This window comes from Pseudomonas mandelii (genome assembly GCF_002251635.1).
GTDB lineage: Bacteria > Pseudomonadota > Gammaproteobacteria > Pseudomonadales > Pseudomonadaceae > Aquipseudomonas > Aquipseudomonas mandelii_B.
On record NZ_NMOJ01000209.1, the window covers coordinates 1 to 50,388 of the forward strand.

At 59.7% G+C, this 50,388-nt stretch carries 42 protein-coding genes and 2 tRNA genes; 36 read left to right on the forward strand and 8 right to left on the reverse strand.

All coding sequences use genetic code 11. From position 1 onward, the window contains the following. Nucleotides 1-1,056 precede the first annotated feature (1,056 nt). Nucleotides 1,057-1,827 carry a hypothetical protein gene (locus B7L09_RS25650; RefSeq protein WP_094471188.1) on the reverse strand — a complete coding sequence of 257 codons (771 nt, stop codon included), beginning with the start codon at nucleotides 1,825-1,827 and terminating at the stop codon, nucleotides 1,057-1,059. A 378-nt stretch (nucleotides 1,828-2,205) separates the two neighbouring features. On the opposite strand from B7L09_RS25650, the gene B7L09_RS25655 reads away from it, so the two are divergent. Both B7L09_RS25655 and B7L09_RS25660 read left to right on the forward strand, forming a co-directional pair. Continuing rightward, a tRNA-Glu gene (locus B7L09_RS25655) sits at nucleotides 2,206-2,281 on the forward strand. A 3-nt stretch (nucleotides 2,282-2,284) separates the two neighbouring features. Then, nucleotides 2,285-2,360, forward strand: a tRNA-Gly gene (locus tag B7L09_RS25660). A 143-nt stretch (nucleotides 2,361-2,503) separates the two neighbouring features. On the opposite strand, the gene B7L09_RS25665 is transcribed toward B7L09_RS25660, so the two are convergent. From B7L09_RS25665 to B7L09_RS25680, 4 genes are all read right to left on the reverse strand, one after another. Further along, nucleotides 2,504-4,243, reverse strand: a complete 1,740-nt coding sequence (locus B7L09_RS25665) for a dipeptidase (RefSeq protein WP_094471189.1) — start codon at nucleotides 4,241-4,243, stop codon at nucleotides 2,504-2,506. A gap of 197 nt (nucleotides 4,244-4,440) precedes the next feature. Further along, nucleotides 4,441-5,079: a LysE family translocator gene (locus B7L09_RS25670; protein ID WP_094471190.1), complete on the reverse strand. Its 639-nt coding sequence runs from the start codon at nucleotides 5,077-5,079 to the stop codon at nucleotides 4,441-4,443. 1 nt (nucleotide 5,080) lies between these two features. Beyond that, nucleotides 5,081-5,851, reverse strand: a complete 771-nt coding sequence (locus B7L09_RS25675; protein ID WP_094471191.1) for a 2OG-Fe(II) oxygenase — start codon at nucleotides 5,849-5,851, stop codon at nucleotides 5,081-5,083. A 93-nt stretch (nucleotides 5,852-5,944) separates the two neighbouring features. Further along, nucleotides 5,945-6,571, reverse strand: a complete 627-nt coding sequence (locus B7L09_RS25680; RefSeq protein WP_094471192.1) for an alanyl-tRNA editing protein — start codon at nucleotides 6,569-6,571, stop codon at nucleotides 5,945-5,947. Nucleotides 6,572-6,661: 90 nt separating this feature from the next. Here B7L09_RS25680 and B7L09_RS25685 point away from each other — a divergent pair, with 90 nt between their 5' ends. Further along, nucleotides 6,662-7,651, forward strand: coding sequence for a LysR family transcriptional regulator (locus B7L09_RS25685; RefSeq protein ID WP_094471193.1), 990 nt, complete (start codon nucleotides 6,662-6,664; stop codon nucleotides 7,649-7,651). Nucleotides 7,652-7,896: 245 nt separating this feature from the next. Here B7L09_RS25685 and B7L09_RS25690 read toward each other — a convergent pair whose 3' ends face one another. From B7L09_RS25690 to phhA, 3 genes are all read right to left on the reverse strand, one after another. Further along, nucleotides 7,897-9,090, reverse strand: coding sequence for an amino acid aminotransferase (locus B7L09_RS25690; protein ID WP_094471194.1), 1,194 nt, complete (start codon nucleotides 9,088-9,090; stop codon nucleotides 7,897-7,899). Beyond that, nucleotides 9,090-9,446, reverse strand: a complete 357-nt coding sequence (locus B7L09_RS25695; RefSeq protein ID WP_094471195.1) for a 4a-hydroxytetrahydrobiopterin dehydratase — start codon at nucleotides 9,444-9,446, stop codon at nucleotides 9,090-9,092. The genes B7L09_RS25690 and B7L09_RS25695 overlap by 1 nt, the downstream gene beginning before the upstream one ends. Nucleotides 9,447-9,550: 104 nt before the next feature. Further along, the gene (gene phhA, locus B7L09_RS25700; RefSeq protein ID WP_094471196.1) at nucleotides 9,551-10,339 is read right to left on the reverse strand and encodes a phenylalanine 4-monooxygenase; all 789 of its coding nucleotides are present in this window, start codon (nucleotides 10,337-10,339) and stop codon (nucleotides 9,551-9,553) included. A 381-nt stretch (nucleotides 10,340-10,720) separates the two neighbouring features. Between phhA and B7L09_RS25705 the strand changes: the two genes are divergently transcribed. From B7L09_RS25705 to fliE, 33 genes are all read left to right on the forward strand, one after another. After that, nucleotides 10,721-12,286: a sigma-54-dependent transcriptional regulator gene (locus B7L09_RS25705; protein WP_094471197.1), complete on the forward strand. Its 1,566-nt coding sequence runs from the start codon at nucleotides 10,721-10,723 to the stop codon at nucleotides 12,284-12,286. 367 nt (nucleotides 12,287-12,653) lie between these two features. Then, nucleotides 12,654-13,394 carry a flagellar basal body rod protein FlgF gene (locus B7L09_RS25710; protein WP_094471198.1) on the forward strand — a complete coding sequence of 247 codons (741 nt, stop codon included), beginning with the start codon at nucleotides 12,654-12,656 and terminating at the stop codon, nucleotides 13,392-13,394. A gap of 45 nt (nucleotides 13,395-13,439) precedes the next feature. Next, nucleotides 13,440-14,225, forward strand: a complete 786-nt coding sequence (gene flgG / locus B7L09_RS25715) for a flagellar basal-body rod protein FlgG (RefSeq protein ID WP_094471199.1) — start codon at nucleotides 13,440-13,442, stop codon at nucleotides 14,223-14,225. Between the two features lie 53 nt (nucleotides 14,226-14,278). Next, a complete protein-coding gene (gene flgH / locus B7L09_RS25720) occupies nucleotides 14,279-14,974 on the forward strand; it encodes a flagellar basal body L-ring protein FlgH (protein ID WP_094471200.1) in 696 nt (231 codons plus the stop codon). A gap of 27 nt (nucleotides 14,975-15,001) precedes the next feature. Then, entirely contained in the window at nucleotides 15,002-16,090 is a 1,089-nt protein-coding gene (locus tag B7L09_RS25725; protein ID WP_176457771.1) for a flagellar basal body P-ring protein FlgI, read from the forward strand. Between the two features lie 11 nt (nucleotides 16,091-16,101). Continuing rightward, entirely contained in the window at nucleotides 16,102-17,400 is a 1,299-nt protein-coding gene (gene flgJ / locus B7L09_RS25730) for a flagellar assembly peptidoglycan hydrolase FlgJ (protein WP_094471202.1), read from the forward strand. 23 nt (nucleotides 17,401-17,423) lie between these two features. After that, nucleotides 17,424-19,490 carry a flagellar hook-associated protein FlgK gene (gene flgK / locus B7L09_RS25735; protein WP_094471203.1) on the forward strand — a complete coding sequence of 689 codons (2,067 nt, stop codon included), beginning with the start codon at nucleotides 17,424-17,426 and terminating at the stop codon, nucleotides 19,488-19,490. Between the two features lie 13 nt (nucleotides 19,491-19,503). Continuing rightward, the gene (locus tag B7L09_RS25740; RefSeq protein ID WP_094471204.1) at nucleotides 19,504-21,069 is read left to right on the forward strand and encodes a flagellar hook-associated protein 3; all 1,566 of its coding nucleotides are present in this window, start codon (nucleotides 19,504-19,506) and stop codon (nucleotides 21,067-21,069) included. 93 nt (nucleotides 21,070-21,162) lie between these two features. Further along, the gene (locus B7L09_RS25745; protein ID WP_094471205.1) at nucleotides 21,163-24,735 is read left to right on the forward strand and encodes a glycosyltransferase; all 3,573 of its coding nucleotides are present in this window, start codon (nucleotides 21,163-21,165) and stop codon (nucleotides 24,733-24,735) included. Between the two features lie 261 nt (nucleotides 24,736-24,996). Next, entirely contained in the window at nucleotides 24,997-25,770 is a 774-nt protein-coding gene (gene rfbF / locus B7L09_RS25750) for a glucose-1-phosphate cytidylyltransferase (protein WP_094471206.1), read from the forward strand. Beyond that, nucleotides 25,752-26,834, forward strand: a complete 1,083-nt coding sequence (gene rfbG, locus B7L09_RS25755) for a CDP-glucose 4,6-dehydratase (RefSeq protein ID WP_094471207.1) — start codon at nucleotides 25,752-25,754, stop codon at nucleotides 26,832-26,834. The genes rfbF and rfbG overlap by 19 nt, the downstream gene beginning before the upstream one ends. After that, nucleotides 26,831-27,391, forward strand: a complete 561-nt coding sequence (locus tag B7L09_RS25760) for a dTDP-4-dehydrorhamnose 3,5-epimerase family protein (RefSeq protein ID WP_094471208.1) — start codon at nucleotides 26,831-26,833, stop codon at nucleotides 27,389-27,391. Before rfbG ends, B7L09_RS25760 begins: the two co-directional genes overlap by 4 nt. Then, nucleotides 27,388-28,614: a class I SAM-dependent methyltransferase gene (locus tag B7L09_RS25765; RefSeq protein ID WP_094471209.1), complete on the forward strand. Its 1,227-nt coding sequence runs from the start codon at nucleotides 27,388-27,390 to the stop codon at nucleotides 28,612-28,614. The genes B7L09_RS25760 and B7L09_RS25765 overlap by 4 nt, the downstream gene beginning before the upstream one ends. Next, the gene (locus tag B7L09_RS25770; protein WP_094471210.1) at nucleotides 28,611-29,468 is read left to right on the forward strand and encodes an NAD-dependent epimerase/dehydratase family protein; all 858 of its coding nucleotides are present in this window, start codon (nucleotides 28,611-28,613) and stop codon (nucleotides 29,466-29,468) included. The genes B7L09_RS25765 and B7L09_RS25770 overlap by 4 nt, the downstream gene beginning before the upstream one ends. After that, nucleotides 29,458-30,528 (forward strand): class I SAM-dependent methyltransferase, encoded by a 1,071-nt coding sequence (locus B7L09_RS25775; protein WP_094471211.1) that lies wholly within the window; start codon nucleotides 29,458-29,460, stop codon nucleotides 30,526-30,528. Before B7L09_RS25770 ends, B7L09_RS25775 begins: the two co-directional genes overlap by 11 nt. A 17-nt stretch (nucleotides 30,529-30,545) precedes the next feature. Then, nucleotides 30,546-31,283, forward strand: a complete 738-nt coding sequence (locus tag B7L09_RS25780; RefSeq protein WP_094471212.1) for a cephalosporin hydroxylase family protein — start codon at nucleotides 30,546-30,548, stop codon at nucleotides 31,281-31,283. 51 nt (nucleotides 31,284-31,334) lie between these two features. Next, nucleotides 31,335-34,268: a TIGR00180 family glycosyltransferase gene (locus B7L09_RS25785; RefSeq protein ID WP_094471213.1), complete on the forward strand. Its 2,934-nt coding sequence runs from the start codon at nucleotides 31,335-31,337 to the stop codon at nucleotides 34,266-34,268. Between the two features lie 29 nt (nucleotides 34,269-34,297). After that, nucleotides 34,298-35,548, forward strand: a complete 1,251-nt coding sequence (gene pseC, locus B7L09_RS25790) for a UDP-4-amino-4,6-dideoxy-N-acetyl-beta-L-altrosamine transaminase (protein ID WP_094471214.1) — start codon at nucleotides 34,298-34,300, stop codon at nucleotides 35,546-35,548. Between the two features lie 21 nt (nucleotides 35,549-35,569). Further along, nucleotides 35,570-36,265, forward strand: a complete 696-nt coding sequence (gene pseF, locus B7L09_RS25795; RefSeq protein ID WP_094471215.1) for a pseudaminic acid cytidylyltransferase — start codon at nucleotides 35,570-35,572, stop codon at nucleotides 36,263-36,265. Then, entirely contained in the window at nucleotides 36,262-37,767 is a 1,506-nt protein-coding gene (pseG, locus tag B7L09_RS25800) for a UDP-2,4-diacetamido-2,4,6-trideoxy-beta-L-altropyranose hydrolase (RefSeq protein ID WP_094471216.1), read from the forward strand. Before pseF ends, pseG begins: the two co-directional genes overlap by 4 nt. After that, entirely contained in the window at nucleotides 37,760-38,812 is a 1,053-nt protein-coding gene (gene pseI, locus B7L09_RS25805; protein ID WP_094471217.1) for a pseudaminic acid synthase, read from the forward strand. Before pseG ends, pseI begins: the two co-directional genes overlap by 8 nt. Before the next feature lie 228 nt (nucleotides 38,813-39,040). Then, nucleotides 39,041-39,967: a ketoacyl-ACP synthase III gene (locus tag B7L09_RS25810; RefSeq protein ID WP_094471218.1), complete on the forward strand. Its 927-nt coding sequence runs from the start codon at nucleotides 39,041-39,043 to the stop codon at nucleotides 39,965-39,967. A gap of 96 nt (nucleotides 39,968-40,063) precedes the next feature. Then, the gene (locus B7L09_RS25815) at nucleotides 40,064-41,356 is read left to right on the forward strand and encodes a motility associated factor glycosyltransferase family protein (RefSeq protein WP_094471219.1); all 1,293 of its coding nucleotides are present in this window, start codon (nucleotides 40,064-40,066) and stop codon (nucleotides 41,354-41,356) included. Beyond that, nucleotides 41,353-41,622: a hypothetical protein gene (locus tag B7L09_RS25820; protein ID WP_094471220.1), complete on the forward strand. Its 270-nt coding sequence runs from the start codon at nucleotides 41,353-41,355 to the stop codon at nucleotides 41,620-41,622. Before B7L09_RS25815 ends, B7L09_RS25820 begins: the two co-directional genes overlap by 4 nt. Before the next feature lie 253 nt (nucleotides 41,623-41,875). Further along, a complete protein-coding gene (locus tag B7L09_RS25825) occupies nucleotides 41,876-42,727 on the forward strand; it encodes a flagellin domain-containing protein (protein ID WP_094471221.1) in 852 nt (283 codons plus the stop codon). A gap of 74 nt (nucleotides 42,728-42,801) precedes the next feature. Then, nucleotides 42,802-43,167 carry a flagellar protein FlaG gene (locus B7L09_RS25830; protein WP_094471222.1) on the forward strand — a complete coding sequence of 122 codons (366 nt, stop codon included), beginning with the start codon at nucleotides 42,802-42,804 and terminating at the stop codon, nucleotides 43,165-43,167. An 82-nt stretch (nucleotides 43,168-43,249) separates the two neighbouring features. Next, the gene (gene fliD / locus B7L09_RS25835; protein ID WP_094471223.1) at nucleotides 43,250-44,677 is read left to right on the forward strand and encodes a flagellar filament capping protein FliD; all 1,428 of its coding nucleotides are present in this window, start codon (nucleotides 43,250-43,252) and stop codon (nucleotides 44,675-44,677) included. 128 nt (nucleotides 44,678-44,805) lie between these two features. Then, nucleotides 44,806-45,201 carry a flagellar export chaperone FliS gene (gene fliS / locus B7L09_RS25840; RefSeq protein WP_094471224.1) on the forward strand — a complete coding sequence of 132 codons (396 nt, stop codon included), beginning with the start codon at nucleotides 44,806-44,808 and terminating at the stop codon, nucleotides 45,199-45,201. 10 nt (nucleotides 45,202-45,211) lie between these two features. After that, complete coding sequence (gene fliT / locus B7L09_RS25845; protein WP_094471225.1) at nucleotides 45,212-45,508, forward strand: flagellar protein FliT; 297 nt, start codon at nucleotides 45,212-45,214, stop codon at nucleotides 45,506-45,508. A gap of 173 nt (nucleotides 45,509-45,681) precedes the next feature. Then, nucleotides 45,682-47,157, forward strand: coding sequence for a sigma-54 dependent transcriptional regulator (locus B7L09_RS25850; protein ID WP_094471226.1), 1,476 nt, complete (start codon nucleotides 45,682-45,684; stop codon nucleotides 47,155-47,157). A 128-nt stretch (nucleotides 47,158-47,285) separates the two neighbouring features. Next, a complete protein-coding gene (locus B7L09_RS25855; protein ID WP_176457770.1) occupies nucleotides 47,286-48,491 on the forward strand; it encodes a sensor histidine kinase in 1,206 nt (401 codons plus the stop codon). A 5-nt stretch (nucleotides 48,492-48,496) separates the two neighbouring features. Next, nucleotides 48,497-49,876 (forward strand): sigma-54-dependent transcriptional regulator, encoded by a 1,380-nt coding sequence (locus tag B7L09_RS25860; RefSeq protein ID WP_094471228.1) that lies wholly within the window; start codon nucleotides 48,497-48,499, stop codon nucleotides 49,874-49,876. A gap of 129 nt (nucleotides 49,877-50,005) precedes the next feature. Next, a complete protein-coding gene (fliE, locus tag B7L09_RS25865; RefSeq protein ID WP_010456962.1) occupies nucleotides 50,006-50,335 on the forward strand; it encodes a flagellar hook-basal body complex protein FliE in 330 nt (109 codons plus the stop codon). The last annotated feature ends 53 nt before the right edge of the window (nucleotides 50,336-50,388 follow it).

The window sequence follows — 50,388 nt, forward strand, 5'->3', positions numbered from 1 at the left end:
GGGGTATATATCCATTTCTGCGGTAACGGCTGCTGGCGGTTTCGCCCTTACGGCGAGGCACTTTTTTCAAACGCCAAAAAAGTACCCAAAAAGGCTCGCCCCAAACGTCCGGCCCCTCGCCTAGGCTCGGCGTTCCCTCGCTCCGGTATCCATCCGGGGACACTGCCCTCCGGTCTGCTTCGCGACGACCTACATGCAGCGTGTTCGACTGCGTCGAACGGCGCTGCGCGCCACTCCCCGGATGAACACCTCCACTCAGCCTCCCGAAAGGGGCGGGTGGATCAAGATCAAGAGCTGCAGGCGAGCTAACGCTCGGCCTGATGAGTGGTGAAAAGCAAAAGCCGTATGCCGATCTGCTTTTTGTGGGAGTGAGCCTGCTCGTGATGGCGGCCTGACAGCCGACCAATCTCTTGCAGGTGGACACCGAACCCTATGGGAGCTGGCTTGTCGGGTCGCCGCATCGCTGCGATGACGGCCTCACAGCCGACCAGTTTCTTGCAGGTACAAATCATTCCACTGTGGGAGCGAGGTAGGAGCGAGGCTTGCCCGCGAAGGCGACCTGACAGCCGACCAATGACTTGCAGGTGAACACCTGACCCTGTAGGAGCTGGCCTGCCAGCGATGACGACCAAGCTGCTGGCGAGCTAACGCTCGGCCTGATGAGTGGTGAAGAGCGAAGCGTGTACAGCGAACCCCTTGTAGGAGCGAGGCTTGCCCGCGAAGGCGACCTGACAGCCGACCAATGACTTGCAGATGAACACTCCACTCAGCCTCCCGACGGGGCGGGCAGATCAAAATCAAAAGCAGGCGAGCTAACGCTCGGCCTATTGAGTGGTGAGGAGCGAAGCGTGTTCACCGAACCCCTTGTAGGAGCTGGCTTGCCCGCGATGGCGGCCTGACAGCCGACCAATCACTTGCAGATGTACATCATTCCCTGTGGGATCTGGNTGGACTGCAAACCTTTTTGAGACTCAACCTATCTTCCCCGGCAGTACTCACCCACCAAACCCGACCCAAAAAAAAGCCACCTCGCGGTGGCTTCTTTGCTTCTTCCGATCAGTCGTAGATCACTTTCTTCTTCCAGTCCGCATCCGCCTCGACGTCTTTGAGGCCTACGTTCAATTGGTTCGCTTCGCTTTCAACCGCCGCGATTTTGTCCATCACCATGGCGTTGGCACGGGCCAGGAGTTTTTCCAGGTATTCGAGCTGTTCGGCATAGACCTGCGGTTCCTGCTGTTTACGCAGGTATTGCACGCCGCGTTCGAAGGCGAGGCGGGCCTGGCCTGGCTGGTTTTGTTGCAGGGCGTGCTGGCCGAGGTTGTTGAAGAACTCGATGTGCAGCAGCACGAGAATATGGCGAATTTCCTTGATCCAGCGCTTGGCTTCGTTGGTCGGCAGGAANCCGTCCTGGGCGGCACGGGTGACTTGNCCGTGCAGGGCTTCCAACAGGAAACGCACATCCTTGGCCTTGGCTTCGGTCTGGATCGGTGCCGGCGGGTTGTTGACCGGGATCGATTCGCCTTGCGCGGCCAGGGCTTCGAGTTCGGTAATCCGGGCCCTCAGGTTGGAACTGGTTTTTTCCAGGTTGAGCAAACGCTTGCAGACATTGAGTTCCAGGCGGGTCAGCAGCAGCTTGAGCCCGGGTGTCATCAGCTGACCGGGGAACGTCTCGGTGATTTCGCCGCAGCGACGCAGGCGGTCGTTGAGTTCAACCTTGGTACGGGCCTTTTCCAGTTTGTTGTTTTCCACCATGTGGTTCATGTAGCCAATGGCGATCAGTATTACGATCCCGGCTACTACCAGCAGGGTGATCATGAGTGGTGTCACCGGTGTGACCTCTTTATAGGGTTTGTNATCGAGTGTAGTGGCTTGGCATTTGGGCGCATAGGACCGCTCGACGAGTTGAATCGGTTCTGGCTATCTTTATATCGGCCGGGGTTCGACTTATATAAATGCTGGCGACTATGGTTCAGATTGCCATCATCTTCGGCGGCGGACTATAACGTCTTGGTCGTTGCCAGAATATAGTCGCCAAAGGTCGGGAGGCGTAAAAGCCTGAATCGCGCCTGAAAGCGGGGCGAAGTCATTGATTTAAATAAATTTATCCTTGGGGGTTGACGACCTTTCAATCCATCCATAGAATGCGCGCCACTTACAGCGTAAAGCACACAGCGGAATGCGGTAGGGAGTGAATGTTGTACGTGTGTCCCCTTCGTCTAGTGGCCTAGGACACCGCCCTTTCACGGCGGTAACAGGGGTTCGAGTCCCCTAGGGGACGCCATTTGCGGGAATAGCTCAGTTGGTAGAGCACGACCTTGCCAAGGTCGGGGTCGCGAGTTCGAGTCTCGTTTCCCGCTCCATATTTAACAAAAACGCCGCTCAGCAATGAGCGGCGTTTTTGTTTGTGTGTCATTTATAAAAAAGGACCTTGTTGAGGTCCTTTTTTTGTGGGTATCAAAATCAACGCGTCGGACCCGCCACAACAGCAGGTCCGAAAAAGCGATCAGAGTTTCGGCAACTGCCCGATCCGCCCCATCATTTCCGTCACGATCTGCAGGTCCAGCAGGAACTGGTCGACCGTCTTGAATTCACCGTCCGTATGCCCGGTGTATTTGACCTCCGGCCGCGCCAGGCCGAATTGCACGCCATTGGGCAGTTCATGCACGGAGGTGGCGCCGGCCGAAGTGCCGAACTTGTGTTCCATGCCCAGGTTTTCGCTGGCCACGGCCAACAAGGCCTTCACCCATTCACCTTCAGGGTTGCGGTACATCGGCTCGGCGACTGAGTAGGTGAAGGCCACCGCGACGTGGGTCTTCTTGCTCCAGGCATCAAGCTTGTCGGCGATTTCGGTCTTGAGCGTTTCCGGCGACTTGCCCTTCGGCACCCGCAGGTTGACTGCGAGCTTGAAGGCTTTATCGTCCATCCCGACATAGGTCAGCGAAGCGGTCAGCGGTCCCATGAAGGCATCGGAAAAACCGACCCCCAATTTGCCACCCAGGTAATCCAGGCCCCAGTTGTCAGCGGCGTAACGTGCGGCATCGGTAATGTGGTTGTGCTTGAGCGCAACCTTGCCCTCCAGGCTATTGATGAAGCCCAGCATTCTCGACACCGGGTTGACGCCGGATTCGGGCTCGGAGGAGTGGGCGGAAACGCCGGTGACCGTCAATTTGACGTCCTTGCCCTCAACCTTGGCGGTGACGTCGAAGTTGCCGCCATTGCTTTTGGCATAATCGGCGCCGGCCTTCTGCAGGCTGGCGGCCAATTCGGCAGGCTTCTCACTCAAAAGGGTGACGACCGATGTCGACGGGATCTGGTTGGTGGCCATGCCGCCGGTCATCGCGATGATTTCCGCGCCTTTGCCTTCACCCTTGCGCACCGGGAACGTCGCCATGACGGTGCCGTAGCCTTTCTCGGCAATCACCACCGGGTAGCCGCCGTCCAGCGCCAGGTTGTAGTTGGGTGTCGGATTGTGTTCGAAGTAATAAGGGATGGCGTCGCCGGTGGTTTCTTCGGTGGTATCGACCAGCAGTTTGAAGTTGCGCGCCAGCGGCAGCTTCTCTTCCTTGATGACCTTCATTGCATACATGGCTACCACGATACCGTTCTTGTCATCCTCGGTGCCCCGGCCATACATACGGTCGCCGATCAGGGTGACCTTGAACGGATCAAGTTTGGTGCCATCTTTCAGGACCCAATTCTCCGGCGTTACGGGCACCACATCGGCATGTGCATGAATGCCCACGACTTCGTCGCTGCTGCCCTCAAGGGAGATTTCATAGACGCGGTTGTCGATGTTGCGGAAGTTCAGGTTGAAGGCCTTGGCCAGGCNCTNNATCTTCTCGGCGATCTTGATGAATTCGGGATTGTCATGCTGGTCAACGCCCTCGACGCGGAAGGTCGGGATGGCCACCAGCTCGCGCAGGGTCTCGGTAGCAGCGCTGCCGTATTTCACCCGTGCGTAGAGCCCAAGCAGGCGATGGATTTCGTTCTGCTGGTCTGGAGTAAGGGTCTTGTTGTCGAGGAAGGCACTGATGGCGGGGGCGAGGTCGGCGGTTTTGCCGAGATCGCTCTTGGCCAGGCCTCCCAGGAATTGCCTGAAATCCGTTACCGATGCGTCACTGAACGTCTTGAGGATCGCCGCACTCTGTTGCGGGGTGATGTTGGCCTGCGCTGTCAGGGTGAACGACGAAAGGCTGGCCAGTATCAGGGTTGACGCAGCCAGGTGCTTGAGTGAGAAATTCATTGCTGTGGGCATTCCTTTGCAGGCAGTGGGTGAGAAGTTTCTGATCGATGAGACAGAAACGTTTCCAAGCTAACACTGTAACGGAGTGTTACGGGAGTCCCTGATGTGGGATCTGTCGCACAGTAATGCAAAAGCGGCGCAGAAACGAAAAAGGCCCGTCAGTCAGACTGAGCGGGCCTTTTGCGTGGGCGCAGGTTTTACATCGACAGAATCAAACGCCCGGCGAACAGGATCAGAATCACCCCCATGGTGCGTTCGAACCAATGCCCCATGCGCATGAACAGCAATCGCACCCGGGCGCTGGAAAAGAACAGCGCGACGATCACGAACCACAGCGCGTTCACAAAACACATCCAGGCCCCATAAAGCGCCTGGATCTTCAAGGGTGTCGTGGCGCTGATGAGCGTGGTGAAAATTGCCAGGAAAAACAGCGTCGCCTTGGGGTTGGTCGCGTTGGTCAGAAAACCGGTGGTGAACGCCTTCAGCAGCGTTTGCTGGACGACCGGCTCTTCGGCAATTTTGTCACCCTCAAGCGCGGATTTGGGTTTACTGCGCAGCAGACTGACACCGAGGTACAAAATGTAAGCGCCGCCCACCACCTTGGCCACCGTCAGTAACCAGGGCGTTGTGTGCATCAACGCGCCGACCCCGAGCAGGGTGTAAAGCACGTGCACGGAAATCCCCGCACCGATGCCCAGCGCCGTGCAGATCCCGACCAGCCGGCCGAAACGCACACTTTGGCGGATGGTCACAGCGAAGTCCGGTCCCGGTGCGACCACAGCCAGAAAGTGAATAGTCGCCAGCGCCAGGAACTCGCCCAGGTAATTCGAAAGCATTTCAACTCCAGAAAGTAAGGGGTGAAGCATTGCCGCGATAGCCGACAAAGAACGAAAGGCTCAATCGCGGATCCGCCACGCCCGGTGTCACCGAGTGCATGCAGCGCGAATTGAACATGATGAAATCACCCGGCTCAGGACGAATCTCCAAGGTTGGTGTTCCGAGCAGGGCCGGATCGATGCCGTAGTTGTCGCCACGCATCTCGTCGAATTGATCTGAAGAAATATCGTGGTCCCACATCTGCAAGGCGCCACCCTCAGTGGGCATGTTCAGGTAAACATTGCAGGCGAACTGCGCTTCCAGGCTTCTGGCCTGATAACTGTCGGGGGCATCCTTGGCGAAAATGTCGTGATGGGCCAGGAAGCACACCCCTGGTTTCACCACGCGGGACAGCCCGACATACATCTTGCGGCCGTAGAGATTTTCCAGGTGCGCACCCGCCGGCCAGGACTCATCGAGCATGCAGCGCAGGGTGTCGACCGGGGAAGAATAGGGCGCGCAACGTTTGCGCAACTCCGCGATGTTGCGCGAGGCATGCTCGAAATAATCTTCGATCAGCAGTGGCTGGTTTTCCGCCTCATAAAACGCCATGCCGATGCGACCGATGCTCGGTGCATTGATATAGCCTTCAAAACCCGGGGCGAGGATCTTGTCACCAATCTGAATCGCCAGCGGCTGGGGCAACAGGCCTTTGACGCGGATGGCGAGGACTTCTTCGTTGGCCAGTTTTTTTATGCACGTCTCATCGAGACGCTCGACGTCAAGCATCATGTCTTAGGTCCATCTATCAGATAGTCAACAGAGCCCGCGAGTGCGGGCTCCCCCGGGCGTCAAGCGATGCCGGGGGCGGCATCGCCCAAAAGCTCAATCCACGCTGTAGTGGACTGACAGCATTCCCTTTTTCAGCGAAAGGGAAGCAATCGTGACCGTGCCCAAATCCTTCAGGCTACGTACATGTGTGCCGCCGCAGCCGTAGGCGGGCAGTTCACCAAAACCAATTTCCCGGGCGCCTTCGCGCATCGATGTCAGGCGCGGCAGGTCATGGGCGACCCATTGCTCGATGCCGTGCTGAATCATCTCGGCGTCCACCTCTTTTGCCGACTCCACCGGTTTGAATTGCACGCGTCCTTCGCCCGGCCAGTGATGAGCCTTGACCGGCATCCAGCCCAGTGCCTGGACAAAATGGCCGATCAGGTGGCCGGCCGAATGCATGCGCGAATTGAACCGGCGGCGTTGCTCGTCGATCCGGATCTGGGTCATGCCGAGTTTTACTGGCTGGTCGACAAAATGAATGATTCGGTCCGGGTCCTGGACCACGCGCAGCACCTGGCTTTCGCCGATCCAGCCGGTATCGCAAGGCTGACCGCCACCCTGGGGGTGAAACAACGTCGCGCGCAGCACCACCGCAAACTCGCTTTCCTGGGGCGTGCAATCCAGGACTTCCACATTGGCCTTGAGGTCATCACTATGGAAAAAGAGGCGAAGCGTCATATTCCATGTCCTCATTAAAGTTTCTCTTTTTATTATATGAAGCGTGGAATTGCGTGATAATCCGTTCAAACATCAAAGGACTGTTGCGCTGTGAGCATAAATCTACCGCTACCGTTGCTGGGTGAAATGGCGATTTTCGTCAAAGTGGTGGAAACCGGCAGCTTTTCCGAAGCCGCCCGTCAATTGGGTTCTTCACCCTCGGCGGTGAGTCGCAGTATTTCGCGTCTGGAAAAAGCGTTGGCCACGCGTCTGCTGCAGCGAACCACACGCAAGTTGCGCTTGAGCGACGGTGGNGAAGAGGTGTTCAAGCGCTGCCAGGAGATGGTCAGTGCGGCCAAGTCCGTGATGGAAATCAGCGGGCAGTTCACCCATGAAGCGGAAGGGCTGGTTCGGGTCAGCGTGCCCAAGGCGGTCGGTCGATTTGTGATTCACCCGCATATGCCGGAATTTTTGCGCCGTTATCCCAAAGTGGATGTGGAACTGTTGCTTGAGGATCGCCAGGTGGATCTGATCGACGACAACGTTGATCTGGCGATTCGCATTACCGATCGACCACCCGCCGGGTTGGTCGGGCGGCAGTTGCTGACCATCGACCATTTGCTCTGCGCTACACCGCAATACCTCGCCGAACATGGCACGCCGACGCACCCCCACGACTTGCTCAACCACAGCTGCATCTATCTGGGTGAAACCCCGAGCGATGCGCGCTGGAAATTCAAGAAAGGCAGCAAGGCTGTGACGGTCGGTGTACGTGGGCGGTATGCGGCCAATCACACCGGCGTGCGGTTGGGGGCGGTGTTGCAGCACATCGGGATTGGCAGCCTGCCGTATTTCACGGCGCGTTATGCGCTGGAGCAGGGGTTGATTGTGCAGGTGTTGCCGGACTGGACCTTCCTCGCGTCCTACCATGGCGGCGCCTGGTTGCTGCATTCGCCGACGCGCTATTTGCCACCGAAACTGCGGGTGTTCATTGATTATCTGGTGGAGTGTCTGGAGAAGGAGCCGACCCTGAGCAAGCCGGGGAAGGCGGGGAAGGTCGCGGCGGAGTATGAGTTGCCTGAGAGTGATGGGTTGCTTTGACGAACGCCTTCGTCGGAACGCCGCCCGGGCCTAGTAGCCGACCTGAGTGGTTAGATCAAAAGCAAAACCGAGGCGGCCTGACAGCCGACCTGATCTTGGAAGCTGAACCCAATCAAATGTGGGAGCGGGCTTGCTCGCGAAAGCGGTGTGTCAGTTACAAATAAGTTGACTGACACACCGCATTCGCGAGCAAGCCNNNTCGCGAGCAAGCCCGCTCCCACAAAGGAAATGTTCAGGGCTTGAGGTTATTTGCAGACTTCGGCGATGGCCTCGGCCAGCAGATCAAGGCGGGTTGCGTCGATCCCGGCCACGTTCGCCCGGCCGGTGCCGACCATGTACACGCTGTGATGATCACGAAGCTGTTTCACTTGCGCCGGCGACAGGCCGGTGTAGGAAAACATCCCGCGTTGCACACCGATATGCGCAAAACGTTCACGCAAACCGTGGGGTTCAAGCGCTTCCACCAAGCCGCTGCGCAGTTGAGCGATGCGCAAACGCATGGCTTCCACTTCGTCGGCCCAGAGGCTTTTCAACTCGGGATCGCCAAGAATCGTCGCGACTACGGCAGCACCATGATCCGGCGGCGTCGACCACAGGTTGCGGGCGATGTTCGCCAGTTGGCTGCGGATATCCACCAGCTTCTCAGCGGTTTTCGCGCAGACAATCAGCGCACCGGTGCGATCGCGATACAGGCCGAAGTTCTTCGAGCAGGAACTGGTGATCAGCACTTCCGGCAGCTCGGCTGCCAGCAGCCGTACCGCCCANGCATCCTGTTCCAGGCCATCGCCGAAACCCTGGTACGCGAAGTCAATCAGCGGCACCAGGTCGCGGCTGCGCACCACGTCCAGCACGCGGCGCCAATCGTCATGGGACAGATCGAAACCGGTCGGGTTGTGGCAGCAGGCGTGCAGCAACACTACATCGCCCTTCGGGGCTTCCTTGAGGACGGTGAGCATGGCTTCGACGTCGAGGCGGTTGTCGCTGCCGACGTAGGGGTAATGACTGACCTTGAGGCCGGCCTTGGCGAAGATGGTTTCGTGGATCGGCCAGGTCGGGTTGCTCAGCCATACACCACGGCCCGGCAGGCACTGGGCGATGAAGTCGGCGCTCAAGCGCAGCGCGCCGGTGCCACCCGGGGTTTGGGTCGCGCCGGCCCGTTGTTCGGCGATCAGCGGGGAGTCGACACCCAGCACAAGCTCATTGATCGCCTTGCCGAACGCCGGTTCGCCGTGACCGCCGATGTAGGTCTTGGTGGTCTGACGATCCACCAGGCGCTGCTCGGCGAGCTTCACGGACTGGGGAATCGGCGTCAGGCCCTGGGCATCCTTATAGACGCCCACGCCAAGGTCGAATTTGCGCGGGTTTGGGTCCTGCGCATAGGCCTCCATCAGGCCGAGAATCGGGTCGCCGGGAACTCGACCTATGGCGTCGAAATGCATTANTTGCGGCCCTCGGCGTCCTTGGCCACTTCGTCGGTGCGCGCGGCCATGATGAAGTCGTTGCGGTGCAGGCCCTTGATCGAGTGGCTCCACCAGGTCACGGTGACTTTGCCCCACTCGGTGAGCAAGCCTGGGTGGTGGCCTTCGGCTTCGGAGATTTCACCCATGGCGTTGGTAAAGGCCAGGGCGAATTTGAAATTCTTGAACAGGAACACTTTTTCCAGCTGCATCACGCCGTCGCGGACTTCGATGTTCCAGTCGGGAATCTGCTTGATCAGTACCGGCAGCTCTTCGTCGCTGACTTGCGGGGCGTCGGCGCGGCAGGCTTCGCAGTGGGCTTGGTTCAAGGTGGACATGATGGGTTCCTGAAATCGAATGATTGGAAATCGGCCGTCAGTTTCACCACGCTATAGCAAAGCGTCGTGTCCTGACAGGCTCACTTGATTCTAAAAGCTGCGGATCACGCGGCTTTTTTGGGTGGAAATTTAGGCGCGTGCAAACCGAGCTGCATGCCTTGCTTGACCATGGCCATGATGTCTTCATGAGCCACATCAAACAGACGCTTGAGGTTCGGCAGAACAAAGTACAGCGGCTGCAGGATGTCGATGCGGTACGGCGTGCGCATGCATTCCAGCGGATCGAAGGCCTGATGCTCAGGTTCATCCGACAGGCAGTAAACGGTTTCTTTCGGCGAGGAGAGGATACCGCCGCCGTAAATGCGCAGGCCTTCTGCTGTATCNACCAGGCCAAACTCGATGGTCATCCAGTACAGGCGCGCCAGGTACACCCGTTGCTCCTTGGTCGCTGCCAGGCCGAGCTTGCCGTAGGTGTGGGTGAATTCGGCAAACCAGGGGTTGGTCAGCAGCGGGCAGTGGCCGAAGATCTCGTGGAAAATGTCCGGCTCTTGCAGGTAGTCCAGTTCTTCACGGGTACGAATAAAGGTCGCCACGGGAAACTGTTTGCTGGCGAGCAATTCGAAGAAGGTCTGGAAGGGGATCAGCGCCGGCACGCGGGCGACTTGCCAGCCGGTGGTCTCGGCCAGCACTTTGTTGATTTCACCCAGTTGCGGAATGCGGTCCAGGGGCAGGCCGAGCTTGTCAATGCCGTCCAGGTATTCCTGGCAGGCGCGACCTTCGATGACTTTCAGCTGACGAGTAATCAGGGTGTTCCACACCGCGTGTTCTTCGGGCGGGTAGTGGATAAAACCTTGCGCATCGGGCTCGCGGGCCACGTACTGCGTCTGCTTCATGCTGCTCTCCTGCAAGGGGATTTCGTTCTTGTTATGTGCTGCTATGGACTTAGAAATACCCCAAGGTGTGCGGCGTTGCAGCAGGTGATCCGATCTCGTCGTAGGAAAATTCGCCAATTATCGTAAAGTATTCGTTACGGATTAGCGCCTGTGGCGCAGCTATTGAGATTTTCGGGTTTGAAATGGCGCACAGGTGTCACATAATCTTGACGACTATCTGGGCGGCTCGGCACTGCGAATATCCTGTGGGAGCGAGCCTGCTCGCGATGAGGGTGTGTCAGGCAAATTAATCTCGCCTGACACACCCTCATCGCGAGCAGGCTCGCTCCCGCAGGTTTCACCTCAGGCATCCAACCCATTCACCGTTTTTCGGGCCTTTATATGCGTATCAAAGTCCACTGCCAGAACCGCATCGGCATCTTGCGCGACATTCTCAACTTGCTGGTCGAGTACGGGATCAACGTCGCTCGCGGCGAGGTCGGCGGTGAGCATGGCAATGCGATTTACCTGCACTGCCCCAATTTGGTGAACATGCAGTTCCAGGCATTGCGCCCGAAATTCGAGGCGATTGCCGGGGTGTTTGGCGTCAAGCGAGTAGGGCTGATGCCCAGCGAGCGTCGGCATATGGAGCTCAATGCGTTGCTCGGTGCGCTGGAGTTTCCGGTGCTCTCCATCGACATGGGCGGCTCCATCGTCGCCGCCAACCGTGCGGCGGCGCAGTTGCTTGGGGTGCGGGTCGACGAGGTGCCGGGGATTCCGTTGTCGCGTTATGCCGAGGACTTCGATCTGCCGGAGCTGGTGCGCGCGAGCAAGTCGCGGATCAATGGCTTGCGGGTCAAGGTCAAGGGCGACGTATTCCTGGCGGACATCGCGCCGCTGCAATCCTCCGAGCACGATGACAGCGAAGCCATGGCCGGCGCAGTGCTGACCCTGCACCGCGCCGACCGCGTCGGTGAGCGTATCTACAATGTGCGCAAGCAGGAACTGCGCGGCTTCGACAGTATTTTCCAGAGCTCCAGGGTCATGGCGGCGGTGGTTCGTGAGGCACGGCGCATGGCGCCCCTGGATGCGCCTCTATTAATAGAAGGCGAAACCGGCACCGGCAAAGAGTTACTGGCGCGCGCCTGTCACCTGGCCAGCCCGCGCGGGCAATCGCCGTTGATGGCGCTTAACTGCGCCGGGCTGCCAGAGTCGATGGCTGAGACCGAGCTGTTNGGTTATGGCCCGGGTGCCTTTGAAGGCGCGCGCGCGGAAGGCAAGCTCGGGCTGCTGGAACTGACGGCGGGCGGTACGTTGTTTCTCGATGGTGTGGGAGAAATGAGCGCGCGGTTGCAGGTGAAGTTGCTGCGTTTTCTGCAGGACGGTTGCTTCCGCCGGGTGGGCAGTGATGAGGAGGTGTATCTGGATGTGCGGGTGATCTGCGCCACCCAGGTCGATTTGTCCGAGCTGTGCGCCCGGGGCGAGTTTCGCCAGGATCTGTATCACCGCTTGAACGTGCTGTCGCTGCACATCCCGCCGCTGCGTGAATGCCTCGACGGTTTGACGCCGCTGGTGGAGCACTTCCTCGATCAGGCCAGCCGGCAGATTGGCTGCCCACTGCCCAGGTTGGCACCGGCGGCAATGGATCGGCTCAGTCATTACCATTGGCCGGGTAATGTGCGGCAGTTGGAAAACGTGCTGTTTCAGGCAGTGTCGTTATGCGAGGGCGGCACCGTCAAGGCGGAGCATATTCGCTTGCCGGATTACAGGGTGCGTCAGCCGCTTGGCGATTTTTCCCTCGAAGGTGGGCTGGATGCGATTGTCGGGCGCTTTGAGAAAGCGGTACTGGAGCGGTTGTATTCCGAGCACCCGAGCAGTCGGCAGCTGGGCAAGCGGCTGGGGGTTTCCCATACGACCATTGCCAATAAATTGCGCGAGTATGAAGTCGGCAAAGAACCCGGCGCATAAGCACCTGCAATAACTTTATTGTGGCGAGGGAGCTTGCTCCCGCTCGGGTGCGAAGCGGCCGCAAAACCATCCGGTGCGACCTCCCTGTCAGGCCTCGACCAATCTTTTTGGGGCTGCTTCGCAGCCCAGCGGGAGCAAGCTCCCTCGCCACAGGGGAATCTGTTGGCTGCAATGGCCGGCACTTGCCACCAAACGGCATAACACCGCCGGTTTTTCGTCTCCGATACATTTCCCCAATCTCCGCAAAACCCCTCAAGTCCTTTGTTTGCCGGGCCTCGCGCCGTCAGAAAAAAGTTGGTCTGTAAATTGCTTATCGCTCAGCAGTACAGCGGTGGGCGGCAAACGTCCGGCATGCAGAGGATAGAGCGTGGACAAGTACCTTTATGTGGCAATGACCGGCGCCAGCCAGAATGCACTGGCGCAGAAGGCCCATGCCAACAATCTGGCGAACATTTCCACCAACGGTTTCCAGCGTGACCTGGAGCAGGCGCGTTCGATGCCGGTGTTTGGTGACAGCTTTCCGGCGCGGGCGTTTGCCATGACCGAGCGTCCGGCCACCGACTTCTCGCCAGGTTCGCTGGTTGAAACCGGTCGGGACCTCGACGTCGCGGTGCAAGGCAATGGCTGGATCGCCGTGCAGACCCCCGATGGCGCCGAAANCTACGTGCGCAGCGCCAGCATGAACGTCGACGCGTTGGGCGTGCTGCGTGCCGGCAACGGCATGCCGATCATGGGCAACGGTGGCCCGATTGCCGTGCCGCCCCAGCAGAAAATCGAAGTGGGTGCCGACGGCACCATCAGCATCCGCGCGATGGGCGAAGGCCCACGGGTGATGGCTGAAGTGGACCGCATCAAGCTGGTCCAGCCGGACCTCAAGAACATGACCAAAGGCCTGGACGGTTCGATCCACACCAAGGACGGCAAGCCGGCGCAAGCCGATGCAGGCGTCAAACTGGTGTCCGGGTTCCTTGAGTCGAGCAACGTCAATGCCGTGGAAGAGATGACCTCGGTGCTGNCNTTGTCGAAGCAGTTCGAGCTGCACATCAAGATGATGAACACCGCCAAAGACGATGACCAGGCCATGGCTCGGGTCTTGCAGATCAGCTAATTATCAGAACGTCGCGCCGTAAAACAGGCGCACGAGGAGAATCGAATGCTTCCGGCTCTATGGGTTGCCAAAACAGGTTTGTCCGCCCAGGACACTAACCTGACCACCATTTCCAACAACTTGGCGAACGTGTCGACCACGGGCTTCAAACGTGACCGCGCCGAGTTCCAGGACTTGCTCTATCAGATCAAGCGCCAGCCAGGTGCCCAGTCGACCCAGGACAGCGAACTGCCGTCGGGCCTGCAACTGGGTACCGGTGTGCGCATCGTCGGTACTCAGAAAAACTTCACCGCCGGCAGCCTGCAGACCACCGAGCAGCCGCTNGACATGGCCATCAACGGCAAAGGTTTCTTCCAGATCCTGCAACCGGACGGCACCACCACCTACACCCGTGACGGCACGTTCCACCTGGACGCCAATGGCCAGNTCGTCAACGCCAGTGGCTTTGCCCTGGAACCGGCCATCGTCATTCCGAACGACGCGCAGACCTTCACGGTCGGTCGCGACGGCACCGTATCCATCACCGTTCCGGGTAACCCGGCNNCGCAAGTGATCGGCAACCTGCAAACCGCCGACTTCATCAACCCGGCCGGCCTGCAAGCCATTGGTAACAACCTGTTCCTGGAGACCGCTTCCAGTGGCGCGCCGCAAATCGGCACCCCTGGCCTGAACGGTTTCGGCACCACCCTGCAAAGCACCCTGGAAACGTCCAACGTCAGCACGGTTGAGGAGATGGTCAACATGATCACCACCCAGCGCGCCTATGAGATGAACTCCAAGGTGATTTCCACCGCCGACCAGATGCTTTCGTTCGTAACGCAGAATCTGTAATCAAGTCTATGGGGCGCCTTCGACGGCGCCTGCAACACCGTGAGGTAAGGGTCATGAATCGCTATGTTTCTGTTCTGGCATTGAGTGGGGTCGTCGTGCTCGCGGGCTGCGTCGCTCCGCCGCCCAAGCCCAATGACCCTTACTACGCCCCGGTGTTGCCGCGCACGCCGTTGCCGGCCGCCGCCAATAATGGCTCGATCTACCAGGCCGGTTTCGAACAGAACCTGTACAGCGACCGCAAGGCGTTCCGGGTCGGTGACATCATCACCATCACCTTGAACGAGAAGACCCAAGCCAGCAAAAACGCCAACTCGCAAATAGGCAAGAACAGCAAGACCGACATCGGTCTGAGCTCGTTCTTTGGCGGCGGTCTGAGCACCAGCGATCCAGTGGGCAGCGGTAGCTTGAGTCTGGACGTCGGTTACGAAGGCGACCGTGCGACCAAGGGCGACAGCAAATCCGGGCAGAGCAACAGCCTGACCGGTTCGATCACCGTGACCGTCGCGGATGTGTTGCCCAACGGCATCATCGCCATCCGTGGCGAAAAGTGGATGACGCTCAACACTGGCGATGAGCTGGTGCGGATTGCCGGCATGGTGCGCTCCGATGACATCGCCACTGACAACACCGTGCCGTCGACGCGGATTGCCGATGCACGCATCACCTACTCGGGTACGGGTTCGTTTGCTGATGCCAGTCAGCCGGGCTGGTTCGACCGTTTCTTCCTTAGCCCGCTGTTCCCTTTCTAGGTGGCTACGTTGAATCTTAAACACCTGATGGTGGCCGCCCTGATGCTCTCGGCTGCGTTCAACGCGCAAGCCGAGCGGCTGAAGGATATCGCCAGTATTTCCGGCGTTCGTTCCAACCAATTGATCGGCTACGGCCTGGTGGTNGGGCTCAATGGCACGGGTGACCAGACCACCCAAACCCCGTTCACCCTGCAGACCTTCAACAACATGCTCTCGCAGTTCGGCATCAAGGTGCCGGCGGGTTCGGGCAACGTGCAGCTGAAAAACGTCGCGGCCGTGTCCATCAGTGCTGACTTGCCGGCGTTCGCCAAGCCGGGCCAGGTGGTGGACATCACCGTATCGTCCATCGGTAACTCGAAAAGCCTGCGCGGCGGCACGCTGTTGNTGACGCCACTCAAAGGTATCGACGGTAACGTCTATGCCATCGCCCAGGGCAACCTGGTCGTGGGTGGTTTTGATGCCGAAGGCCGTGATGGCTCGAAAATTACCGTGAACGTGCCGTCTGCCGGACGGATTCCGGGTGGCGCCATGGTGGAACGCACCGTGCCCAGCGGTTTCAACCAGGGCAACAGCCTGACGTTGAACCTCAACCGTTCTGACTTCACCACCGCCAAGCGCGTGGTCGACAAGATCAACGACATGCTCGGCCCTGGCGTGGCTCAGGCCATCGATGGCGGTTCGATTCGGGTCAGCGCGCCGCTCGATCCAAGTCAGCGCGTCGACTATTTGTCGATCCTTGAGAACCTTGAAGTCGACCCGGGTCAGGCGGTGGCCAAGGTCATCATCAATTCGCGTACCGGCACCATCGTGATCGGCCAGAACGTCAAAGTGTCGCCCGCTGCCGTCACTCACGGCAGCCTGACGGTGACCATTACCGAAGACCCGATTGTCAGTCAGCCCGGCCCTCTGTCCAATGGTCAGACGGCGGTGGTACCTCGCTCGCGGGTTAATGCTCAGCAAGAAGCCAAGCCGATGTTCAAGTTCGGCCCCGGCACTACCCTGGACGAGATTGTCCGTGCGGTGAACCAGGTGGGCGCGGCCCCAGGCGACTTGATGGCGATCCTCGAAGCTTTGAAACAGGCCGGCGCCTTACAAGCCGACCTGATCGTGATCTGAGGACAGCAACCATGGATATGCGCAAGGGCGGTCTGGGTGTCAGCAGCAACGATTCGGGGTCCTATTCGGACTTGAATCGTTTTAATCAGCTCAAGGTCGGTGCCGACAAGAACAGCGACGGCAACATGCGCAAAGTGGCGCAGGAGTTCGAGTCGCTGTTCTTGAGCGAAATGCTCAAGTCCATGCGCTCGGCCACCGAGGCCCTCGGCAAGGACAACCCGCTGAACACCCCGGCGGCCAAGCAATATCAGGAAATGTACGACCAGCAACTGGCAGTCTCGATGTCCCGCGAAGGCGGCGGTATCGGCCTGGCCGACGTGCTGATGCGGCAGATGTCGAAGAACAAACCGCTGGCGCCGGGCGAGGCTGCGGCCTTGTCCGCCGCCAAGCAGGAAGCGGCGAAAGCGGCTGTGCCAACACCAATTGCTGCGGGCACTGTGGCCACTGACGGTCCGCTGTCGCGGCTCAATGGTCAGCGTCCGTTGTGGGCCTCGCGCTCGGTGAAAGCACCGACAGGCGAGGGCACGCATCACAATGACATGGAGCTGATCAATCAGCGCCGCCTGGCCTTGCCGCCGAAACTGGCCGATCGCTTGCTTGCCGGTCTGGTGCCTTCGGCAACGACTGCCGCTACAACCCCGAACAAAACCTTGCTGCCTGAACGCGCCGCGACGCCGGTTGTGACAGGTGCCGGCCCGCTGTTCAATGGCGACTGGCTGCCCTCGCCAACCGATAACAAATCGAGCGGACGCTTGCAGGTTTACGGCCGTGCGATGGCGCAGATTCCGCTGGCGCCACCGAAGAAAGCCTTCAGCTCCGCCGACGAATTCGTCAACACCATGCTGCCGATGGCCAAGGCGGCCGCCGCGCGTATCGGTATCGATCCGAAGTACCTGGTGGCCCAGGCTGCCCTCGAAACCGGCTGGGGTAAATCGGTCATGCGAGCCCAGGATGGCAGCAGCAGTCACAACCTGTTCGGCATCAAGGCCAGTAGCAGTTGGAAGGGTGAATCGGCGCGAGCGATCACCAGCGAATTCAGGAATGGCGAGATGGTCAAGGAGACGGCGCATTTCCGTTCCTACAACTCTTACCAAGACAGCTTCCATGACCTGGTGACACTGCTGCAAAGCAATGATCGCTATAAAGATGTTCTGAAGTCTGCCGATAACCCAGAACAGTTTGTACGCGAGCTGCAGAAAGCCGGGTATGCAACAGACCCGGCCTACGCAAGCAAGATTTCGCAGATAGCCAAGCAGATGACGAGTTACCAAAACTACGCTGCGGCGGGCGCTTCCACTACGCCTCTATAGGCACAAGGCATAAGGTCTGAACCATGAGTTTGCTCAATATCGGGATGTCGGGTCTGGCCGCTGGCCAATCCTCGTTGATGACTACCGGCAATAACATTGCCAACGCCGACACCGCCGGTTACTCGCGCCAGCAAACCGTGCAGGGCACCAAAGCCTCGAATCAGTTCGGTAATGTCTACATCGGCACCGGTACGACCTTGGCCGATGTGCGCCGCGTCTACAACAGCTACCTTGATGCGCAATTGCAGACCACCACATCGCTCAACAGCGATGCGGCCGCCTATGCCGGGCAGGTCAGCCCGCTCGACGCCTTGCTCTCGGACAGCGGCACTGGCCTCAATGGCGCCCTGACCAAGTTCTTCGCCTCGGTGCAGAACGTCAACGCCAAGCCGGGTGACGACGCGTCGCGTCAACTGCTGCTCAGCGATGCCCAGGCCTTGAGCAATCGTTTCAACTCAGTGTCCAGCCAGTTGACCCAGCAGAACGCAAGCATCAACGGCAACCTGACGAACATGGCCGATCAGGTCAACAAACTCGCCGCCACCGTGGCGCAGTTGAACCAGAAAATTTCCGAGGTTTCCAAGTCCGGCGGCATGCCGAACGAACTGCTCGATGCGCGTAACGAAACCGTGCGTCAGCTCTCCACCTTCACCGGTGCGCAGGTCATCGAGCGCGACGGTAACCTCGACATTTACCTGGGCAGCGGTCAGCCGCTGGTCATGGGCGGCACCGCCAGCACCCTGTCCGTGGTGCCGAGCCCGAACGATCCTTCGCGCATGGGCATTCAGCTCGATCGCAACGGCAGTACCATCGACATCACCTCGGTGATGACCGGTGGTGAAATGGGTGGCCTGCTGCGTTATCGCAACACCGTGCTGGACCCGGCGATGAACGAACTGGGCCGCGTGGCCCTGGTTGTCGCCGATCAGATGAACAGCCTCCAGGCCCAGGGCATCGACAAGAACGGTGCGTTCGGCTCGAACCTGTTCAACAGCATCAACAGTGCCGCGCAGATGGCCCAGCGCAGCGTTGCTACGGTCGGCAACAGCGTCGGCTCGGGTAACTTCGATGTGAGCATCGAAGACAGCGGCAAGCTGACCATCAACGATTACAAGGTCACCTTCACCAGCGGCACCAACTACACCGTGCAGCGTTTGCCGGAGGGCACGTCCATGGGCGCTTTCAGCACCCTGACCACGCCGCCGCCAGTGATCGATGGTTTCTCGTTGACGCTTTCCGGCGGCACCGCCGCGGCTGGCGACACGTTCAAGATCACTCCGACCCGCAACGCGGCGGCGAACATCAAGACCGAGATGACCGACAGCAAGCGCCTGGCCATCGCGGCACCGTTGAGCGCGGCTATTGTGCCGGGCGGCAGCGGCACCTTGACGATTCCGGCCAGCGGTCAACCGACCCTGACCACTAAGTTTGATATTTACGATGCCGCCACCACCACGGTAATCCAGAACGGCATCAAGACTTCGATGCCAGTCAAGGTGGTGTTCGGTGCGACCAGTGCCGGTGGCACCAGCCAGACTTACCAATTGCTGGATGCCAAGGGCGTCATGATCAGCAGTGGCACTATCAAACCAAACCAGAACAACACCTTGAGCCTGAGTGTGCCGCTAAATGATGCGTTGGGTGCGCCGATCATGGATCCGGGCCCGCCCGCCGTGCAGCGTACCGCGACCTTCGACATGACCGTGGCTGGTTCGCCCGGCACTGGCAGCGCGATCGACATCAACGTTGCGCAGCCAGGTACCATGGACAACCGTAACGGCACCGCCCTGGCCGGCTTGCAAACCAAGCAGGTCGTGGACACCGGGAGCGCCAGCAAAGGCATTTCCCTGACCGATGCCTACGGCAAACTGGTTGAGGGTGTGGGCGCCAAAGCTGCTCAGGGCAAGCTCGACAGTGCCGCAACCGGCGCCATCCTGGCCAACGCCAAAGGTGCTCGCGACTCGTTGTCAGGTGTTGACCTCGATGAGGAAACCGGCAACCTGGTCAAATATCAGCAGTACTACACCGCCTCTTCGCAGATCATCAAGGCTGCGCAGGAAACCTTCAGCACATTGATCAACAGTCTTTAAGGAGTCGTAGCCCATGCGCATTTCTACCGCCCAGTTTTACGAGTCCTCTGCTGCGAACTACCAGAAGAACTTCGCCAACGTGGTCAAAAGCAGCGAAGAGGCCAGCAGCCTGGTTCGCGTCAACACCGCCGCCGATGATCCGGTCGGTGCCTCGCGCCTGCTGCAATTGGGCCAACAGGCTTCGATGCTCGATCAGTACAAAGCCAACACCAACACCCTCAAGGCGACCCTGGGTCAGACCGAGTCGGTGATGACCAGCATTACCAACGTACTGCAGCGCGCCCAGGAACTGGCGGTCGGTGCCGGCAACGCCGGTTACACCGACGCCGACCGTCAGGCCAACGCTGCGGAGCTGGGGCAGATCGAAGAGCAGCTGTTGAGCCTGATGAACAGCCAGGACGAGAACGGCAAGTACATCTTCGCCGGTTCCAAGGGCGATACCGTGCCGTTCACGCGCAACGCCGATGGCACCTACAGCTATAACGGTGACCAGGTGACCCTCGATCTGGCGGTCGGCGACACCATGTCGATGGCGACCAACAGCACCGGTTGGGCCGTATTCCAGCAGGCCATCAACACCAGTCGCAGCCAGGTCACCATGACCGCGCCGGCTGTGGATGATGGTCGGGTGGTCCTGTCCAATGGTCAGGTGTCGTCGAGCGTGACCTACAACAGCAAGTTCCGTGCAGGCGAGCCGTACACCATCGATTTCGTCAGCGGCACTCAGTTGAAAATCACCGATTCGGGCGGTAACGACGTGACCGCCGAAGCCAGCCAGGGCGGCGTTTTCAACCCGGCCACCAAAGCTGGCCAGAACGTGTCGTTCCGCGGTGTCGAACTGAGCCTGAACATCAATCTGGCGGCCGGCGATACCGCCGCCACCGTGCTGCCGGGCCACAGCTTTACCCTGGCGGCCAAGCCTGACACCTTTACGGCGACCCGCGGTCCGGGCAACCCGACGGCAACTCAAGTCACCGGCAGCAGCATCACCAATCCGGCGGCTTACCACGCCAGTTTCCCGACCGGTTCGGCGGTGATGAAATTCACCAGTGCCACCGCATTCGATTTGTACGCAGCACCGCTGACGGCCGATAGCAAGCCGGTGTCTTCCGGCACCGTGGTGGCTGGCGTTGCGACCGCTTCGGGCGTGAGCTTCAACCTGGCAGGTACACCGGCGGCAGGCGATCAGTTCAGCGTGGCTGTCAACACTCACGAAACCCAGAACATCCTGGACACCGTGAGCCAGCTGAAAACCGCGCTGAATACGCCAACCAATAACGACCCGATCCTGACCCAGAAGCTGCAAGCTTCACTGGCCTCGGGCCTCGGCAACCTGGCGAGTGGCAGCGATCAGTTGTCCAGTGCGCTGAGTTCGGTGGGTGGCCGCGGTTCAGCCCTGGATACCCAGAGTGACACCAACCAGAGCCTGGTCCTGGCCAACAGCCAGACTCAGTCGGCGATCCGCGATTCTGATCCGGCTACAGTGTTGACCCGTCTGACCTTGCAGCAAACCATGTTGCAAGCGTCGCAACTGGCTTTCAGCAAGATTGCTCAGCTGGGCTTGTTCAACAAGGTCTGAGACTGTGTCTGTCGAGCTACCAACCGTCTTTTCCTAAGCGGTTTCGCAGCCTCTGCCTGAAAGGGCAGAGGCTCGCCGCTCGAGAGTTTCGCCGTGAATCAATACCCTCTAGTCAGTATCGTCATCCCCGCCTTCAACCCACGCTTCTTCCGCCAGGCGCTGGAAAGTTCGCTCGCTCAAACCTATGAGAACGTCGAGATCGTCATCTGTGACGATTCATCCACCGACGAGATTCGCGACATCGTCCAGTCGTTTGCCGACCCTGTGCGCCCCGTTCGTTATTTGCGTAACCCGAAGCGCCTGGGTCTGCAAAAAAATGTGCTGCGCTGTGTCAAAGAAGCCAGGGGCACGCTCATCAAAGTGCTGTGCGACGACGATCGCCTGTTTGCGCCGAGCATCGAATTGCAGGCCCGGGTGTTGATCGACCACGCGGACGTGAATGTGGTCTTTGCCCTGCGCATGTTCAGCGATGCCGGGAACTTCATTCTGCCGCCACGACTCGATAACTGCCTTTTCTCGCCTGGCGATGCATTGCTCAAAGGCGATGATATGTTGGCTATTTTCGAGGGTACGCCAAAGAATTTCATCGGCAACCTCAGCTCGACCCTGATGCGCCGAGCCGATGTGCTGGAGCTGTTGCCTGCACTGGTTCAGGAAGATTGCGGCTTTGTCGCGATGCTCGATTTCGCTTTATTTGTGTGCCTGCTGCGACGCGGCAACATGGCGGTACTGAATACGGTGCTGAGCACCGAACGTCTGTACCCGGAACGTCTGAGCAAAACACCGGAAATGGTCCGCGCCGCCGCGCAGGAGCTGCAATGGTTGACTCAGATGCTCACCACGCGAGGGGGGGAGTCGGCACCGGCCTCGGGTTGGGTGCGTACAGTTGATTTGAACAAGGCGGCTGATGAGCCTCGTCAGTGGGAAGAATTATGCGTGGTGCGCGTACTGGGCGGCCGCAACACCGTGGTCAACGGTCGAGTCGGTGGGCAAAGCGACAGCTACGCCGATTTCTATCGCGAATGGCTGGCGATCCGCAGGTTCTCCGATGTCGAGCAGCAGCTCATGCCGCAACGCCTCGACAGCTGGGCGTTCCGTCCGCAGATCGTGCCGATTGTGATCGACAGCGGCGCTGACAGTGCAGCGTTGAACACTACGTTGCAAAGCATCAGCCGACAGCTTTACACGCCGCAGGCGGTGGTGGTGCTTTCTGATGCCTTGTGTGCGACCGACGATCGTGTGGTGCAGTTGCCGTTCCAGGCGGATTGGGCGCAACAACTCAACGCGGTGGTGCCCCAGCTGGAAGGCGCTCACTGGTTTTATCTGCTGCAAGCTGGCGACACTTTGCGCGAGTCGGCCCTGCTGATCCTGGCTGAACGCATTGCGGGTTCGGCGGGCATTCTCTGTGCCTACAGCGATGAGGGCGCGCTGGTCGATGGCGAGTCGATCGACCCGGTGTTCAAACCCGATTTCAATCTCGATCTGATGCGTGCTTATCCCTACGTCGGCCGAACTCTGGCCTTCGAGCGGCAGCGCTTCATGACGCTGGGCGGCTTCGATTCGGCTCACGGTGAGCTGGCGCCGCACGATTTGTTATGGCGTCTGGTGGAAGAGGCCGGGCCGCAAACCATTGAGCACATCGCCGAAATCCAGATTGAGTCGAGTCAGTCTTTCGCCGCCTGGCTGTCGTTGCCGGAGGTGATCGAGAACAATGCCGGGATGGTCAGCGCACACCTGGATCGTATTGGTGTGGCGCACTCGATCCGGCAGGAAGAGTTGCCGTTGATCAACCGCATCGACTACCTCCATGGGGCGCGCCCTTTGGTGTCGATCATCATCCAGGCCGGCGATTCGCTGTACGCGTTGCAGCGGTGCATCGAAGGCCTGATCGAGCGCACGGCTTACGGCCAATACGAAATCCTGATCGTCGACAGCGGCACGGACGACCCGGCGATGCTCGACTGGCTGGAGGCGATGGCGCAGCTGGGCGCCGCAATGCTGCGAGTATTGCGTTACGCCGGTGATGCCAACGACGCGGCGATCCGTAACTTTGCCGCGAGCCTGGCGCATGGTGAATATTTGCTGCTGCTCAGCGCGCAGACAGTGATCTGCGACAGCGACTGGCTGGATGAAATGCTCAATCACGCCCAGCGCCCCGAAGTGGGTGTGGTCGGTGCTCGTATCCTCAGCCCCGAGGGTTCGATCGTCAGTGCCGGGTTGATTCTTGGCCTGGCCGGGCCGGTCGGTTCGCCATTTTATGGCGAAGCGGCCGGTTCTCGTGGCTACATGCAGCGATTACACGTAACCCAGAATTGGAGTGCGGTGAGCAATCTCTGCCTGATGGTGCGCAAGCAAGTGTTTGATGAACTCGAGCAGTTCGATGAGGTGACCTTCACCCAGGGCCTCAGCGACGTCGACTTGTGTTTGCGGGCAGGCAACGACGGTTATCTGATCGTCTGGACGCCTTTCGCAAGCGTGGTGATGGGGGAAAACACATCATTGGCAACGTCTCAGGACAATGTGCCGGCGCAGATGCTTGAGCAGGAAAATTTCTACAAAAAGTGGTTGCCGAAAATATCCCGTGATCCAGCCTACAATCCGGCGCTGACGCTCGGGGTGTCGAGCTTCAGTCTGGAGCCTTCGCTGCGCAACAACTGGAACCCGTTCTGCCATCGCGACCTGCCGTTGATTCTCGGGTTGCCGGTCAACGAGTCGGCGATCGGGCATTACCGTGTGACTGCGCCTTTGGCTGAGCTTGAGGCGGCCGGGCGGATCATTTCGCGTGTGGCCTACGAGTCGCCGTCGAGCGTGGAAATCGAGCGCTTGTCGCCTGACACCATTGTCTTGCAGGGACGCTACGGCGAAGGCTCGGCGGCCGACATTCTGCGTATGAAGAAGTACTCCAATGCCCTGCGGATTTTCGAGCTGGACGACTACATCGTCAGCACGCCGAAAAAGAACAGCCACGCCCGCAACAAACCGGTCAATACCGAGCAGCTGTTGCGCGAAGGCATTGGCCTGTGCGATCGCGTAGTGGTCACCACTCAGCCGCTGGCCGATGCCTTGTCGAGCATGCATAGCGAAATCCGCGTAGTACCGAACATGCTATCGCCGGCCCCATGGGCGACGCTGACCAGCCATCGGCGCACCTCCAGCAAGCCGCGAGTCGGTTGGGGGGGCGGCACCAGCCACACCGGTGACCTGGAGATCATTGCCGAGGTTGTGCGCGAACTGGCGGACCAAGTCGAGTGGGTGTTCTTCGGCATGTGCCCTGATGCCTTGCGTCCGTATGTCCACGAGTTTCACTCCACCATCGGCTTGCAGAGCTACCCGTTCAAACTGGCCAGCCTGAACCTCGACCTGGCGCTGGCACCGCTGGAATTCCATATCTTCAACGACTGCAAAAGCAACCTGCGCTTGCTGGAGTACGGCGCCTGTGGATACCCGGTGATCTGCACCGACACCGAGGCCTATCGCGGCCATCTGCCGTGTACCAGGGTCTATAGCAACAGCACGGACGAATGGCTGCAGGCGATCCGCATGCACCTGGCCGACCCGGACGCCAGCTACCGTATGGGCGATGAATTGCGTGAAGCGGTTCACCGCGATTTCATGCTGCGGGGCGACAACCTCAATCACTGGTTGTGGGGTTGGTTGCCTGACTAAATCACAAATCACAAATCACAAATCACAAATCACAAATCACAAATCACAAATCACAAATCACAAATCACAAATCCCCCCAACCCCACCAGTCGCCGACCCCAGACAATTGGCTCACTTCCTGCAAGTCCCCCACATATCGCCATAAAACCTTCACCCCAAAACGCGTGAAGGCCCCAGTGGCTGCGGGTAAATGATGTGCATCTGACGGTTCGCCAACCCTTGCGGGGGTGGCAGGGCCGCGCGAAGAGCAAGAGGACAGCGATGAAGGCAGTAATTCTGGCAGGTGGTCTCGGTACGCGGATCAGCGAAGAGTCGCACCTCAAGCCCAAGCCAATGATCGAAATCGGCGGCAAGCCAATTCTTTGGCACATTATGAAACAGTACTCCGCCCACGGGATTCATGACTTCGTGATCTGCCTTGGCTACAAGGGCTACGCGATCAAGGATTTCTTCGCCAACTACTTCCTGCACACCTCCGACGTCACCTTCGACATGTGCAACAACCGCATGGACGTTCACCAGAACTACAGCGAGCCGTGGCGCGTGACCCTGATCGACACCGGCGAAGACACCATGACTGGTGGCCGCCTGCGCCGCGCCGCCCGTTACCTGGAAGGCGAAGAAGCGTTCTGCTTCACCTACGGCGACGGCGTCTCGGACCTCAACATTGGCGCGTTGGTGGACTTCCACCTGACCCACGGCAAGCTCGCGACCGTGACCGCCGTGCAGCCGCCGGGCCGTTACGGCGCCCTGGAGCGCGACGGAGACAGCGTCAAAGGCTTTATTGAAAAACCACGCGGTGATGGCGGCTGGATCAATGGCGGTTTCTTCGTGCTGTCGCCCAAAGTGCTGCCCTACATCGCCGACGATCAAACCTCCTGGGAAGCCGAGCCGCTGGCTGCGTTGGCCAACGAACAGCAACTGCAAGCCTTCCAGCACGACGGTTTCTGGCATCCGATGGACACCTTGCGCGACAAAAATCACCTTGAGCAGTTGTGGCTGAGCGGGGAGGCCCCATGGAAACAATGGGATTGAGCCCGGAGTTCTGGCGCGGCAAGCGGGTCCTGCTCACCGGCCATACCGGTTTCAAAGGCAGCTGGCTGACGTTGTGGCTGCAAAGCCTAGGGGCCGAGGTCAGCGGTTTTTCGCTGGACCCGTCGACCGAGCCGAGCCTGTTCGAGCTGGCGCGGGTGCACGAAGGCATCAACGATCAGCGCGGCGACTTGCGTGACCTCGGCGCGCTGCTAGAGCTGATCGCCGAGACCCAGCCGGAAATTGTCCTGCACCTGGCGGCCCAGCCGCTGGTGCGCGAAGGTTATCGCGACCCGCTGGGGACTTACTCCAGCAACGTCATGGGCACCCTCAATCTGCTCGAAGCGATCCGCCAGGTCGGCGGCGTGCGCGCCTGCGTGCTGGTGACCACCGACAAGGTCTACGCCAACCAGGAATGGCTGTGGCCGTACCGTGAAAACGAAGCCCTCGGTGGACACGATCCCTACAGCAGCAGCAAAGCCTGCTGCGAGTTGTTGGCGCAGTCCTACGCAGCGTCGTTCTTCCCGGCCGAGAAGCATGCCGAGCACGGTCTGGCCCTGGCCACGGCGCGTGCCGGCAACGTCTTGGGCGGCGGTGATTTTGCACCAGAGCGTTTGATTCCCGATGTGCTCAAAGCCTGGTCCGCCGACGAACCCGTGACCCTGCGCTACCCGCAAGCCGTGCGCCCTTGGCAGCACGCGCTGGAGCCGCTGGCCGGTTACCTGCAACTGGCCGCCGGGCTCTACGAAAAAGGTCCGGCATTTGCCGGTGCGTGGAACTTCGGCCCGAGCGAAGCGGACATGTGCAGCGTCGGCGAAGTCGTCGAATTGCTCGCCAGCCGCTGGCCGCAAGCCCGTGGCTTGCGCATCGAGCCGAGTGATTTGCACGAAGCCGGTTTGTTGCGCCTGGACAGCAGCCGCGCCCGTCAACTGTTGGCCTGGCAACCGCGCTGGTCGTTGCAGCAGTGTTTGACCCAGACCCTCGACTGGCACCTGGCGTGGCAAAACGGCGATGACATGCGTGAAGTCACGTTGGGCCAGTTGAACCTGTACCGAGGCGCGCTGTGAGCGAGTTTCTGTTGAAACCATTGCCGCTGGCCGGGCTGTTCAGTGTGCAGCACAAACGCTTCGAAGATGATCGCGGGCACTTTGCGCGGCTGTTCTGTGAAGGCAGCCTCAGCGCCTTCGGCCAACCGTTTCATATCCGTCAGATCAACCATTCCTGCACACGTTTACGCGGCAGTGTGCGCGGTCTGCATTACCAGAACGCCAGCGCGCCGGAAGCCAAGCTGATCACCTGCCTGCGTGGTGAAGTCTGGGACGTGGCGGTGGATCTGCGGCCCGATTCCGAGACCTTCCTGCACTGGCACGCCGAACACCTGCGGGCCGGCGACGGTCGCAGTCTGTTGATCCCGGCCGGGTTCGCCCATGGTTTCCAGACCCTGACCGACGATGCCGAATTGCTCTACCTGCACAGCGCTGATTACACGCCGGTGCACGAGGGTGGTTTGAGCGTGAATGATCCACGGCTGGCGATTGCCTGGCCGTTGCCTGTCAATAATCTGTCGGCACGGGATTCCAGCCATCCCTTGCTCGATGAACACTTCGCTGGAGTACGTGTATGAACTGCCGTGGTTGCAGGACTTCTCTGGCCTTGCCGCTGATCGATCTCGGCACCTCGCCGCCGTCCAACGCTTATGTGCGCGCCGATCAGCTGGAACAGGCCGAGCAATGGGTGCCGCTGAAAGTGGCGGTGTGTCAGCAATGCTGGCTGGTGCAGACCGAGGATTACACCAGCGCCGACAGCCTGTTCGACGCCGAGTATGCGTATTTCAGTTCGTTCTCCAGCACCTGGCTGGCCCATGCCGACAAATACGTTGCCGAGATGGTCGAGCGTTTCGGCCTGACCGCCGACAGCCGCGTGGTGGAAATTGCGGCCAACGACGGTTACCTGTTGCAGTATGTGGCCGGGCGCGGCATCCCATGCCTGGGCGTCGAGCCGACCCGCAGCACCGCACAAGCGGCGCGGGAAAAAGGTCTGGAGATCCGCGAGCTGTTCTTCGGCCGCGACACGGCTTCGCAGTTGATCGCCGACGGTTGGTCCGCCGACTTGATGGCGGCCAATAACGTGCTGGCCCATGTGCCGGACATCAATGATTTCCTCGGCGGTTTCGCGACATTGCTCAAGCCGACCGGTGTGGCGACGTTCGAGTTTCCGCAGTTGCTGACCTTGATGGCCGGGCAGCAGTTCGACACGCTGTATCACGAGCACTATTCCTATCTGTCGCTGACCGCTGTCCAGACCCTGTGCGCGCGCAACGGTCTGGAAGTGTTCGACGTCAGTCAGCTGTCCACCCATGGCGGATCGCTACGGGTCTTTGTCCAGCGCGCCGACGGTGTGCGCCGCGACGTGCAGCCAGCGGTGGCTCAACAGCTGCAAGCTGAACTCGCCGCCGGGGTGAAAACCCCGGAGTACTACGCGACCCTCGCGCCCGCTGCCGAACGCATCAAGCACGAACTGCTGCGTTTCCTGTTGCAGGCAAAAGCCGACGGCAAGCGCGTGGTCGGTTACGGCGCGGCGGCCAAGGGCAACACCTTGCTCAACTACGCCGGGGTCAAGCCGGACCTGCTGGCCTGGGTCGCCGACGCCAACCCGCACAAGCAGGGCAAGTACCTGCCGGGCAGTCGCATCCCGATTGTTTCTCCCGCGCAGATCGATCTGGAAAAGCCCGATTACGTCCTGGTCCTGCCGTGGAACCTGCTGCACGAAGTCAGTCAGCAACTGGCTCAGGTACGCGAGTGGGACGGCCGCTTTGTCATCGCCGTGCCTGAGTTGACCGTCCTGTGAAGGTCCTGGTCACCGGGGCGACCGGGTTCGTCGGCAGGCATCTGGTCGAGGCCTTGCTCGCCTGTGGCTGCGAAGTCCGCGCCGTGGCGCGTAACGCCGAGACCGCCGCGAACTTGCCGTGGATCAATGCCGTGGAATTCGTTGCGGCGGATATTCACGCCGCCGACCTCGATATCGCCGCGCTGACCGATGGCATCGACGCTTTGGCGCACCTGGCCTGGCCAGGGTTGCCGAACTATCAGGCGCTGTTTCACTTCGAGCACAACCTGATGGCCGATTACCGGTTCATCAAGGGCGCGGTCGAGGCGGGCGTCTCGCAAGTGCTGGTCACCGGCACCTGTTTTGAATATGGCTTGCAGAGCGGGCCGCTCAGCGAGCAGACCGCGCCGCAGCCGGGCAACCCTTACGGCTTGGCAAAAAACACCCTGCGCCTGTTCCTGGAAAGTCTGCAGCGGGTTCAACCGTTTACCCTGCAATGGGCGCGGTTGTTCTACCTGCACGGCGAGGGGCAAAACCCGAACAGTTTGCTGGCGGCGCTGGACCGGGCCATCGATGCCGGTGACGCCAGTTTCAATATGTCGGCTGGCGAACAGTTGCGCGATTACCTGGCCATCGAAACGGCTGCGGGTTACCTCGCCGCCATCGTGCAACAGCGTGAATTCGACGGCGTGATCAATTGTTCCAGCGGCCAACCGGTTTCGGTCCGGGCGCTGGTCGAGCAGCGACTGCGCGAACGTGGCGCAGCGATCCGCCTGAACCTCGGTCATTACCCATACCCGACCCACGAGCCAATGGCGTTTTGGGGCGTGGCGGACCGTTTGCAACAGCTACTGGGAGCAGAGCATGAGGCATGAGTTGTATCGGGTCGCCGACCTGCCGGTGTTGCAGAACCGTACCTTTGCCGACCCAGCGTCGGCGAAAGCGTCGGCGTGCGCCGACATGGTCTTGGTGCAGGACGAAAAGAGCGGGTTGATCTTCAACCAGGCCTTCGATGCCGACAAGCTCAGCTACGACGCTGACTACCAGAACGAACAGGCGCACTCGGGCCAGTTCCAGAAGCACCTGAGCGATGTCGAAGGCATCATTGCCCGTCACTTCAAGGGTCAGGAACTGATCGAAGTCGGCTGCGGCAAAGGCTACTTTCTCGAGCTGCTGAAAAGCCTGGGCTACGCCATCACCGGCATTGACCCGGCCTACGAAGGCAGCAACGCCGATGTGATCAAGGCGCCGTTCACCCGTGGCCTGGGCCTGGCGGCGGACGCCATTGTGCTGCGCCATGTGCTGGAACACATTCAGGACCCGGTGAGTTTCCTCGCCGAGATGGCCGACGCCAATCAGGGCGGGCAGATCTACATCGAAGTGCCGTGCTTCGACTGGATCCTGGAACACCGTGCCTGGTTCGACCTGTTCTACGAGCACGTCAATTATTTTCGCCTCGATGACCTGCGCCGGATGTTCGGCACGGTGCACGAGGCCGGTCACCTGTTCGGTGGCCAATACCTGTACATCGTGGCGGACCTGGCAACTTTGCGCCTGACCCCGGAGCAACCGGTGCCGCGCCTTGAGTTGCCACCAGGTTTCACCAGCAGCCTCGAGCGTGCGGTGCAGATTATCCAGGCCGACCCCGAGCAAGGTTCGGCGATCTGGGGCGCGTCGTCCAAAGGCGTGATCTATTCGCTGTTCCTGCAACGGGCCGGCGTGGCGGTGGATCGCGTGGTGGATATCAACCCGGCCAAACAGGGGCGGTATCTGCCCCTGAGCGGCGTGCGGGTGTCCTCGCCGCAAGAGGCCATGGACGCTCTGCCCGAAGGCGCCAACCTGTTTGTGATGAACTCCAACTACCTCGAAGAGATCAAGCGGATGACCGATGGACGCTACGTCTATCACGCCGTCGACAGCGCTTCGTTCCAGTGACTATTGAGATTAGAAAAATGACTGACAACACCATCAATACAGCCTTCGAAGCCGAATGCCAGGCAGAAATCGCCGCCCAGGGCGACGACCAGAAACTCACCGGTCTGGCCCAGGATTTCTTCAACCAGTCGGCCAAGCACAAGTACAGCTACCACTTCTCGTGGATGGGCCGTCCGATCATTCAGTTGCCGCAAGACATGATGGCGATGCAGGAAATCATCTGGCAGGTCAAACCCGACCTGGTGATCGAATGCGGCATCGCCCACGGCGGTTCGATCATCTACTACGCCTCCCTGCTGGAACTGCAAGGCCACGGTGAAGTGCTGGGCATCGACCTCGACATTCGCCCGCACAACCGCGAAGCCATCGAAAGCCACCCGATGAGCAAGCGCATCAAAATGATCGAAGGTTCGAGCATCGACGCCGCCATCGCCGAACAAGTGCGCGCCGCGGCCGAAGGCAAGAAAGTCATTCTGGTACTGGATTCCAACCATACCCACGACCACGTGCTGGAAGAACTGCGCCTGTACGCACCACTGGTCTCGGTCGACAGCTACTGCGTGGTCATGGACACCGTGGTTGAAGACATGCCGGCCGACTTCTTCCCGGATCGTCCATGGGGTCCGGGCGACAACCCGAAGACCGCCGTGTGGAAATACCTGGAAGAAAACGCGGACTTCGAAATCGACCGTCAGTTACAGAACAAGCTGCTGATCACCGTGGCGCCGGACGGCTATCTGCGTCGCGTTCGTTAATCATTATTGAATCTGGGTTCTCGGCGCTTGGCCGGTTGTGGGGATAGAGATATGCACGTTCAAAACACTGCTCGTAACGATGTGGCACCGCTGAATGAACGGTTGACGGTGGTGGTGATTTCCCACAACCGCAACGCCTATCTGCGGCGTACCTTGCAGTATTACAGCAGCTATCCCTGCACGATTCTGGTTCTGGATTCTTCGCTCAAAAGCGACGACGACATCACCCGGGATTACCCGATGGTCGATTACCGGCACCTGCCGCAGTTCACCTACACCGGGTTGCAGGAAAAACTCGCCTATGGTGTGAATCAGGTCACCACGCCGTACATGGTGCTGGCGGCCGATGATGATTTCCTGCTGCACGATGCGGTCACCGAGTCGCTGGAGTTTCTGGAAGACAACGTCGACTACGGCATGTGCCACGGCTACGGGATCATGTACCTGTCCCGTGCCACGGAAGTGAATTACTTCCGTCGTGATCGCAAGGGGCCGGAAGATTACTGCTCGGATCGGGCAGAGGATCGCCTGACGCAATTCATGGGGCATTTCCTGCCGCCGTTCTACGCGGTCAGCCGCACCGAGTTGCTACAAGACTGGCACAACGCTTTGCTGCCGAACACGAGCTTCGAGTGGCAGGAAATCGGCCATGCCTATTACATGCTCGCACGGGCCAAGGCGCGGATTTTGCCGATCCCGTTTGCCGTGCGGGAAATCCCTTACGGTGCTTCGGAGCACAACACCAACGTGCTGACGGTGTTGACGCTCAAGGATGCGAAAACCGTTGCCGACCGCGAGCGCTTTGCCGAGTTTCTGGCCTCGATCCCGACGCCACTCAGCGCCAAGGGGGCGGTCCAGGCCAAGCAGATCGCCCTGGACAGTTTTACCGCCATGGCCGATTGCCTGATCGAAGGTCGCTCGCTCAAAGGCACCATGATTATTCGCTCGGCCTGGCGCGAGGCGGGGGAAGAGCCGATTCGTTCGTTCGGCCCCGAGCAATTCGTCGAAATGCCGTTCTACAACAAACCGGTGTTCGACCTGCTGACCGAGTTCGAATTCCTGCTGCATGCCATGCCTGCCGGACGCCTGCAACTTCAGGAACTGGAAGGCATTTTGCTCAAGCAGCATGAGCTGATGCGCGTTCACCCTAACGACAACGACCGCACACTGCGTGCCCGTTTGTGGGAAGCGCTGAGCCTCTATGCGTTCAACCGTACTGTGGTTGCGCGTCTGGCAGAGTCGTTGCAGGGCACCGAGGAAGAGGAAGAGGGCGTCAGGTTGCAAGCCTGGGCCAAGCGCCTGGCGTCGGTGCCGAAACAGGACGAACAGTCGTTGTTCGAGAACATGCCGTCCGGTCGCCTGCTGAACTGGCTCGAAGCGCGCAACCCGGATACCAAACAGCTCAAGTCGATTGCCGCGCACCTGGCTAAGCACCACGGCGGTCCGCAATTCGGCATTCTCTTGCTGGACCTGGACGCCGACATGGTCAAGTTGCAGACCACCTTCGACAGCCTGGTCGGTGGCCACTGCAAAGCATTCAAACTCGTGGTGTTCACCACCGGTGATTTGCCGGCAACCACTACGCCGCATGACACCGTGCATTTTGTCAAAGTCACCGCCACCAACTACGTCGAACGCATCAACCAGAGTGTGGCCCAGTCCACCGTCGATTGGCTGGTGCTGGCTGAGGCCGGTGATCAATTCACCGCCAGCGGTCTGCTGCGTGCCAGCCTCGAATTGCTGGGCGCCGAGGGCGTGCGTGCGGTGGCCATGGACGAAATCCAGCGTCAGGAAAACGGTTCCCTGAGCGATGTGTTCCGTCCAGGCGTCAACCTTGATCTGCTGCAAACCGTGCCGTCGCTGATGGCTCGTCACTGGCTGATCCAGCGTGATGTATTGGCCGAAGCCGGTGGTTACTCGACTGAATACGAGTCGGCACTGGAGTTTGATTTGGTGCTGCGCCTGATCGAAGACGGCGGCTTGGGTGGCCTGGCACATCTGGCCGAGCCGCTGCTGATCTGCAACGCGCCGTCTGCCGAGGAAAACTCCCACGAGCGTCAGACCCTGACTCGTTCCCTGACGGCCCGCGGCTACCGTGGCCGGGTCAGCTCCGAGCTGCCGCAAACCTGGCAGATCGACTACCAGCACGCCAAGCGCCCGAAAGTGTCGATCATCCTGCGCAGCCAGGACAATTTCGAGTCGCTGCAGCGTGCCGTGGTCAGCGTGCTGCAACGCACCCGTTATCAACCGCATGAAATCCTGATTGCCGATAACCACAGCCAGTCCGAAGAACTCGCCACCTGGCTCGCCAGCCTGGAAGGCAAGGGCGATCGCCTGCGCGTCCTGCGTACCGGCAAACGTCTGAGCGCCTCGGCGCTGCATAACGTTGCCGTGCGTGAAGCCAAGGGCGACTACGTGGTGCTGATGTCAGCCGACGTCGAAGTGGTCAACTCCAACTGGCTCGATAGCCTGCTCAATCAGGCTCAGCGTCCGGAAGTCGGGATTGTCGGCGCTAAGCTGATGGACATTCGTGGCGTCACCACGCAAGCCGGTCTGGTGCTGGGCCTCAATGGCGTGTTGGGCTCGGTGTTTATCGATGAGCGCAAAGATGCCAAAGGCTACATGAACGGCCATCAGGTGGAACAGAACTACTCGGCGGTGTCCGGGGCTTGCATGATGGTGCGCAAAGAGCTCTACGAAGCCGTCGGCGGCCTGGACGAAGAGCATTTCGACGAAGCATTTGCAGACATCGATCTGTGCCTGAAAGTCGCCGACGCCGGTTACTTGATCGTCTGGTGCCCTCAGGCGCAAATGCTGCACCCGGGCCTGTTGCCTGACGCGCCGCAGACCGCCGCGGCCCTGCAAGACAAGTGGCAGGCGCGCTTCGCCCTAGATTCGGCTTACAACCAGAACCTGGCCTTGACCGGCAAGGGCTTTACCCTCGGCGATGCTTCCAGTGTGAACTGGGCGCAGTTGCTTGCTTAAGCCTGCTGACAGGTAAAAGGACTCAAGGCATGTTCAACGGTAAATCGATTTTCATCTCGGGCGGTACCGGTTCTTTCGGGCGTAATTTCATCCGTCGCCTGTTGGAGCAATACCAACCTAAACGGGTGGTAGTACAAAACATTGATCAGTCAGACATCGACGCTGTCATTGAGGTACTCAACTCGCCCTGGCTGACTCAGGGGCCGACGATCGAGCGCTTTGAAAAAGCCCTGGCCGAACACTGCCAGGCTGAATATGCGGTAGCCGTGTGCAATGCCACGGCGGCGTTGCACATTGCCTGTCGGGTCGCAGGGCTTGGTCCGGGCGATTGTTTGTGGACCACGCCGAATACCTTTCTGGCCTCCGCCAATTGCGGTCGCTACTGCGGCGCAGAGGTGGATTTCGTCGACATCGATCCGCTGACCTGGAACCTCGATGCCTTCGCGCTGGAATCGAAACTTGAAGCCGCCGAACGTGACGGTACGCTGCCGAAAGTTTTGGTGGCCGTGGCGTTTTCTGGCCAAAGCTGCGACATGCGCAAGATCGCTGAACTGGCCGAGCGTTATGGTTTCACCGTCATCGAAGACGCCTCCCACGCGGTGGGTGCATCCTATGCCGGGCGTCCGGTGGGGTGCTGCGAATTCGCGGCAATGACGGTGTTCAGTTTTCATCCGGTGAAGATCATCACCAGCGCCGAAGGGGGCATGGTCCTGACCCATCGTGCAGACCTGGCCGAACGCTTGCAGCGCTTGCGCAGCCACGGCATGACCCGCGATCCGCAGCAGATGACCGAGCCGAGCCACGGTCCCTGGTACTACCAGCAAGTGGAGCTGGGTTTCAATTACCGGATAACCGACCTGCAAGCGGCCCTCGGGTTGTCACAACTGAACAAGCTCGACCACTTCATCGAACGCCGTCGTGAGCTGGCGGCGCGTTATGATCAATTGTTGGCCTACTTGCCGCTGACCTTGCCGGCCGTTCAGTCAGGTGCCGAATCGGCCTGGCACCTGTACGTTGTCCGGTTGCAGCTGGAACAGATCAAACTCAGCCAGACTCAGGTGTTCGAAGCGTTACGGGCTGCCGGGCTGGGGGTGAACCTGCATTACATTCCAGTGCATTTGCAGCCGTATTACCGTGAGCAGGGTTTCAAGGACGGCGATTTTCCGCAAGCCGAGCGTTATTACGACGAGGCTATCAGCCTGCCGATGTTTCCCTTGCTGAGCGACGAACAGCAGGACTATGTGATCGAGCAACTGCGGCGACTTCTTCTTGAAGAGTAGTGCCTTGAACAGGAGTGAATCTTGAGCTGCGTAGCCATCATCCCGGCCCGGGGCGGCAGCAAGCGAATCCCGCGCAAGAACCTCAAACCGTTCGATGGCGTGCCGATGATCGTCCGCTCGATCTGTACGGCGCTGGATTCGCAGCTGTTCGATCAGGTGGTCGTCAGTACCGACGATGAAGAAATCGCCGGGGTCGCGCGGGCGCACGGTGCTCAGGTGCCGTTCATGCGTCCGGCGTCGTTGGCCGACGATTTCACCAGCACGGCGGCGGTGATGGTCCATGCCTTGAATGAGCTTGCGGCATTCGACTATGCCTGTTGCCTCTACGCCACCGCGCCGCTGTTGCAGGCGCGGTTCCTGCGTCAGGGATTTGAATTGCTGGAGCAGCACGCGGATAAATCCTTCGCATTTTCCGTGGCCGGTTTCGGCTTTCCCGTGCAGCGTGCCTTGACCCTTGACGAGCACGGCGCGTTGACGTCGTTGTACCCGGAGTTTCGCAACACCCGCTCGCAGGATCTGGCCGAAGCCTTTCAAGACGCCGGGCAGTTCTACTGGGGGCGCAGCGAGGCCTGGTTGCGCGGCGATGTGTTGTTTTCCCCGGCGAGCCTGCCGGTGATTCTGCCACGGCATCTGGTGCAGGACATCGATACCCTCGAGGACTGGAAGCGCGCTGAATACCTTTACGTCGCGCTGAAGGCTGGAGGCGAACTGCAATGAGAGTGCTGATTCGCTCCGACGCGTCGCCGACCATTGGCAGCGGGCATATCGCTCGCTTGTTGCCTCTGGCCAGAACGTTGCGCAAGCAGGGCTCGCATGTTGCCTTTGCATGCCGGCTGCTGCCGGGTCATCGGTTGGACAGTTTGGCGGCCGAAGGTTTTGAAACTTTCGCGCTGCCGGGGCGTTATCCCGATGAAGATCCGCAGCAAGGCATCGAATCGATGTTGCCCTGGCAGGCGGACATCGACGCGCTGGCGCACGCGTTGGAACACCATCCGGCGTTCGACTGGATCATCGTCGACCACTATGGCCTCGACCATCACTGGCAGACGGCGGCCCGGCGCTGGGCGCCACGGATCGCCGCGGTGGATGACCTTGCCACCCGTCAATACGCCGTCGATCTGCTGCTCAACCAGAACTTGTCGGGCACGCCGGCGGCTTATGCCTCGCTGCTCGCGCCCGGCTGCCAGACGTTATTCGGCCCACGTTTCGCGATGCTGCGCGATGAGTTCCGCTGCCCGGCGATCCCCATCAGGCCTCAGGCCAAGCGGGTGCTGGTGAATTTCGGCGGCTTCGATGCGGCGATGCAGACTCATCACGCGATGTTGGCGATGGCCGATTTCGACGCGCTGGAAGTCGATTTTGTTGCCGGTGCCGACAACCCGGCCTGGGACTCAATGCAGGCCATGGCGGCGACTCGGCCGAACTGGCGGTTGCACAGTTTTGTCAGCAACTTCTACCGACTGATGACGGAGGCTGACCTGTTTGTCGGCGCCGGTGGCGGCACCAGTTGGGAGCGCGCGGCCATGGGGCTGCCGACGATTTGCATCGCGGTCTCGAACAATCAGCAGGCCAACGGCGAGGTCATGGCGGCCTCGGGTGCCCATGTCTACCTGGGCGCTCGTGAACAGGTGAGCGTTGAACAGCTGCGCCAGGCCATCGGTTTTGTCGCGGGTAATCAGGGGATACGCCAGAGTCTGGCCGAGCATTCGCGGCAGTTGGTGGATGGTCGGGGCGCGCAGCGGGTGGCGGCAGCGTTGGCCGGTGCGGTGTTGCAGATCCGTCTCGCGACCGCAGACGATGCACAGCTTCTGTTCGACGGACGCAACGCCGAGGCGGTTCGGCGCTGGTCGCTGGACGCCGGGGCGATTGAATGGTCGTCGCATCAACACTGGCTGGCCGCCAGTTTGAATAATGCGCGGCGCTTGCTATTGATCGCCGAAACCGATGACGGTCCGGTGGGGGTGTTGCGTTATGACGTGCGCGGTTTTGAAGCCGAAGTCTCGATTTATCTGTTTGAAGATCGCATCGGCCTGGGCTGGGGCAGGGCGCTGCTGGCCCGCGGCGAGACGTTCGTGACGGCCCACTGGCCACAACTGACGGCCATCACCGCCCAGGTGTTGCCGGACAACCAGTCTTCGCTGAAGGTGTTTCGCGAAGCCGGTTTTACTCAGAGTGCTTGCGCGTTCACGCGCGTATTAAAGGAACGCAGCAATGGCTAGCTTCAAGATCGGCAACCGCTCCATCGGTGCCGACGCGCCGCCGTTCATCATCGCCGAGATGAGTGGCAACCATAACCAGTCGCTGGACATGGCGCTGCAAATCGTCGAAGCGGCGGCCAAGGCCGGCGCGCACGCCTTGAAGCTGCAAACTTACACTGCGGACACGATGACCCTGGACCTGGCCGAAGGTGAGTTCTTCATCAAGGACCCCAAGAGTCTGTGGGCCGGAACCTCGTTGTACGCGTTGTACGAGAAAGCGCATACGCCGTGGGAATGGCACGCGCCGATTTTCGCCCGGGCCAAGGAGCTGGGCATGCTGGCCTTCTCCACGCCGTTTGATGACAGCGCCGTCGACTTCCTCGAAAGCCTCGATGTGCCGGCCTACAAGATCGCCAGTTTCGAAAACACCGATCTGCCGCTGATTCGCCGGGTCGCGGCCACCGGCAAGCCATTGATTATCTCCACCGGCATGGCCAGCATCGCCGAGCTCGACGAAACCGTGCGCGCTGCCCGTGAGGCGGGATGCAAGGACCTGGTGCTGCTCAAATGCACCAGCACGTACCCGGCGACACCGGCCAACAGCAATGTGCGCACGATTCCACATTTGCGTGAATTGTTTGGCTGCGAAGTCGGCCTGTCCGATCACTCCATGGGTGTCGGCGTGTCCGTGGCGGCCGTGGCGCTTGGAGCGACGGTGGTGGAAAAACACTTCACCCTCGACCGTTCGGCCGGTGGTGTGGACGCCAGTTTCTCCCTGGAGCCGGCCGAACTCGAAAGCCTGGTGATCGAAACCGAACGTGCCTGGCAGGCCATGGGCCAGGTGCATTACGGCGTAACCGAGGCCGAGCGCAAGTCCTTGGTGTACCGACGCTCGCTCTATGTCACGCAAGACATGGCGGCCGGCGAGCCGTTCACCGTCGCCAATCTGCGTGCGATCCGTCCTGGACTGGGGCTGGCGCCCAAACACGCTGAAACCCTTCTGGGACGCCGCGCCCGCCACGCCATCAAGCGTGGAACCCCGCTGCACTGGTCATTGGTCGAATAACGCCTTATAGGTCTGATTCGGCAAAATAGCGTGACCTGCGAGTCATAACGCGCATCTTCACTGTATTGTATTAATCGGGGAGGTGGCGCCTGGTCTCTGTTTGGCCCAGTGATAGCCTTTTATTCTTCCCGTTGTCGCCTCCATGGGGCGACGTTTTTCTCTGTTTGTCGGCGCCCCTCGAATCATTACGAGCGGTGGTATTGGGCTGTTTATTATTGGGAAGCCGTAATGATTGGCATAAAAAGCATTGCGAGCTACGTTCCTGTAGCCGGCGTGGACAATTACGCACAAGGTGCAAAATTCGAAAAGGATGAAGAGTTCATCCTGGGCAAAATCGGTTCGGCCTTTCTGCCGCGCAAAGACGCCGAGCAGGAAACTTCGGACCTGTGTGTCGAAGCAGCCAATGCGCTGTTTGCCAACAATCCCGATCTGAAGCGCGATTCCGTTGACGNNCTGATCGTCGTGACGCAAAACGGCGACGAAGAGGGTTTGCCCCACACCGCCGCTATTGTTCAGGACAAGCTGGGCCTGCCGACCCACGTAGCTGCGTTCGATATCTCCCTGGGCTGCTCCGGCTATGTCTACGGCATCTATGCGATGAAGGGCTTCATGGAAGCCACCGGCCTGAAAAACGGCCTGTTGATCACCGCCGACCCGTATTCGAAGATCGTGGACCCGGAAGACCGCAACACCACCATGCTGTTCGGCGANGCCGCCACCGCGACCTGGATGGGCGAAAACGCGCCATGGCAGCTGGGAAAAGCCAAGTTCGGCACCGACGGTTCCGGTGCGCCGCACTTGAAAGTCACCGACGGCGTGTTCTACATGAACGGTCGTCAGGTGTTCAACTTTGCGCTGCTCAAAGTCCCGGCGCACTTGCATGAACTGCTGGAGGACTCGCAGCTGACGGCGGCCGATATCGATGCCTTCTGCATTCACCAGGGCAGCGCAGCAATCGTCGACGCCGTGGCGCGTCGCTTCGAAGGCGAGCCGGAGAAGTTCATCAAGGACATGGTCGAGACCGGCAACACGGTGTCTTCGAGCATTCCGCTGCTGCTGGAAAAGCACATGATGGATNNCGACTGGAAGCGCGTTGCGCTGAGCGGTTTCGGCGTTGGCCTGTCCTGGGGCTCGGCGATCCTCTACCGCCCTTGAACAAGGCGTCTTAGTCAAAGAAAGCCAGACACAAAAAAAGCGCTCAAGGTGTAATCTTGAGCGCTATTTTTTTGCCCGAACAAACTGCGAGGCGCCATGAGCGAGTTCTTTGAGCACAACGTCAAGGTCATCGAGCACCGCTGGCCAGCGTTGGCGGTGCGTTTGCTGATTGAAAACACGAGCCAATTGCAGGCTGACCTGGTGGAAGGTCTGGGTTCGACGTTGAGCATCAACGGCATTCAGCTCACCAGCCGCCATGACCGCAGCCGCGAGGCTGCGCTTCAGGCCGACAGCTTGCCGGTCGACAGTCCGGTGGTGCATGTCTACGGCACCGGGCTGGGCGATCTGCAAATGGAGTTGCTGCAACGCGCCGGTCTTGAGCGCTTGTACGTGCACATCCTCAACGGTGCCGTGTTTGCCTTGGTGCTGCAACTGCTCGATCAACAGCCGTGGCTCAGCGATCCGCGGGTCGAGCTGTTGTATGCCGGTGACCTAAGGGAAATCCAGCTACCGTTTTTTGCACTGCCTTCCGAGCTGGTACTGGCCGACGATTTCAGCGCGAAGATCCGTGATCGCCTGATCAGTGAAATCCATCTGACCTTCAATAATCGTGAGTTCGATCCGCAGTCGCCTGACATCGTGGAGCGCTTGCAGGTCAGTCTCAAGTGGGTGGAGGGCGATCGCGATGTGGCCGAGTTGTTCGGTTCACAGCCGGGGCGGGAGGTGTTTGTCATCGCCACCGGTCCGAGCCTGGAACAGCACTTTGCGACCTTGCGCGCGATTCGCAATGAAGCCGCACGACCGTTGTTCATCTGCGTCGATACGGCCTATCGTCCGCTGCTCAAGCACGGCATTCGTCCCGACATTGTCGTCAGCATTGACCAGCGCATCTCGGACCGGCACCTGCCGGCTGAAGGCACGTCCGACATCACGCTGGTGTACATGCCCATGCTTGATCCAGCGGTGCTCGAGGCCTGGCAGGGGGCGCGTTATGCCGGTTACTCCGCGAGCCCGATCTATCAGCAGTTGCGTCGGCAACTGCCCCGGGGCGAGTTGTACGTCGGTGGCAGCGTAATTCATCCGGCGGCAGACCTGGCGGTGAAGATGGGCGCGGCGCAAGTCACGCTGTTCGGCGCCGACTTCGCGTTCCCGGGCGACAAGACCCACGCGGGATGGAGTGATGGCGATCTGGGGCCGCAATTGGGCGCCGCCAAGCACTGGGTGCTGGACGGTCACGGCCAGCGCATCAAGACTCAGCTCAACTTCCGCAGTTACCTGTGTGAACTGGAGCGTTTTATCGCGGGCCATCCAAAGGTGCGCTTCTATAACAGCAGCCGGGCAGGGGCAATGATCGCCGGCACGGTTTTTCATCCGGAGTTTGCATCGTGAGCGCGCTTGAAACCTTCGTTGCCGATGCGCAGCACTGTGCAGCCTTGTTTCGCCTGGGGCGTGATGTCGAAGCCGGGCTGGCGATGATCGAGTTGGCCGGTGCGGTCCACCCGGCGTTCGATTCGAAGCCGCAGGAGGCTCAGCAGCAGTGGTCGTTTGTGCTCGGCCAGATGTTCGCGTGTCAGGAAGCGCAGGACTGGCTCGCTCTGGCCGATTGCCTGGAATATGAACTGGTCCAGTTGCTGAATAACACGCTGTCCATTTAAGCAATTTCCCCTCTGTCGGTGCCGGCGAGTCCTCGCTAACCTGTCGCCGACATTTCGCTGACGTCATTTTTTCGCTGTCGGATCGTCGCCAACCCCTTGATTTGCGGGGGGTGGCAACGTGATGGCAAATAATTTTGAAAATCCCCTAAAGCAAGTTGCATTGGCGACGATAACTATTACGAAGGTTCTCTAGGCCACACCCGGCGGTTGCCAGGGCCGGAAGCCGCAGTACACCACCCACGAGGAATTCGTCATGGCTTTAACAGTAAACACTAACGTCACGTCGTTGAACGTTCAAAAGAACCTCAACCGCGCTTCCGACGCTCTGTCGACTTCGATGTCTCGTCTGTCTTCCGGCCTGAAAATCAACAGCGCTAAAGACGACGCCGCCGGCCTGCAGATCGCTACCCGTATGACCTCGCAAATCCNCGGCCTGGGCGTTGCGATCAAAAACGCCAACGACGGCAGCTCGATTGCTCAGACCGCTGAAGGCGCGATGCAGGAATCGACCAACATTCTGCAGCGTATGCGTGAACTGGCAATCCAGGCACGTACCGACTCGAACGGCACTGCAGACCGCGTCGCTCTGAACAAAGAGTTCATGGCGCTGTCGGACGAAGTGACTCGTATCGCCCAGTCGACCAACCTGAACGGCAAAAACCTGATCGACGGCACCGCCGGCACCATGACCTTCCAGGTTGGTGCCAACAGCGGTGCTTCCAACCAGATCACTCTGACTCTGGCCAGCGGCTTCGACGCTGCAACCTTGTCCGTTGGTTCGGCTACCCTGCAAATCACTGGTAACAGCTCGGCTACCGCTCAAGCTTCGTTCACCGCTGCTGTGACCCGTATCGACGCGGCTCTGGCAACAATCAACGCCAGCCGTGCTGACCTCGGTGCTGCACAAAACCGTCTGACCAGCACCATCTCCAACCTGCAAAACATCAACGAGAACGCTGAAGCTGCTCGTGGTCGCGTACAAGATACCGACTTCGCTTCTGAAACTGCCCAGCTGACCAAGCAACAAACTCTGCAACAAGCTTCCACCGCAGTTCTGGCTCAGGCCAACCAACTGCCATCCGCTGTACTGAAACTGCTTCAGTAATAGCTGATTGAGTTTTGGCGAGGGGTGTGCGCTGGTCGTGCCCTCTCGCTTTTTTACTTTTGGAGGTGATGGACATGGATATGAGCGTGAAGCTGAACTTGTCTTATCCGGCGGCGAAGCAGGCGACCACGGTTGTCGACAAACCAGCGGAAAAGCCTCGAGCGGAGCCCGCGAAAGTGGTCGACGTCAAGGAGGTGCGCAAGAGCGCACAAACCGAGCAGGACAAACTGAAAATGGCTGTTCAAGAAATTGAAAAGTTCGTTCAGTCGGTCAAGCGCAATCTGGAGTTCTCGATTGATGAGCCTTCAGGTCAGGTTGTTGTGAAAGTCATTGCCAGTGAATCCGGTGAGGTGGTCCGTCAGATCCCCAACGAAGAAGTCCTGAAACTGGCGAATAGTTTGAATGATGCAAGCAGCCTGTTGTTCAGCGCTAAAGCCTGATAACTGGCACGAATTTTGTTGCTATGTTCTTTTGGGCGTTGTAGTGGTCAAAAGGCCGGCGACACACTGAAGGGAGTTACACATGGCAAGTCCAATTTTACCGGGCACGGGTTTAGGTTCAGGTCTTGATACCGGTGCTATCGTCAAAGCCTTGGTGAACGCTGACAAAGCGGCCAAACAAGGTCAGATCGACCGTGGGACCGCCACCAACTCGGCGAGTATTTCCGGGGTCGGTACCTTGAAGTCGCTGCTGGCCACATTCCAGACGGCGCTCAAGGATCTGGGTAGCGCGACATCCCCTCAGTTCACGGGTTTTGCAGCGACCACCGCCAACGCCAAAGTGGTTACCGCCACCGCAAATAACTCAGCGGTCGCCGGCACTTACACCGTCGCCGTCACTCAATTGGCAACCAGCTCGAAAGTGGCCAGTGCTGCCTTCGCCGGTGGGGCAACCAGCCCGGTCGCGTCAGGCACATTGACGATCAATCAGGGTAGCAAGTCCTATACCGTTAACGTTGCGGCGGGCGCCACCCTGCAACAGGTTCGTGACTCCATCAACACTTCGTACCAGTCCAGTGGCCTCAGTGCCAACATCGTGACCGACAGTTTCGGTTCGCGTCTGGTGTTGGGTTCCAGCACCACGGGTGCCGGATCCGAGCTCAAGGTCAGCGGTATTGCCGGCCTGGATATGGACGGTACCGTGAAAATGGCGGCAACGCCGACTGCGACTTCTTCGGGTGCCATCGGCGAATTGCCTGTGGATGCGCTCTACAGCGTCGATGGCTTGGCCATGAGCAGTCCTTCCAACACCGTGAGTAATGTTTCCGGGTTGTCGATGACCTTGCTGTCCAAGGACACCACCACCGTAACCGTCGCAGGCAACAACGATGGCCTCAAGGCTTCGATCCAGAAGTTTGTCGACGCCTACAACGCAGTGGCCAACGCAGTGACGTCCTTGACCAAGCCGTCCCTGGACGACGATGGCAAGCCGACCGTCCCGGCCGCGCTGACCGGTGATGCGATGCCGCGCGCGATTCTGGCTGCCATGCGTGGCCCCTTGACCGCGGCCGGTGCCGGCGACAAGCTGACTGTGCTCTCGCAATTGGGGATCAACACTGACCAGAAAACCGGCGCACTGAACTTCGACTCCGCCAAGTTCACCGCAGCCATGAATGACAAGAAGCTCGGTGGCGAGGTTCAGACCCTGTTTACCGGAACCAACGGTCTGCTCGAGCGCATGAACAATGTGATCAAGCCATACACCGATACTGTGATCAAGCCATACACCGATACCGGCGGAATTCTGGATACCCGCACCTCCAGCCTGAATAAGGCCAAAACCAAACTGGCCGAAGACCAAGGAGCCCTGGACCGCCGGATCGAGAACCTGACCGCTGTGCTGACCAAAAAGTACAACGACATGGATACACTCGTTGGCAAGTTGAAGGCGACCGCCAGCAACATTACTTCGATGTTTGAGGCGATGACTGCGCAGCAGAAGAACTCGTAACACGCACAACGCCAAAAGCCCGGCAGCGTTTTCAAGCGCTCCGGGCTTTTTTCATTTGAATCTAAAGTTTTTTGACGCGTCGTCGATACACTGGTTAGACGAACTACACAATTTTGATGAGGTACAACATGAATCCAATGTTAGCCCTTCGCCAATACAAGAAGATTGGCGCTCAAGCGCAAACTTCCGAAGCCAGCCCGCATCGTCTGGTTCAGATGCTGATGGAAGGCGGGCTTGACCGTATCGCCCAGGCAAAGGGCGCGATGGAACGCAAAGACATTCCGAACAAGGGCGTACTGATCGGCAAGGCCATCGGCATCATTGGTGGTTTGCGTGAAGGTCTGGACCTTGAGAACTCCGTCGAAACCGTAGGTGAACTGGACAACCTGTACACCTACATGATGAAGCGTCTGGCCGAGGCCAACATCAAGACCGATCCTGCAATTCTCGACGAAGTCGCTGATTTGCTTCGAACAGTCAAAGACGGTTGGGATGCTATTGCCGCGCCGGGCCCGCAGTTTTAAGGAGATCACCATGAGTCTTGTATTGCAGCGAATCGAGCACACCCGCGAAGCCCTGGTCGGCGCATTGGCCGAGCGAAACTGGGAGGCCATCGGTGAGTTGGACCTGGCGTGTCGTTCGTGCATGGAAGACGTCTTGAGTGAGGCTTCGGTGGACGAAGCTGCTCTGCGCGATAATCTTGAGGAGTTGCTGGGGGTATACAAGCAGCTTCTGGAAGCCGCGACGGGGGAGCGGCAAGCTATAGTCGACGAGATGTCGCAGATCCATCAAGCACAGAGCGCGGCAAAGGTTTACCATCTGTTTGGTTAATTAATCCTCAGTTAATCCAAACATAGTGCGCCATAAATTTGACTGTGCACGGTTTTTTGACTTAACTAGTGGCTGGTTCCAGATTTCAGGCGTCTACAGGCATAACGTGTCTGCAAGCGTCTAGCTTGCCCCATCATTTTGGGCATTGAGTTGACTAGGGAAGTTGCTATTGCATGTGGCGTGAAACCAAAATTCTGCTGATTGATGACGATAGCGTCCGCCGCCGCGATTTAGCGGTAATTTTGAATTTTCTTGGCGAAGAAAATTTGCCCTGCGGCAGCCATGANTGGCAGCAGGCTGTCGGCTCTTTGTCATCAAGTCGTGAAGTGATCTGTGTCCTCATCGGGACGGTCAATGCTCCTGGCGCACTTCCGGGCTTGTTAAAGACACTGTCGACCTGGGATGAGTTCCTTCCGGTGTTGCTGATGGGTGATATTTCTTCTGTGGACCTGCCGGAAGACCAGCGCCGCCGTGTGCTTTCCACCCTGGAAATGCCGCCCAGCTACAGCAAATTGCTCGACTCCCTGCACCGTGCCCAGGTCTATCGCGAGATGTACGACCAGGCCCGCGAGCGTGGCCGTCATCGNGAACCCAACCTGTTCCGCAGCCTTGTCGGCACCAGCCGGGCGATCCAGCACGTCCGTCAGATGATGCAGCAAGTGGCCGATACCGACGCCAGTGTTTTGATCCTCGGCGAGTCGGGCACTGGCAAGGAAGTGGTCGCGCGCAACCTGCACTATCACTCCAAGCGCCGCGACGGACCCTTTGTGCCGGTCAATTGCGGGGCGATCCCGGCAGAGCTGCTGGAAAGCGAATTGTTCGGCCACGAGAAGGGCGCNTTNACCGGGGCAATCACTAGCCGTGCCGGGCGTTTCGAGCTGGCTAATGGCGGTACGCTGTTCCTCGATGAAATCGGCGACATGCCGCTGCCGATGCAGGTCAAGCTNCTGCGTGTACTGCAGGAGCGCACCTTCGAGCGCGTGGGCAGCAACAAGACCCAGAGCGTCGACGTGCGCATCATCGCCGCTACGCACAAGAACCTCGAAAGCATGATCGAGGTCGGCAGCTTCCGCGAAGATTTGTACTACCGCCTCAATGTATTCCCAATCGAGATGGCTCCGCTGCGTGAGCGCGTAGAAGACATCCCGTTGCTGATGAACGAACTGATTTCGCGCATGGAGCACGAAAAGCGCGGCTCGATCCGCTTCAACTCCGCCGCGATCATGTCGCTGTGCCGTCACGGCTGGCCGGGCAACGTCCGTGAGCTGGCCAACCTGGTGGAGCGCATGGCGATCATGCACCCCTATGGCGTGATCGGCGTGGTCGAGTTACCGAAGAAATTCCGCTACGTCGATGACGAAGACGAGCAACTGGTGGACAGCCTGCGCACCGACCTCGAAGAGCGCGTCGCCATTAACGGCCACACGCCGGACTTCGGTTCCACCGCCATGCTGCCGCCGGAAGGCCTGGACCTGAAGGACTACCTCGGTAGCCTGGAGCAGGGCTTGATTCAGCAGGCGCTGGATGATGCCAATGGCATCGTGGCGCGTGCCGCAGAACGCCTGCGCATCCGTCGCACGACCCTGGTTGAGAAGATGCGCAAGTACGGTATGAGCCGTCGAGAAGGTGATGAACAGGCGGATGATTGACGCCTGTTTTTCAAGTGACTGAAAAATAAGTCTATTATTTTAGGCACGGGTATTGCTACAGCCCTCGCAACGTTCCGTTTAACTGACGGTCAGCCAAGCGAGAGAGCACGATGCCCCAAGCCGCCCAGATGTCTCCTGTCCCTGACGCTTCGGGGCAACCGTCGTCCGTAGAGCAGGCAAGCCGGCTTGGCCTTGAGCAGGCGTTCTCGCTGTTCAACCAGATGTCGAGCCAGTTGACCGACTCCTATAGCATGCTGGAAGCCCGGGTCACCGAGCTCAAGGGTGAGCTGGCGGTAGTCAGCGCTCAGCGCATGCAAGAGCTGGCGGAAAAGGAACGCCTGGCCAACCGTCTGCAAAACCTCCTCGATCTGTTGCCGGGCGGCGTCATCGTCATCGATGCCCAGGGCATTGTGCGTGAAGCCAACCCGGCGGCCTGCGAGTTGCTTGGTCTGCCCCTCGAAGGCGAGCTCTGGCGCCATGTCATTGCCCGCTGCTTTGCCCCCCGCGAAGACGACGGTCACGAAATCTCCCTCAAGGATGGTCGGCGTCTGTCGATCGCCACTCGCTCGCTGGATGCCGAGCCTGGGCAGTTGGTGTTGCTCAACGACCTGACTGAAACCCGTCATCTACAAGATCAACTGGCTCGCCACGAACGCCTGTCGTCTCTTGGGCGAATGGTCGCCTCGCTGGCCCATCAGATTCGTACACCGTTGTCCGCCGCCTTGCTCTACGCCAGTCATTTGACTGATGAGNAACTGCCGGTCGCCACGCAGCAACGTTTTGCCGGGCGCCTGAAAGAGCGATTGCATGAGCTGGAGCATCAGGTTCGTGACATGTTGGTGTTCGCGCGCGGCGAGCTGCCGTTGACCGACCGCGTCACGCCCAAGCAATTGATGCAGTCCCTGCAATCGGCGTCGCTGACTCATGTTCAGGACCTGCCGATTCGCTGGCAGTGCGACAGTCATGCCGGTGAGCTGCTGTGCAATCGCGACACCCTGATCGGCGCGATCCTCAATCTGATCGAGAACGCTATTCAGGCCAGTGCCGGTGCTGTCCGCTTGAAAGTGCATTTCTATGCCAGGGGAAACAACCTGCGCGTGTGCGTCAGTGACAGCGGCAGCGGCATCGACGGCAAAGTTCTGGCACGCCTGGGTGAGCCGTTTTTCACCACTAAAACCACTGGGACTGGCTTGGGCCTGACCGTGGTCAAGGCCGTGGCCCGTGCTCATCAGGGAGAATTGCAGTTGCGTTCGCGGCCGGGTCGTGGCACCTGCGCGCAGGTCATCCTGCCGCTTTTTTCCGGTGAACAGCCCAGCGCTCAGGGAGCGGAGTGAAGGACATGGCAATCAAGGTTTTGCTGGTCGAGGACGACCGCGCGCTACGCGAAGCACTGGCCGATACGCTGCTGCTCGCGGGGCACGATTACACGGCCGTCGGTTCAGCGGAAGAGGCGCTCGCGACGGTCGGCAACGAGGCCTTCAGTCTGGTGATCAGCGACGTCAATATGCCGGGCATGGACGGCCATCAACTGCTCGGTTTGCTGCGAGCGCGTCAGCCGCAGTTGCCGGTGTTGCTGATGACCGCTCACGGTGCCGTCGAGCGGGCCGTGGATGCCATGCGCCAGGGCGCGGCGGATTACCTGGTCAAGCCGTTCGAGCCCAAAGCCTTGCTCGACCTGGTGGCGCGGCACGCATTGGGCACGCTTGGCGCGACCGAGAGCGAAGGGCCGATCGCCTTCGAGCCGGCCAGCGTGCAATTGCTGGAACTGGCCGCGCGAGTTGCACGCAGCGATTCGACGGTATTGATCTCCGGTGAGTCCGGGACCGGTAAAGAAGTGTTGGCGCGCTACATCCATCAGCACTCCCATCGCGCCAGTCAGCCGTTCATTGCGATCAACTGCGCGGCCATCCCCGACAACATGCTCGAAGCCACCTTGTTCGGTCACGAGAAGGGCTCGTTCACCGGCGCCATTGCGGCCCAGGCCGGCAAGTTCGAACAGGCCGACGGCGGCACCATCCTGCTCGACGAAATCTCGGAAATGCCCCTGGGTCTGCAAGCCAAGCTGCTGCGGGTGTTGCAGGAGCGTGAAGTGGAGCGCGTCGGTGCGCGCAAGCCGATTCAGCTGGATATCCGCGTGGTCGCCACCACCAACCGTGACCTGTCCGGTGAAGTGGCGGCGGGGCGGTTCCGCGAAGACCTCTTTTATCGGTTGTCGGTATTTCCGTTGGCCTGGCGTCCGCTGCGCGAGCGTACCGCCGACATCCTGCCGCTGGCCGAGCGTCTGCTGGCAAAACACGTCAATAAAATGAAGCATGCCGCGGCGAAACTGTCGCCCGAGGCGCAGGCGTGCCTGATCGGTTATCCGTGGCCGGGCAACGTGCGTGAGCTGGATAACGCGATCCAGCGCGCCTTGATTCTGCAGCAAGGTGGTTTGATCCAGCCCCAGGATTTCTGCCTGTCCGGGCCGGTGGCTTGTGCGCCGTTGCCGGCGTTGGCGCCGGTGCGGGTTGTGGAGGTCGAGGCTGAATCGGCCGGGGCGTTGGGTGATGACCTGCGGCGCCGCGAATTCCAGATGATCATCGACACCCTGCGTGCCGAGCGCGGCCGCCGCAAAGAAGCGGCCGAACGCCTGGGCATCAGCCCGCGCACCTTGCGCTACAAGCTGGCGCAGATGCGCGATGCCGGGATGGATGTGGAAGCGTATTTGTTCGCGACTTGATTCGTTTGTATTGAAGCTCAGGAAGGGCTTTTGTTCAGAGCGGCCACGGAGCTGGCACCCTTGTTGCTAACACCTCACTACCCGCCGAGTGAGTGTCAAAAAATTGCGGGTCGTCGGAGAGAGAAGGTCATGAGCCAGGGTATTGAGTTCAATCGGTTGATGTTGGATATGCGTTCCATGCAAATGGATGCCATGTCTGCGCCTAAATCGACTGCCGCAGTTCCTGAACTGGGTGGCAGCAGCTTTTCCGACATGCTCGGTCAGGCTGTCAATAAAGTGAACGACACCCAGCAGGCGTCCAGTCAGTTGGCCAGTGCTTTCGAGATTGGCAAAAGTGGCGTAGACCTGACGGATGTGATGATTTCCTCGCAGAAGGCCAGCGTGTCTTTTCAAGCGTTGACCCAAGTGCGNAACAAGCTGGTTCAGGCTTATCAAGACATCATGCAGATGCCGGTTTAAGGACGAATTNAGTCATGGCAGAAGCAGTCGTGGANAACGTNCCGGCCAAGGCC

Excerpts from the sequence above, each read along its gene's own strand:
- B7L09_RS25680 (WP_094471192.1), bottom strand. The coding sequence starts at position 6,571 with ATGACGCTTCGCCTCTTTTTCCATAGTGATGACCTCAAGGCCAATGTG.
- B7L09_RS25740 (WP_094471204.1), top strand. The coding sequence starts at position 19,504 with ATGCGCATTTCTACCGCCCAGTTTTACGAGTCCTCTGCTGCGAACTAC.
- rfbF (WP_094471206.1), top strand. The coding sequence starts at position 24,997 with ATGAAGGCAGTAATTCTGGCAGGTGGTCTCGGTACGCGGATCAGCGAA.
- fliS (WP_094471224.1), top strand. The coding sequence starts at position 44,806 with ATGAATCCAATGTTAGCCCTTCGCCAATACAAGAAGATTGGCGCTCAA.
- B7L09_RS25860 (WP_094471228.1), top strand. The coding sequence starts at position 48,497 with ATGGCAATCAAGGTTTTGCTGGTCGAGGACGACCGCGCGCTACGCGAA.
- pseG (WP_094471216.1), top strand. The coding sequence starts at position 36,262 with ATGAGAGTGCTGATTCGCTCCGACGCGTCGCCGACCATTGGCAGCGGG.
- flgH (WP_094471200.1), top strand. The coding sequence starts at position 14,279 with ATGAATCGCTATGTTTCTGTTCTGGCATTGAGTGGGGTCGTCGTGCTC.
- B7L09_RS25765 (WP_094471209.1), top strand. The coding sequence starts at position 27,388 with ATGAACTGCCGTGGTTGCAGGACTTCTCTGGCCTTGCCGCTGATCGAT.
- flgK (WP_094471203.1), top strand. The coding sequence starts at position 17,424 with ATGAGTTTGCTCAATATCGGGATGTCGGGTCTGGCCGCTGGCCAATCC.
- B7L09_RS25675 (WP_094471191.1), bottom strand. The coding sequence starts at position 5,851 with ATGATGCTTGACGTCGAGCGTCTCGATGAGACGTGCATAAAAAAACTG.
- B7L09_RS25815 (WP_094471219.1), top strand. The coding sequence starts at position 40,064 with ATGAGCGAGTTCTTTGAGCACAACGTCAAGGTCATCGAGCACCGCTGG.
- B7L09_RS25780 (WP_094471212.1), top strand. The coding sequence starts at position 30,546 with ATGACTGACAACACCATCAATACAGCCTTCGAAGCCGAATGCCAGGCA.
- B7L09_RS25775 (WP_094471211.1), top strand. The coding sequence starts at position 29,458 with ATGAGGCATGAGTTGTATCGGGTCGCCGACCTGCCGGTGTTGCAGAAC.
- pseC (WP_094471214.1), top strand. The coding sequence starts at position 34,298 with ATGTTCAACGGTAAATCGATTTTCATCTCGGGCGGTACCGGTTCTTTC.
- flgJ (WP_094471202.1), top strand. The coding sequence starts at position 16,102 with ATGGATATGCGCAAGGGCGGTCTGGGTGTCAGCAGCAACGATTCGGGG.
- rfbG (WP_094471207.1), top strand. The coding sequence starts at position 25,752 with ATGGAAACAATGGGATTGAGCCCGGAGTTCTGGCGCGGCAAGCGGGTC.
- B7L09_RS25785 (WP_094471213.1), top strand. The coding sequence starts at position 31,335 with ATGCACGTTCAAAACACTGCTCGTAACGATGTGGCACCGCTGAATGAA.
- fliD (WP_094471223.1), top strand. The coding sequence starts at position 43,250 with ATGGCAAGTCCAATTTTACCGGGCACGGGTTTAGGTTCAGGTCTTGAT.
- B7L09_RS25830 (WP_094471222.1), top strand. The coding sequence starts at position 42,802 with ATGGATATGAGCGTGAAGCTGAACTTGTCTTATCCGGCGGCGAAGCAG.
- B7L09_RS25670 (WP_094471190.1), bottom strand. The coding sequence starts at position 5,079 with ATGCTTTCGAATTACCTGGGCGAGTTCCTGGCGCTGGCGACTATTCAC.
- pseI (WP_094471217.1), top strand. The coding sequence starts at position 37,760 with ATGGCTAGCTTCAAGATCGGCAACCGCTCCATCGGTGCCGACGCGCCG.
- fliT (WP_094471225.1), top strand. The coding sequence starts at position 45,212 with ATGAGTCTTGTATTGCAGCGAATCGAGCACACCCGCGAAGCCCTGGTC.